At 39.0% G+C, this 57,671-nt stretch carries 51 protein-coding genes, 4 tRNA genes and 1 pseudogene (2 of these 56 cut by a window edge); 35 read left to right on the forward strand and 21 right to left on the reverse strand.

Features of this window, described 5'->3' with window-relative positions; all coding sequences use genetic code 11:
• Positions 1-87, forward strand: the 3' portion of a protein-coding gene (gene abeS / locus F886_RS15205; protein ID WP_005307063.1) for a multidrug efflux SMR transporter AbeS. Its footprint begins 243 nt before the window's first position; 87 of the gene's 330 nt are visible here — the last part of the coding sequence; its start codon lies beyond the left edge, outside the window; it ends in the stop codon at positions 85-87.
• 73 nt (positions 88-160) lie between these two features.
• Here the strand turns inward: abeS and F886_RS15210 are convergent, their stop codons facing one another.
• The 5 genes from F886_RS15210 to F886_RS15230 form a co-directional block, all read right to left on the reverse strand.
• Positions 161-937 carry an ABC transporter ATP-binding protein gene (locus tag F886_RS15210; RefSeq protein ID WP_005307066.1) on the reverse strand — a complete coding sequence of 259 codons (777 nt, stop codon included), beginning with the start codon at positions 935-937 and terminating at the stop codon, positions 161-163.
• A 9-nt stretch (positions 938-946) separates the two neighbouring features.
• Entirely contained in the window at positions 947-1,660 is a 714-nt protein-coding gene (locus tag F886_RS15215; protein ID WP_005307068.1) for an ABC transporter permease, read from the reverse strand.
• A complete protein-coding gene (locus F886_RS15220; RefSeq protein WP_005307070.1) occupies positions 1,657-2,346 on the reverse strand; it encodes an ABC transporter permease in 690 nt (229 codons plus the stop codon). The genes F886_RS15215 and F886_RS15220 overlap by 4 nt, the downstream gene beginning before the upstream one ends.
• A 91-nt stretch (positions 2,347-2,437) precedes the next feature.
• Positions 2,438-3,223 carry an ABC transporter substrate-binding protein gene (locus tag F886_RS15225; protein WP_005307073.1) on the reverse strand — a complete coding sequence of 262 codons (786 nt, stop codon included), beginning with the start codon at positions 3,221-3,223 and terminating at the stop codon, positions 2,438-2,440.
• A gap of 172 nt (positions 3,224-3,395) precedes the next feature.
• Complete coding sequence (locus F886_RS15230; protein ID WP_005307076.1) at positions 3,396-4,424, reverse strand: LysR family transcriptional regulator; 1,029 nt, start codon at positions 4,422-4,424, stop codon at positions 3,396-3,398.
• A gap of 201 nt (positions 4,425-4,625) precedes the next feature.
• Between F886_RS15230 and adeF the strand changes: the two genes are divergently transcribed.
• From adeF to F886_RS15245, 3 genes are read left to right on the forward strand one after another with little or no spacing between them, the layout of a single operon-like run.
• Complete coding sequence (gene adeF / locus F886_RS15235; RefSeq protein ID WP_005307079.1) at positions 4,626-5,846, forward strand: multidrug efflux RND transporter periplasmic adaptor subunit AdeF; 1,221 nt, start codon at positions 4,626-4,628, stop codon at positions 5,844-5,846.
• Positions 5,847-5,852: 6 nt separating this feature from the next.
• Positions 5,853-9,032, forward strand: coding sequence for a multidrug efflux RND transporter permease subunit AdeG (adeG, locus tag F886_RS15240; protein WP_005307082.1), 3,180 nt, complete (start codon positions 5,853-5,855; stop codon positions 9,030-9,032).
• 12 nt (positions 9,033-9,044) lie between these two features.
• Positions 9,045-10,520 (forward strand): efflux transporter outer membrane subunit, encoded by a 1,476-nt coding sequence (locus F886_RS15245; protein ID WP_005307084.1) that lies wholly within the window; start codon positions 9,045-9,047, stop codon positions 10,518-10,520.
• A 62-nt stretch (positions 10,521-10,582) separates the two neighbouring features.
• On the opposite strand, the gene glyA is transcribed toward F886_RS15245, so the two are convergent.
• Positions 10,583-11,836, reverse strand: a complete 1,254-nt coding sequence (gene glyA / locus F886_RS15250) for a serine hydroxymethyltransferase (RefSeq protein WP_005307088.1) — start codon at positions 11,834-11,836, stop codon at positions 10,583-10,585.
• A gap of 61 nt (positions 11,837-11,897) precedes the next feature.
• Between glyA and F886_RS20600 the strand changes: the two are divergent.
• Positions 11,898-12,059, forward strand: a pseudogene (locus F886_RS20600) (hypothetical protein).
• 23 nt (positions 12,060-12,082) lie between these two features.
• Here the strand turns inward: F886_RS20600 and F886_RS15255 are convergent.
• Positions 12,083-13,312 (reverse strand): alpha/beta hydrolase, encoded by a 1,230-nt coding sequence (locus F886_RS15255; RefSeq protein ID WP_005307091.1) that lies wholly within the window; start codon positions 13,310-13,312, stop codon positions 12,083-12,085.
• Positions 13,313-13,561: 249 nt separating this feature from the next.
• Here F886_RS15255 and F886_RS15260 point away from each other — a divergent pair, with 249 nt between their 5' ends.
• The 11 genes from F886_RS15260 to F886_RS15315 all read left to right on the forward strand — a co-directional run bounded on the left by F886_RS15260 (position 13,562) and on the right by F886_RS15315 (position 22,726).
• Positions 13,562-14,248 (forward strand): 3'-5' exonuclease, encoded by a 687-nt coding sequence (locus tag F886_RS15260; protein ID WP_005307096.1) that lies wholly within the window; start codon positions 13,562-13,564, stop codon positions 14,246-14,248.
• 147 nt (positions 14,249-14,395) lie between these two features.
• Positions 14,396-15,028: a hypothetical protein gene (locus tag F886_RS15265; protein ID WP_005307099.1), complete on the forward strand. Its 633-nt coding sequence runs from the start codon at positions 14,396-14,398 to the stop codon at positions 15,026-15,028.
• A gap of 101 nt (positions 15,029-15,129) precedes the next feature.
• Positions 15,130-15,206: transfer RNA gene (locus F886_RS15270), tRNA-Arg, on the forward strand.
• 117 nt (positions 15,207-15,323) lie between these two features.
• Complete coding sequence (locus tag F886_RS15275) at positions 15,324-16,259, forward strand: ABC transporter ATP-binding protein (RefSeq protein WP_005307103.1); 936 nt, start codon at positions 15,324-15,326, stop codon at positions 16,257-16,259.
• Entirely contained in the window at positions 16,256-17,029 is a 774-nt protein-coding gene (locus tag F886_RS15280) for an ABC transporter permease (RefSeq protein ID WP_004791025.1), read from the forward strand. Before F886_RS15275 ends, F886_RS15280 begins: the two co-directional genes overlap by 4 nt.
• Positions 17,026-17,838 (forward strand): NADPH-dependent 7-cyano-7-deazaguanine reductase QueF, encoded by an 813-nt coding sequence (gene queF / locus F886_RS15285; protein WP_005307106.1) that lies wholly within the window; start codon positions 17,026-17,028, stop codon positions 17,836-17,838. Before F886_RS15280 ends, queF begins: the two co-directional genes overlap by 4 nt.
• Before the next feature lie 24 nt (positions 17,839-17,862).
• Positions 17,863-18,513 (forward strand): hypothetical protein, encoded by a 651-nt coding sequence (locus F886_RS15290; protein WP_005307108.1) that lies wholly within the window; start codon positions 17,863-17,865, stop codon positions 18,511-18,513.
• Positions 18,514-18,640: 127 nt separating this feature from the next.
• Positions 18,641-19,783, forward strand: a complete 1,143-nt coding sequence (gene rodA, locus F886_RS15295) for a rod shape-determining protein RodA (RefSeq protein WP_005307110.1) — start codon at positions 18,641-18,643, stop codon at positions 19,781-19,783.
• A 19-nt stretch (positions 19,784-19,802) separates the two neighbouring features.
• Positions 19,803-20,804 carry a lytic murein transglycosylase B gene (mltB, locus tag F886_RS15300; RefSeq protein ID WP_004791015.1) on the forward strand — a complete coding sequence of 334 codons (1,002 nt, stop codon included), beginning with the start codon at positions 19,803-19,805 and terminating at the stop codon, positions 20,802-20,804.
• A gap of 289 nt (positions 20,805-21,093) precedes the next feature.
• A complete protein-coding gene (locus F886_RS15305) occupies positions 21,094-21,705 on the forward strand; it encodes a septal ring lytic transglycosylase RlpA family protein (RefSeq protein WP_004791014.1) in 612 nt (203 codons plus the stop codon).
• A 571-nt stretch (positions 21,706-22,276) separates the two neighbouring features.
• The gene (locus tag F886_RS15315; RefSeq protein ID WP_005307114.1) at positions 22,277-22,726 is read left to right on the forward strand and encodes an Mpo1 family 2-hydroxy fatty acid dioxygenase; all 450 of its coding nucleotides are present in this window, start codon (positions 22,277-22,279) and stop codon (positions 22,724-22,726) included.
• A 43-nt stretch (positions 22,727-22,769) separates the two neighbouring features.
• Here the strand turns inward: F886_RS15315 and F886_RS15320 are convergent, their stop codons facing one another.
• The 6 genes from F886_RS15320 to rpsB form a co-directional block, all read right to left on the reverse strand.
• Positions 22,770-23,087, reverse strand: coding sequence for an AzlD domain-containing protein (locus tag F886_RS15320; RefSeq protein ID WP_005307117.1), 318 nt, complete (start codon positions 23,085-23,087; stop codon positions 22,770-22,772).
• 1 nt (position 23,088) lies between these two features.
• Positions 23,089-23,805 carry an AzlC family ABC transporter permease gene (locus tag F886_RS15325; RefSeq protein WP_005307120.1) on the reverse strand — a complete coding sequence of 239 codons (717 nt, stop codon included), beginning with the start codon at positions 23,803-23,805 and terminating at the stop codon, positions 23,089-23,091.
• Between the two features lie 93 nt (positions 23,806-23,898).
• Complete coding sequence (locus tag F886_RS15330; protein WP_005307123.1) at positions 23,899-24,723, reverse strand: helix-turn-helix transcriptional regulator; 825 nt, start codon at positions 24,721-24,723, stop codon at positions 23,899-23,901.
• A gap of 104 nt (positions 24,724-24,827) precedes the next feature.
• A complete protein-coding gene (locus F886_RS15335; RefSeq protein ID WP_005307126.1) occupies positions 24,828-25,313 on the reverse strand; it encodes a DUF3465 domain-containing protein in 486 nt (161 codons plus the stop codon).
• 65 nt (positions 25,314-25,378) lie between these two features.
• The gene (gene tsf / locus F886_RS15340) at positions 25,379-26,254 is read right to left on the reverse strand and encodes a translation elongation factor Ts (protein ID WP_004791001.1); all 876 of its coding nucleotides are present in this window, start codon (positions 26,252-26,254) and stop codon (positions 25,379-25,381) included.
• A 137-nt stretch (positions 26,255-26,391) separates the two neighbouring features.
• Positions 26,392-27,144, reverse strand: a complete 753-nt coding sequence (gene rpsB / locus F886_RS15345) for a 30S ribosomal protein S2 (protein WP_002118204.1) — start codon at positions 27,142-27,144, stop codon at positions 26,392-26,394.
• A 210-nt stretch (positions 27,145-27,354) separates the two neighbouring features.
• Between rpsB and map the strand changes: the two genes are divergently transcribed.
• The 4 genes from map to F886_RS15365 all read left to right on the forward strand — a co-directional run bounded on the left by map (position 27,355) and on the right by F886_RS15365 (position 32,634).
• Positions 27,355-28,179, forward strand: coding sequence for a type I methionyl aminopeptidase (gene map / locus F886_RS15350; RefSeq protein WP_004790999.1), 825 nt, complete (start codon positions 27,355-27,357; stop codon positions 28,177-28,179).
• Positions 28,180-28,386: 207 nt separating this feature from the next.
• The gene (locus tag F886_RS15355) at positions 28,387-29,505 is read left to right on the forward strand and encodes an OmpW/AlkL family protein (protein WP_005307131.1); all 1,119 of its coding nucleotides are present in this window, start codon (positions 28,387-28,389) and stop codon (positions 29,503-29,505) included.
• A gap of 395 nt (positions 29,506-29,900) precedes the next feature.
• Positions 29,901-31,247, forward strand: a complete 1,347-nt coding sequence (locus F886_RS15360; protein WP_004790995.1) for an MFS transporter — start codon at positions 29,901-29,903, stop codon at positions 31,245-31,247.
• Positions 31,248-31,419: 172 nt separating this feature from the next.
• Positions 31,420-32,634: an MFS transporter gene (locus tag F886_RS15365; RefSeq protein ID WP_005307136.1), complete on the forward strand. Its 1,215-nt coding sequence runs from the start codon at positions 31,420-31,422 to the stop codon at positions 32,632-32,634.
• A gap of 243 nt (positions 32,635-32,877) precedes the next feature.
• Here the strand turns inward: F886_RS15365 and sthA are convergent, their stop codons facing one another.
• The gene (gene sthA / locus F886_RS15370) at positions 32,878-34,290 is read right to left on the reverse strand and encodes a Si-specific NAD(P)(+) transhydrogenase (protein ID WP_004790990.1); all 1,413 of its coding nucleotides are present in this window, start codon (positions 34,288-34,290) and stop codon (positions 32,878-32,880) included.
• Between the two features lie 196 nt (positions 34,291-34,486).
• Between sthA and lipA the strand changes: the two genes are divergently transcribed.
• The 3 genes from lipA (at position 34,487) to F886_RS15385 (ending at position 38,734) form a co-directional block, all read left to right on the forward strand.
• Complete coding sequence (gene lipA / locus F886_RS15375; RefSeq protein WP_005307143.1) at positions 34,487-35,500, forward strand: lipoyl synthase; 1,014 nt, start codon at positions 34,487-34,489, stop codon at positions 35,498-35,500.
• A gap of 281 nt (positions 35,501-35,781) precedes the next feature.
• Positions 35,782-38,244, forward strand: a complete 2,463-nt coding sequence (locus F886_RS15380) for an acyl-CoA dehydrogenase (RefSeq protein ID WP_005307146.1) — start codon at positions 35,782-35,784, stop codon at positions 38,242-38,244.
• A 106-nt stretch (positions 38,245-38,350) separates the two neighbouring features.
• On the forward strand, positions 38,351-38,734 hold the full coding sequence (locus F886_RS15385; protein WP_000043120.1) for a carboxymuconolactone decarboxylase family protein: 384 nt from the start codon (positions 38,351-38,353) through the stop codon (positions 38,732-38,734).
• Positions 38,735-38,772: 38 nt separating this feature from the next.
• On the opposite strand, the gene F886_RS15390 is transcribed toward F886_RS15385, so the two are convergent.
• Positions 38,773-39,309, reverse strand: a complete 537-nt coding sequence (locus F886_RS15390; protein WP_005307151.1) for a cysteine peptidase family C39 domain-containing protein — start codon at positions 39,307-39,309, stop codon at positions 38,773-38,775.
• A 222-nt stretch (positions 39,310-39,531) separates the two neighbouring features.
• Between F886_RS15390 and ahcY the strand changes: the two genes are divergently transcribed.
• From ahcY to F886_RS15420, 6 genes are all read left to right on the forward strand, one after another.
• A complete protein-coding gene (ahcY, locus tag F886_RS15395; RefSeq protein WP_005307152.1) occupies positions 39,532-40,914 on the forward strand; it encodes an adenosylhomocysteinase in 1,383 nt (460 codons plus the stop codon).
• A gap of 74 nt (positions 40,915-40,988) precedes the next feature.
• Positions 40,989-41,825, forward strand: coding sequence for a methylenetetrahydrofolate reductase [NAD(P)H] (gene metF / locus F886_RS15400; RefSeq protein WP_005307154.1), 837 nt, complete (start codon positions 40,989-40,991; stop codon positions 41,823-41,825).
• A gap of 18 nt (positions 41,826-41,843) precedes the next feature.
• Complete coding sequence (locus F886_RS15405) at positions 41,844-42,566, forward strand: 16S rRNA (uracil(1498)-N(3))-methyltransferase (RefSeq protein WP_005307157.1); 723 nt, start codon at positions 41,844-41,846, stop codon at positions 42,564-42,566.
• A 134-nt stretch (positions 42,567-42,700) separates the two neighbouring features.
• Complete coding sequence (locus F886_RS15410; protein ID WP_005307160.1) at positions 42,701-45,553, forward strand: EAL domain-containing protein; 2,853 nt, start codon at positions 42,701-42,703, stop codon at positions 45,551-45,553.
• 238 nt (positions 45,554-45,791) lie between these two features.
• Positions 45,792-48,062, forward strand: a complete 2,271-nt coding sequence (locus F886_RS15415; protein ID WP_005307164.1) for an NADP-dependent malic enzyme — start codon at positions 45,792-45,794, stop codon at positions 48,060-48,062.
• 91 nt (positions 48,063-48,153) lie between these two features.
• Positions 48,154-49,392 carry a multifunctional CCA addition/repair protein gene (locus F886_RS15420; protein WP_005307166.1) on the forward strand — a complete coding sequence of 413 codons (1,239 nt, stop codon included), beginning with the start codon at positions 48,154-48,156 and terminating at the stop codon, positions 49,390-49,392.
• 44 nt (positions 49,393-49,436) lie between these two features.
• Here F886_RS15420 and F886_RS15425 read toward each other — a convergent pair whose 3' ends face one another.
• The gene (locus tag F886_RS15425) at positions 49,437-50,612 is read right to left on the reverse strand and encodes a S1C family serine protease (RefSeq protein ID WP_005307170.1); all 1,176 of its coding nucleotides are present in this window, start codon (positions 50,610-50,612) and stop codon (positions 49,437-49,439) included.
• A gap of 194 nt (positions 50,613-50,806) precedes the next feature.
• Between F886_RS15425 and F886_RS15430 the strand changes: the two genes are divergently transcribed.
• From F886_RS15430 to F886_RS15455, 6 genes are all read left to right on the forward strand, one after another.
• On the forward strand, positions 50,807-51,565 hold the full coding sequence (locus F886_RS15430; protein ID WP_005307172.1) for a Nif3-like dinuclear metal center hexameric protein: 759 nt from the start codon (positions 50,807-50,809) through the stop codon (positions 51,563-51,565).
• A 147-nt stretch (positions 51,566-51,712) separates the two neighbouring features.
• Complete coding sequence (locus tag F886_RS15435; protein WP_003650584.1) at positions 51,713-52,339, forward strand: superoxide dismutase; 627 nt, start codon at positions 51,713-51,715, stop codon at positions 52,337-52,339.
• A 145-nt stretch (positions 52,340-52,484) separates the two neighbouring features.
• Positions 52,485-52,560, forward strand: a tRNA-Asn gene (locus tag F886_RS15440).
• 8 nt (positions 52,561-52,568) lie between these two features.
• Positions 52,569-52,644, forward strand: a tRNA-Asn gene (locus F886_RS15445).
• Positions 52,645-52,825: 181 nt separating this feature from the next.
• A tRNA-Asn gene (locus F886_RS15450) sits at positions 52,826-52,901 on the forward strand.
• A 56-nt stretch (positions 52,902-52,957) separates the two neighbouring features.
• Entirely contained in the window at positions 52,958-53,401 is a 444-nt protein-coding gene (locus tag F886_RS15455; protein WP_005307176.1) for a DUF2726 domain-containing protein, read from the forward strand.
• An 11-nt stretch (positions 53,402-53,412) separates the two neighbouring features.
• On the opposite strand, the gene F886_RS15460 is transcribed toward F886_RS15455, so the two are convergent.
• The 5 genes from F886_RS15460 to glnA all read right to left on the reverse strand — a co-directional run.
• Complete coding sequence (locus F886_RS15460; RefSeq protein ID WP_005307179.1) at positions 53,413-53,613, reverse strand: hypothetical protein; 201 nt, start codon at positions 53,611-53,613, stop codon at positions 53,413-53,415.
• Between the two features lie 114 nt (positions 53,614-53,727).
• Positions 53,728-55,185 carry an alpha/beta hydrolase family protein gene (locus F886_RS15465; protein ID WP_005307181.1) on the reverse strand — a complete coding sequence of 486 codons (1,458 nt, stop codon included), beginning with the start codon at positions 55,183-55,185 and terminating at the stop codon, positions 53,728-53,730.
• A 112-nt stretch (positions 55,186-55,297) separates the two neighbouring features.
• The gene (gene ubiA, locus F886_RS15470; protein ID WP_005307183.1) at positions 55,298-56,176 is read right to left on the reverse strand and encodes a 4-hydroxybenzoate octaprenyltransferase; all 879 of its coding nucleotides are present in this window, start codon (positions 56,174-56,176) and stop codon (positions 55,298-55,300) included.
• The gene (locus F886_RS15475; RefSeq protein ID WP_004790961.1) at positions 56,173-56,682 is read right to left on the reverse strand and encodes a chorismate--pyruvate lyase family protein; all 510 of its coding nucleotides are present in this window, start codon (positions 56,680-56,682) and stop codon (positions 56,173-56,175) included. Before F886_RS15475 ends, ubiA begins: the two co-directional genes overlap by 4 nt.
• A gap of 126 nt (positions 56,683-56,808) precedes the next feature.
• Positions 56,809-57,671 carry the 3' portion of a type I glutamate--ammonia ligase gene (glnA, locus tag F886_RS15480; protein WP_171056845.1) on the reverse strand. The gene runs 553 nt beyond the window's last position, so 863 of the gene's 1,416 nt are visible here — the last part of the coding sequence; its start codon lies beyond the right edge, outside the window; it ends in the stop codon at positions 56,809-56,811.

The raw sequence follows: 57,671 nt of genomic DNA on the forward strand, positions 1-57,671 counted from the left end.
TTAGATTTGGCGGCCTGTATTGGTCTTACTTTAATGATTGCAGGTATTGTGATTATTAATGTGTTTTCTAAAAATACTCATCTATAAAATATAATTTAAAAGTAACCGAGTAAGATGAAAATTCTTTTATAAAAATTTCACCTTACTCGGTATAAACAGCTTATTTCAAACTGCCCGTCAAAAATTGCTTTAAACGCTCACTTTTCGGATTGTTGAGTACTTCATCAGGATGGCCCTGTTCCTCAATTTTCCCTTGATGCAAGAAAATCACCTGATTAGACACATGACGTGCAAAGCCCATTTCATGTGTCACCACAATCATGGTACGGCCTTCTTCAGCCAAACTCTGCATAACCTTGAGTACTTCACCCACCAACTCTGGATCAAGTGCACTGGTTGGTTCATCAAATAGCATCACTTCCGGTTCCATCGCCAAAGCACGAGCAATTGCTACACGTTGCTGCTGACCACCAGATAAAAATGCGGGATATTTACTTTCAACGCTTTCAGGCAATCCAACTTTACGTAGATATTTCCGTGCACACTCTTCTGCTTCAGCACGTTTTACCCCAAGCACATGAATTGGCCCTTCAATGACATTTTCAAGCACTGTCATGTGAGACCATAAATTAAAGTGCTGGAACACCATCATCAGTTGAGTACGCATTTTTTGTAGTTGCTTTGGATCAACCACTTTTAAATTGCCTTTTTTATCAAAGACTGTGCGTAGTTTTTCACCATTGAGTTTAATGGTGCCATTGCTCGGTTGTTCTAAAAAGTTGATACAACGCAGCAAGGTACTTTTACCTGAACCGGATGAACCAATAATACTAATCACATCGCCAGCATTTGCATCAAGTGATATCCCTTTCAGTACTTCATGATCACCAAATGTTTTGTGTAAATCACGAATCACTAGTTTTGCAACGTGTTCCATTTATATCTCCTAATGATTCGATGGCTTTAAAAATGCCAACCAACGTTTTTCCAACTTACGAAATATCCAAATCAAAATAAATGCCAACATCGCATATAACACCGCTGCAATTCCAAAAGCATTGAAGGTGTCATAAGTTGCCGCATTTACATCACGCGCAATTTTTAAAATATCTGGAACAGTTGCTGTAAATGCAATGGTTGTCGCATGCAACATCAAAATGACTTCGTTACCGTAAAATGGCAAAGCACGGCGTAACATCGATGGAATGATAATACGTGTGTAGAGTTTCCATTTTGACATTCCAAAAGCTTGGGCAGCTTCAATCTCGCCATGTGGAATAGAACGAATCGCTCCTGCGAAGATTTCAGTCGTATATGCACCAGTATTGAGCGCGAATGCCAAAATGGTGCAATTTATGCCCTCTCGAAAAAATGCATCGAGCGTCTGATGTTCATGGACGTAATCAAAGCTGTAAATACCTGAATAAATAATCAGCAATTGGATGTACAGTGGTGTGCCACGAAAAACGTAGGTAAACAACCAAACTGGACCACGCAACCAAAGATTTTCTGATACTCTTGCAAGTGATAAAGGCACAGCAAGCACAAAGCCAATACCAATAGAAAGCACCAATAACCAAGCAGTCATCGCGACACCGGTCATTTGTAAGCCATCGGTCCAAAGGTATGCCTGCCAATATTGTTGAAGGATTTCAATCATAATTGTCCCTTCCTCACACCAGCAGAATAACGACTTTCAAGCCACATTAAAATCAGGTTCGAGACGGTGGTAATTGCCAAATAAATCGCAGCAGCCACGATGCTGAAAAAGAACAATTGCATGGTACTTCTACCCGCATCTTGCGTAATTTTTACGATGTCAGTCAGGCCAATAATGGAAACAAGTGCGGTTGCCTTAATCAAAACCTGCCAGTTGTTACCAATACCCGGCAATGCAAAACGCATCATTTGAGGGAATAAAACACGTCGAAAAACCTGCCAAGGGGTCATACCATAGGCCTTTGCTGCTTCAATTTGACCCGTTGGAACCGATTGAAATGCACCACGAAAGGTCTCGGTAAAATATGCACCATAAATGAACGCTAAAGTAATCACACCAGCCACGAATGGATTGATATCAATCTGGTCCATTTGCAGTGCTTCAGTAATTTGGTTTAAACCTAACTGCAAGCTATAAAATAACAGCAGCATAATTACTAAATCAGGCACACTACGAATGAGCGTGGTATATGCAGTCGCAATATAGCGTAAAGCTTTAATATTAGAGAGTTTTGAACTCGCACCAATTAAGCCAATAATGACAGAAAGCAAAAGTGACAACAGCGCAAGCTGTATGGTCATCCATGTTCCGCTGAGAAGGAGTGGCCCATAGCCAGATAAAAACATGACTCATCTTCTCCTTAAAAACAATATCTAATATTGATGAGATGAGAATAGATTTTAAAATGTCGGCACTAAGCCGACATTTTTCACATCATTAGTAAATGTTAAAGGAGAAATATTTTTTCTCGAGTTTCTTGTATGTGCCATCCGCAATGATTGCTGCGAGAGCTTTGTCAATATTCGCTTTCAAATCTGCATCTTCTTTGCGTAAACCAATCGCTGCGCCTACACCCAGTGTTTTTGCATCAACCACATTGCTGCCGACAAAAGTAAAATTTTTGCCTTTTGGTTGTTTTAAGAAAGCACCATCAACCATGATTGCATCTTGTAAAGTTGCATCTAAACGACCAGACATCATGTCTTGGTAAATCAAATCTTGGACTGGATAAGGTACAACGGTTACACCTTTTGTTGCCCAATAGGTTTTAGCATAAGTTTCTTGAATTGTGCCCTGTTGTACCCCTACACGCTTACCTTTCAATGATGCAGCTGTTGGTAATAACGGTGAGCCTTTTTTTGCAACCATACGCGTTGGCGTGTTGTAGATTTTGCTACTAAACAAAATTTGTTTCGCACGTTCATCAGTCACCGTCATTGATGAAAGAATACCATCAAATTTTTTCGCTTTAAGTGCTGGAATCATCCCATCAAAAGAGTTTTCAACCCAAACACATTTGGCTTTGAGTTTTGCACAAATAGCATTACCCAAATCAACGTCAAAACCAGTTAACTTGCCATCTGGTGTTTTATATTCAAATGGTGCATAAGAGGACTCAGTACCAAAACGAATCACCTTCCAATCCTTTGCTTGAACATTCGTCGCAACAGCAGCCAAAACTAAGGTTGTTGAAACGAACATTTTTTTCATAAAGCTTGCCATCTTGAAGCTTCTCCTTAAAATCCAAATAAGGTGATAAAAACTTGAGTAATTAAATTACTCTTCTGCCGAAATAATTGCAATTTCTATACCAGTAAATTAAGGATTTATGAAGATATCAAAACAGCGGATCGTATTACCTCATTAAATGTTGAAAAATCACTCAAATTTTAAGTTAGTTTTTGAGTGTGTAAGCCTCTGCCATATTTTCATTTTGAACCAATGTCCGAATGGTGTATTCATGGTTATGCTCTTTGGCACTGGCAAATTCACATTTTTGATCTAATGACATTGAGCAACCACTCAGCAATGGACAACCTGCAAATAATTCGGCTACCCAGTCAACAAAAACACGGACTTTAGGCGATAAATGACGGTTTTGTAGATAAACGACTGATATTGGCATAGGTGCAGGCAACCATTCAGTCAATACCTCCCTAAGCGCACCAGACTCTAAATGTTTTGCCACCATATAATATGGACATTGAATTAACCCAAAGCCCTGTACTGCCAAATCAATATATGAATCACCATCATTGACAGAAACGCGCCCTTTCACGCCAACGCTGTGAATTTCCCCATCAACCATAAAATCCCAGTCGATATTGCGTCCGGTACGACTATTAAAGTAATGCACGACTTGGTGTTTTTGTAGATCATTAATAGTTTTTGGTTCGCCATGTTCCGCCAAGTAACGTGGTGCAGCAACCGTCACACACTGAATTGTTCCGATACGACGTGCCACCAAACTTGAATCTTTCAACTGACCAATACGAATGACACAGTCCACAGCATCTTGCACCAGATCTACGGGGCGATCACTCATTCCAATCACCAAATCAATATCAGGATATTTAGAATGAAAATCACACAGCATCGGAATCAGAATCAACCGCCCGATTGAAGCTTTAACATCAATGCGCAGTCGTCCTCGAGGTCCACGTTCTGAATCATGAAAAGTCGATTCAACGTCTTCGACATCGGCTAAAATTCGTGCAGTACGTTCATAATAAACCGCACCATCTGGCGTCAAACTGAGTTTACGGGTGGTTCGGTTTAATAAACGAACCTGTAAATGTTTTTCTAAACCCTGAATGGTTGTAGTCACAGAAGCACGCGGTAGGCCTAAACTGTCAGCCGCTAAACTGAAACTATTTGTTTCGACAACTTTGTTAAATACTTTCATGGCATGAAATAGATCCACACGCACACTCCTATCAATTAATGCATTTTTTCATTCAAACACATCAATTGTTATAAAAATACGAATAGTGTTATCAAATTTAATATATTTATTCGTGATTGACAAACTTTTATGCTCCGTCCATTCCATAAACCCTGTTTCTCCCATACGGACCATAATTAAAAGTCTGAAAACAGGTATCCAAATAAGTAGGAGCACCTCATGTCATTTTCCCGCAAACAGTTTGCGCTGTCTGCCATCTTTGTCGCCATTTTGGCAACGGGTGGCAGTTTTATGTTTTTACATGAACATGCCGATGCAAAAGCTGCACCGACCACAGCTCAACAAGCTGCTACTGTTGATATTTCTAATGTCATCAGCAAAACCATTACCGATTGGCAAGAATATTCCGGTCGCTTAGAAGCCATTGATCAAGTCGATATTCGGCCACAGGTTTCAGGTAAACTCACTTCCGTACACTTCAAAGATGGCAGTCTGGTTAGAAAAGGCGAATTACTTTTTACCATTGATCCGCGTCCTTTCGAAGCAGAACTCAATCGTGCCCAAGCTCAACTCGCTTCAGCAGAAGCACAAGTGACTTATACAGGTTCTAATCTTTCTCGTATTCAACGCTTAATTCAAAGTAATGCTGTATCACGTCAAGAGCTAGATCTAGCTGAAAATGATGCACGCTCAGCCAGTGCCAACCTGCAAGCCGCTAGAGCAGCTGTTCAATCTGCACGTTTAAATCTTGAATACACGCGCATTACTGCACCAGTCAGTGGTCGAATTTCTCGTGCCGAAGTGACTGTGGGCAACGTGGTCTCTGCTGGCAACGGAGCACAGGTTTTAACAAGTTTGGTGTCTGTATCTCGCCTTTACGCATCTTTCGATGTTGATGAACAAACTTACCTGAAATACATCAGTAATCAACGTAATTCAGCACAAGTTCCTGTCTATATGGGACTTGCCAATGAAACTGGGTTTTCTCGTGAAGGAGTCATCAACTCAATCGACAATAACCTAGATACAACCTCAGGTACGATTCGTGTCCGCGCAACTTTCGACAATCCAAACGGAGTTTTATTACCGGGTTTATATGCTCGAATCCGTCTGGGTGGTGGTCAACCTCGTTCAGCAATTTTGATTAGTCCAACCGCGGTCGGGGTCGATCAAGATAAGCGTTTTGTTGTGGTAGTCGACGCTAAAAATCAGACCGCTTACCGTGAAGTAAAACTTGGCACACAACAAGATGGCTTGCAAATCGTAAATAGCGGATTACAAGCGGGTGACCGTATTGTTGTAAATGGTTTACAGCGGATTCGTCCGGGTGACCCTGTTACCCCGCATCTTGTTCCAATGCCAAATGCACAAATCACTGCGAGCAGCACTACTCCTCAACCTCAGCCAACAGAAAAAACATCAACTCCGGCAAAAGGTTAATCACATATGAATATTTCTAAATTTTTTATTGATCGGCCGATCTTTGCTGGTGTGTTATCAGTATTGATTCTACTTGCCGGTTTACTGTCGGTATTTAAATTACCTATTTCAGAATATCCGGAAGTTGTTCCACCATCTGTGGTGGTACGTGCTCAATATCCGGGTGCAAACCCGAAAGTAATTGCTGAAACTGTTGCTTCTCCGCTTGAAGAATCCATCAACGGCGTTGAAGACATGCTGTATATGCAATCTCAGGCAAACAGTGACGGTAACTTAACCATTACGGTGAACTTTAAGCTTGGTATTGACCCAGACAAAGCTCAGCAATTGGTTCAAAACCGTGTATCTCAGGCCATGCCTCGCTTACCTGAAGACGTACAGCGTTTAGGTGTCACTACGTTAAAAAGCTCACCTACTTTAACTATGGTTGTACATCTGACTTCACCAGATAATCGCTATGACATGACCTACTTACGTAACTACGCGGTGCTCAACGTAAAAGACCGTTTGGCACGCTTACAAGGTGTAGGTGAAGTCGGTTTATTTGGTTCGGGTGACTACGCAATGCGTGTATGGCTCGACCCACAAAAAGTAGCGCAACGTAATCTCACAGCAACTGAAATTGTGAGTGCAATCCGTGAACAAAACATTCAAGTTGCAGCAGGTACCATTGGTGCATCGCCAACAAATTCTCCTGTACAACTTTCAGTGAACGCTCAAGGGCGTTTAACGACTGAGCAAGAATTCTCAGATATCATTTTAAAAACTGCTCCTGATGGCGCTGTTACCCGCTTAGGTGATGTTGCACGCGTTGAACTTGCAGCTTCACAATATGGCTTGCGTTCATTACTCGATAATAAACAAGCGGTTGCTATTCCAATTTTCCAAGCGCCAGGCGCTAATGCTTTGCAAGTTTCGGATCAAGTGCGTAGCACGATGAAAGAACTTTCAAAAGATTTTCCATCTTCAATTAAATACGACATTGTTTACGATCCAACCCAGTTCGTACGTGCCAGTATTAAAGCGGTTGTTCATACCTTGCTTGAAGCGATTGCACTAGTTGTTGTGGTTGTGATTTTATTCTTACAAACATGGCGTGCTTCAATCATTCCATTACTTGCTGTACCAGTTTCAATTATTGGTACATTCGCGCTCATGCTTGCTTTTGGTTACTCGATCAATGCGCTTTCTCTGTTCGGGATGGTACTTGCCATCGGGATTGTGGTCGATGACGCCATTGTCGTCGTCGAAAATGTCGAGAGGAATATTGAAGCAGGCTTAAGCCCAAGAGATGCAACTTATCGCGCGATGAGAGAAGTGAGCGGACCGATTATTGCCATTGCTTTAACGCTTGTTGCCGTGTTCGTTCCACTTGCCTTTATGACAGGCTTAACAGGGCAATTTTATAAACAATTTGCCATGACTATTGCCATTTCAACTGTTATTTCGGCATTTAACTCTCTTACACTATCTCCTGCTTTAGCCGCCATGTTACTGAAAGGACATGACGCTAAACCTGATGCATTAACACGCCTTATGAACCGTGTATTCGGACGTTTCTTTGCGCTGTTTAACCGCGTATTTACCCGTGCGTCAGACAACTATGGTAAAGGCGTAAGTCGTGTTATCTCTCATAAAGCATCGGCAATGGGTGTATATGCTGCTCTTCTGGGCTTAACTGTTGGTATTTCTTATATTGTTCCGGGTGGCTTCGTACCCGCTCAAGACAAACAATATTTGATTAGCTTTGCTCAATTACCAAACGGCGCTTCATTAGATCGTACCGAAGCAGTCATTCGTAAAATGAGTGACACCGCACTTAAACAACCTGGTGTAGAAAGTGCAGTTGCCTTCCCTGGTCTATCAATTAACGGTTTTACCAACAGCTCAAGCGCTGGTATTGTCTTTGTGACCTTAAAGCCATTCGATGAACGTAAGGCCAAAGACTTATCTGCAAATGCAATTGCTGGTGCTCTCAACCAGAAATATTCAGCCATTCAAGATGCCTATATTGCGGTTTTCCCACCACCACCCGTGATGGGCTTAGGAACCATGGGCGGCTTTAAACTCCAACTCGAAGACCGAGGTGCCTTAGGCTATTCAGCCTTGAACGATGCTGCACAAAACTTTATGAAAGCAGCACAATCAGCCCCTGAGCTTGGTCCAATGTTCTCAAGTTACCAAATTAACGTACCTCAACTAAACGTAGATCTGGACCGTGTAAAAGCCAAACAGCAAGGTGTTGCAGTAACAGATGTTTTCAACACCATGCAAATTTATTTAGGTTCTCAGTACGTTAACGACTTTAACCGCTTTGGACGTGTTTATCAGGTTCGAGCCCAGGCAGATGCCCCTTTCCGTGCTAACCCTGAAGATATTTTGCAGCTTAAAACTCGCAACAGTGCTGGACAAATGGTGCCGTTATCTTCATTGGTGAATGTAACTCAAACTTATGGCCCAGAAATGGTAGTGCGTTACAACGGCTACACATCAGCCGATATTAACGGTGGCCCTGCACCGGGTTATTCATCTAGCCAAGCAGAAGCTGCGGTTGAACGTATTGCTGCTCAAACTCTACCACGTGGTATCAAGTTTGAATGGACAGATTTAACTTACCAAAAAATCTTGGCTGGTAATGCAGGACTCTGGGTATTCCCAATTAGTGTATTGCTCGTGTTCTTGGTACTGGCTGCTCAATATGAAAGTCTAACTTTGCCTTTAGCTGTAATTTTAATTGTACCAATGGGGATTTTGGCAGCTCTGACGGGTGTTTGGCTAACAGGTGGAGATAACAACATCTTTACCCAAATTGGTCTGATGGTGCTGGTCGGGCTGGCCTGTAAGAATGCCATATTAATTGTCGAATTTGCACGGGAACTCGAAATGCAAGGTGCAACTGCCTTTAAAGCAGCTGTTGAAGCAAGTCGTCTACGTTTACGTCCAATTTTAATGACTTCTATTGCATTCATTATGGGTGTAGTCCCACTTGTTACCTCAACTGGTGCAGGTTCTGAAATGCGTCATGCCATGGGTATTGCGGTGTTCTTCGGCATGATCGGTGTAACGCTGTTTGGTTTGTTCCTGACCCCTGCCTTTTATGTCCTGATTCGCACATTGAACAGTAAACATAAATTGCATTCGGCAGCAGTTCATGAAGCACCTTTATCTACCCCACATGATCATTAAGGAGGATATTTGATGGCTACAACAAAACAAAGCTTATTATTGTCCTCACTCATGGGAAGCCTGCTGCTTGCAGGCTGCTCTTTGGCTCCAGAATATCAACCTGCAAAAGTGATAGTTCCAGTCAAATTTAAAGAGTCTGACCCAAAACTTGAAGACAATAATTGGAAAATTGCCCAACCTGCCGATCAGCAGATTCGAGGTGAGTGGTGGCGTGTTTTTAATGATGCTAAATTGAATGAGCTAGAACAACAAGCCATTTCTGGAAATCAGAGTCTTAAAGCGGCAGCGGCCAATATTCAGGCTTCACGTGCATTACGTTCCGCAGCACAAGCTGAACGTTTACCAAGTATTGGTGCTGGCTTTGGCCCAACTCGTCAAAAACCCTCTCCTGCTTCATTGGGTTTAGATGATAACGCTCATACATCTGCACAAACCTTATGGCGTGCTCAAGCGAATGTTTCATATGAGCTCGATTTATTTGGTCGTATCGCCAGTAGTGTCAATGCAGCAACAGCTGATGTACAGCAACAAGAAGCTTTATATCAGTCGGCACTTTTAGCTTTACAAGCAGATGTTGCCCAAGGTTACTTTCTCATTCGTCAGCTTGATGCTGAACAAGCAATTTATAATCGCACTATTAAATTGCTTGGCGAGACACGTGACTTAGTTCAAACACGTTTTAGAAATGGCTTAGTCAGTGAATTAGATGTTTCTCGCGCACAGACTGAACTGGCTACCGCCCAAACCAATGCACTGAACATTGCTCGTAATCGAGCTAATGCAGAGCATGCACTTGCAGTATTGTTAGGCAAAACACCTGCTGATTTTAGCTTGGCAATTGAACCTTTAACTGCAAACAGCCTCCGTTTGCCAGCCGGTTTACCTTCAGCTTTACTTGAAAGAAGACCTGACATTGCTGCTGCCGAGCGTGCGATGGCAGCAGATAATGCGCGTATTGGAATTGCACGTGCTGCTTTCTTCCCAAAACTAGACCTGACAGGGGCACTCGGTTATGAATCATCAACTTTAGGTGATTTAGGTAAATGGTCGAGCCGTACATTCTTACTTGGTCCAGTCGCAGGCACTATTTTATCTTTGCCATTATTTAACGGCGGACAACGTAAAGCAGGAGTCACTCAAGCGCGAGCTGCCTATGAAGAAAGCGTCGCAAACTATCGCCAAACTGTACTGAACGCATTTCGCGAAGTTGAAAATGGTTTATCTGACCAAAGAATTCTCGATCAGCAAATTCAGGCTCAAAGCCAAGCGCTATCTTCTTCTCGTCATGCAAATCAGCTTTCTCATCTACGTTATCGAGAAGGTGCTATTAGCTATCTTGATGTGATTGACTCGGATCGGACTATTTTGCAACAAGAGCAACTTTCTGCACAGCTTAACGGCGCTAGAATGATGGCTAGTGTAAATTTAATCCGCGCATTAGGTGGTGGCTGGCATAGTTTCGCGTCATCGGTAAAATCTGAAAGTTAATTCTTATCTAATTAACTTGATATAAAAAAAGCGCCATACGGCGCTTTTTTTATATTTACAACTTATTGTGCGTATACAGGGAATTTTGCACAAACAGTTTCAACTTTCGCTTTTACATCAGCAATAACTTTTTCGTCACCTTTGCTGTCAATCACGTCAGCGATCCAATCAGCAAGTTCGCGAACTTCAGCTTCACCGAAACCACGAGTTGTTACCGCTGGAGTACCGATACGGATACCAGAAGTCACGAATGGAGAACGTGGGTCATTTGGAACTGAGTTTTTGTTCACAGTAATGTGAGCAGCACCTAACCAAGCATCAGCCTCTTTACCAGTTACATCTTGCTTGATTAAAGATAACAAGAATAAGTGGTTTTCTGTACCACCAGAAACAACGTCATAACCACGAGCAATTAACACTTCAGCCATAGCTTGAGCATTTTTCACAACTTGTTGTTGGTAAGCTTTAAACTCATCAGACATTGCTTCTTTGAAGCAGATTGCTTTAGCAGCAATCGCATGCATCAATGGACCACCTTGGTTACCAGGGAATACAGCTGATTGAAGTTTTTTCTCGATTTCTTCATTCGCTTTCGCAAGGATTAAACCAGAACGTGGACCACGAAGTGTTTTGTGAGTCGTAGTTGTAGTTACGTCAGCAATTTGAACTGGGTTTGGATATACGCCAGCAGCTACAAGACCTGCAACGTGAGCCATATCAACAAAAAGGTAAGCGCCAACTTTATCCGCGATGTCACGGAAACGTTGCCAATCTACAACACGGCTGTAAGCAGAGAAACCAGCAACGATCATACGTGGCTTGTGCTCTAATGCTAAGCGTTCAACTTCTTCATAATCGATCTCGCCAGTTTCAGCGTTTAGACCATATTGAACTGCATTATAAGTTTTACCAGAGAAGCTTACTTTAGCACCGTGAGTCAAGTGACCACCGTGAGCCAAGCTCATACCTAAAACAGTATCGCCTGGGTTAAGAAGTGCTAGATAAACAGCAGAGTTAGCTTGTGAGCCAGCGTGTGGTTGAACGTTTGCGTAATCTGCACCAAAAAGTTCTTTAGCACGATCAATCGCCATTTGCTCAATGATATCCACATATTCGCAACCGCCATAATAGCGTTTACCTGGATAACCTTCTGCATATTTATTCGTAAGTTTTGATCCTTGCGCTTCCATCACAGCAGGAGAGCAATAGTTTTCAGAAGCAATTAACTCGATATGTGCTTCTTGACGCTCACCTTCAGAAGCAATTGCTTGAGCTAATTCTGGATCAAATTCAGAAATGGAAATATTGGCAAACATTAGCGGGGGTCCTATAAAATTAGGGCTTTTAAGCCGTGCTAAGATTGCGACATATTGTAGCATGAACTTTATAATTAAACAGAATGAAGTTAGCTCAGTTTTAAATAAAAATGGCTCAAGTTTTATAAAAAATGAGCCATTGTTTATAAATCAATAAAAAAGCTGCTTTAAAGCTTATATTTTAAACTTTTTCATCATTCACTTTAGCTTACAAGAAGGTTAAAAATACTTTAAATATCAATAACTCTATTGTGCTGTTAGCAAAGTCTGAACATTCCCAACAATGTTGTCTACATTACTACTCATCGCCGTATTATGGTCCCAGTTACCAGTCACATAACTATTAATTTTAGTACCTACGACAGTGGCATTAGATATCAAAATATCTGTAGCTACTTTAGGAACTGTTGTATCTGCTAGCCCCTGATAAATGATGACTGGTGTAGATACTTTTGCCTGTAAAGGTTGAGAATCTTTATCTAAGAATGTTTTAACCAAGGGTACTGCCATAAAGTTAGGTTGCGTACGTGTGTAACCATCAAGTGTCCCACCATTAGCTTTTTTATAATCATCCATAGCTTTTTTAAAAACATCTTCCAAAGGCCCAGCACAAATTGTTTCTGCTTGTGCGGCAATACCTGAAATTTGTGAAGTAAATACTTGTCCATAATCAAAGCTCGGCTGTGTGTTGCGAATACCTGCGGTAACCAAAGCCGTATAGGTATCAAGCTGTGCATAGGTTCCAATTTTAACCCCTATTGGTTGATTCGCAACTTGTGCCTCTCCAGCCACTAAAATAAAACCTAAATTAGAAGCAGGTGCTACCGCTACTGTACCTTTATAGTCTAGCTGAGCACGACTTGCATATTGTGCAGCGCTCAACGCAGCATGTCCCCCTTGTGAATGTCCGACTGTCAGCCATTTTTTTGAAGTTAATAAATTACGCTGTGATAAATAGTTACGTGTTGCAACCACGGCATCAGTAATTGAATAAGCTTCACTTTTAACATTTAAAAATGGATGTATACCTGCTGTGCCTAAACCTTCATAGTCAGGTGCAACAACAACATAACCAGCTGCAAGTAACTTACTAATTAAATCTTTTGTACTGTCTGTTAAAGCTGCTTTACTTGGTGCACAAGCATCTGCAACACCCGTAGTGCCATGTGCCCAAACGACAATTGGCCAACCGCCTGCTGGTGCTGGTGTATTTGGTGTGAATACCAAACTAGTTGCCTGTACTTCCTGGCCACTTTGACCTAACATTTTATAGGTCAAAATACTACTTTCAGCAGCAACTGATCCTAGGTTGGTGCTCGTGTAAGCATCTACTTTAACCACTGGGTTTTGAATATTATTGGTTGGAGTACCAGATGGATTAGTACTTACTGGGCTGTCATCGCTACTTCCTCCACCACATGCCGTCAACAATAAACTTGTGCTAAGAACACTGGTCATGAACAGTTTCATTTTCATTGGTATATCTTCCCTTAAATTCCATTTTTGTTTTGCTTTAGTTTTTTAATCAACATTTTCTAATGTCTTAAAAACAATTACGCCTAATCTTTATTTTTCGCAAGTTCTATTGGATGAAATTAATCTATGAAAACTTTATTTTTAATATAAATTGACGTTCTCGCTACTTTATAGCCTCACTTCATGTTTTAAAGTAGATAGCCAACTGTTACCATTCATAGCTACTTGTTATTGTTTAAAGGGCCAGTTATGCAAACCATTATTTTAGATACAGAAACACATACACTAAATGGTTTGCCTATTGAAATTGCATATGCCCCGATCGAAATTAATGAAGGCAAGCTCACCTTAGATAAAAGCAAATTGTTTGATCAGCTCTATCAAGTCGGTGCCCCTATTTCCTACGCCGCTATGGCAGTTCACCATATATTAGAGTCAGATTTAGAAAACCAGCCTCACTATAAAACGTTTAAATTACCAGAGAGCACGACTTATATTATTGGTCACAATATTGATTACGATATTGCCGCAATTGCGCGTTGCGGTGTAGATGTATCGAATATTAAACCGATTTGTACTTTAGCTTTAGCGCGTAAAGTTTGGCCTGAAGCAGAAGCACATAATATCTCCGCCCTCATCTATATGATTTCTCAAGGCAGCAGTAAAGCTCGTGAATTACTCAAAGGTGCACACCGTGCCGATGCAGATATTATTTTGACTGCTAATATTTTGATGCATATTGTCTATCATTTAAATATTCAAGATATTGAAGAGCTATACCGAGTTTCTGAAGAAGCACGTATCCCCACAACGGTTAACTTTGGTAAGCATAAAGGCACAGCAATTGCTGAACTTCCTAAAGACTATATTCAATGGTTATTACGCCAAGATGAGCTTGATATTTACCTTCGCAAAGCATTAGAAAGTGTACTTTAATGACTTAAATAGATGATATTCATCAATTCTTCATCATATTGTCATTTTTGAGTTTTATGGTTAACCCCATTTATATTTTATTAAAAACAGCACTGTTCAACTCAGAAAATTGAACAGTCTGATTTATGTATATATTGGGGAAACATAATGGCTGGTTTTTATAGAACCAATTTAGGAAGAGTTGCACTTCAACAACGCAATATTGTTTTAAATGCAAAACAAAGGCGTTTATTACTCTTGATAGACCATGAGGATTTTCAAAACTTAAATGGTGAATTTAAAAAACGCATTGCTTCTCCGGAATTGATTCAACAACTTGTCGACTTAGAACTTATTGCCCCAGCTGCCTCTACAGAAACATTAACTGATGAAGAAATTATTTTAAAAACCTCACAAATAAATAAAGTAGAAGAAAATCAAAAAGAATCTATTGGTAGCTCCATAGCACATTCCCCGAATCTTGTTGGAGAAATCCAGCTTTCCGAGCAAAAAACTTTAGATCAGTCCAGTACTACATATTTTCAACCAGTAATATCTTCTAAGGCTCTTTCTTTCGAAGAAATACAACTATTAATGATGAAAACGCTTAGCAGTTATTGCGGACTAATGACTAAACCACTTGTTCAAAGAATAGAGAAAACGACTACAATACAAGAACTTAAATTATATCAGATACACTGGATTACAAATTTACAAGAATCACGCATTCCCCCTCAGGAACTTGCAAGTGCTTTACGTACAATTAACTATTCAATTCAGCTTCTTCAAGAAAGTATATAAAATATTGAACAACTTGCTGTTTAATTAAGCATTAAAGTCACTTGGCACGTATTTCGTGCTTTACCTGCCAGTGTTTTTTTCCTATGATGTGCCCCACGCATGCGCTCGTAGCTCAGTTGGATAGAGTACAGGTTTCCGAAACCTGGGGTCGTGGGTTCGATCCCCGCCGGGCGCACCAGCTTTTATATAATAACTTCATAAATTTATCTCAATTTTATAAAATTCCGACTATTTTACTTGGTTTATTAATCATTATCGCTCAAAATATACCCCTCTTTCATAATGTGAGAATTTCATGACTGATGCTTTGGTTTTAAGAGATTTGTCCAAAACATATCGTAATGGTTTTCAGGCGTTAAAAGGTATTAACCTCACTGTGCCTGAAGGTGAATTTTATGCGTTGTTAGGCCCAAATGGTGCCGGCAAATCAACAACCATTGGTATTATCAGCTCCCTCACGAAAAAAACCTCAGGAACAGTTGAGATTTTTGGGCACAATCTCGATACCCATCCATCTCTGGCAAAACAGCAGCTTGGCGTCGTTCCTCAAGAATTTAACTTTGGACAGTTTGAAAAAACATTCGATATTTTAGTCACTCAAGCTGGCTATTATGGCATCCACAAAAAGATTGCTGAAAAACGTGCTGAACATTATTTAGAAAAGCTTGGCCTGTGGGAAAAACGTAATATACAAGCACGTATGCTGTCTGGTGGTATGAAGCGTCGTCTGATGATTGCCCGTGCCATGATGCATGAGCCTAAGCTTCTTATTCTAGATGAACCTACTGCTGGTGTAGATATTGAATTACGCCGTTCTATGTGGGATTTTCTGACTGAAATGAACGAAAGCGGTACTTCTATTATTTTAACGACCCACTATTTAGAAGAAGCAGAAATGTTGTGTCGTCAAATTGCGATTATTGACCGCGGTGTAATTAAAGAAGATACCAGCATGAAGAACTTCCTTAATCAGCTCAATGAAGAATCATTTATCTTCGATTTAGCAGAACCAATTGGGCCGCTTCAGTTAAATATTATTGGTGTAAAGTTTAACTTAATCGATAGCAATACATTAGAAGTAACGATGGATAGAGCGCATACATTAAATGACCTATTCCAGCTATTAGAATCTCAAGGTATTCGTGTTCGTAGTATGCGTAATAAATCGAACCGTTTAGAAGAGTTATTTGTCAAAATGGTCGAGAAAAATCTTGAAGGAGAGGCAAAATGAATTTTAGCCAACTGCAAATTGCTCTCTGGACCATAGTTCGTAAAGAAGTACGCCGTTTTCTACGCATTTGGCCACAAACCTTATTACCACCTGCAATTACAATGAGTTTGTACTTTGTGATTTTCGGTAATTTGGTAGGTTCACGCATTGGACAAATGGGTGGCGTGAGCTATATGCAATTTATTGTGCCCGGTTTAATTATGATGGCGGTCATTACCAATAGTTATGCCAACGTTTCTTCAAGTTTCTTTAGTGTGAAATTCCAAAAAAGTATTGAAGAACTCATTATGAGTCCCGTGCCACTCCATATCATTTTATGGGGCTATGTAATTGGCGGTATTTGCCGTGGTGTATTAGTAGGTGCAATTGTGACTGCAATGAGCATGTTCTTTACTGACCTTTTCATACACAACTGGTTCGTAACTATATATACAGTCTTAATTACATCGGTTCTTTTCTCATTAGGTGGTTTTATTAATGCAGTCTATGCAAAATCATTTGATGATATTTCTATTATTCCCACCTTTGTTCTTACACCCTTAACTTATTTAGGTGGTGTGTTTTATGCCATTAGTGCACTTGGTCCTTTTTGGCAAAAACTTTCTTTAATTAACCCTATTGTTTATATGGTTAATGCTTTCCGTTTCGGCATTTTAGGTCATAGTGATGTGAATGTTTCATTCTCTTTAATCATTGTGACATCATGCTGTGTTGTACTTTACGGAATTGCTTACTATTTACTTGCTCGTGGTTCAGGAATGCGTGAATGAGTGTCGAACAGTCTTTATTGGGTAAAGAAACCCAATATCCAACTAATTATCAACCTGATGTTTTATTTCCAATTGCCCGTGCTCAGTCTCGTGAAAGCTATTCACATATTGAAGGCATTACTCAAGGTAAAGATTGGTGGCATGTTTTTGAAATCTCATGGTTAAACGCTCATGGTATTCCACAAGTTGCGATTGGCAGAATTACACTGCCCGCTTCTTCACCGAATTTGATTGAGTCAAAGTCATTAAAACTTTACTTCAATAGTCTTAATTTCACTCAATTTGATTCGAAAGAGTCATTCATTGAAACGGTTGAAAAAGATCTCTCAGATGCTGCGGGTGCAAAAGTTGAATTAGCCTTATTTCAGGTTGATGATTTAGAGATTTCTAAACCTCAAGGCATTTGTATTGATGACCTTGCGCCAGAACGTTTAGAACAACATCCTGATGCGACTCTTTTAAAACGAGATGAGTCTGGTGAAGAAGTTGAAATTGAGCTGTATTCTCATCTTTTGAGAAGTAACTGCCCAGTCACGGGACAGCCGGATTGGGGTACAGTTTTTATTCGTTTTAAAGGCAAAAAACCTTGTTATCGTAGTGTTTTAGCTTATATTATCTCGTACCGTCAGCATAACGGCTTTCACGAACAGTGTGTTGAACAGATCTTTGCCGATATTTGGCAAAATCTAGAGCCTGAAAAACTGATGGTTTATGCAACTTATACTCGTCGCGGCGGACTTGATATTAACCCTTGCCGAGTATCGGATCTTTCATGGATGCCAAAACCGATTCGATTGGCACGACAATAAAACGAATAATTTGAGGATACACCCATGCCGTTTTTTGGTTTTACCCCTTCTGAAGGCTTATTGAACGATATACAAACTGGAATTGCGAATAAAAATTCTAGCGAACCTTTATATCCACTTCGCGATAAGATTGCTTTACAACTTAATGAAGAGATTATCGATAATGTCTTAATTCAGTTAGTTCAACATTTTCCAGCAAGTGAAAAGCGCGATACTGCCGAAAAACTAGCAGGCTATGTCAAATCAACTGTTGCTGTTCTTTTAAAGCAATTGTTAAGCAAAGCACCAAATGATGTTGTTAAACAATCAGTAGAGTTTTCTGAAAAAAGCTTATTTAAAGACCCACAAGGCCAATATAAAGTAGGCGTAAATTTAGATGCAGGTTTAGTAACTAACCTTAAGCATAACTTTACTGAACTTGAAGCAGGCAATGACATTAATAAAGCTGCTTTAGCCGAGTTATATAAACAATTCGGCGATGCCATGATTAAACACTTCATGTCTGATTTTAATAAAACATTAGACCTTGGCATGATTAAGCGTAAAGCAGCCGATATTGGTGCAGCAGCTGTAACAAAAGCTGTTCACATTGCAATCGACAAATTGATTCCAAGCTTAAATCGTACTGAACTAAAAGCGATGGCTGAATATCATGATGGTTTATTCTTTAACTAATGAAAAATAGACTATCGGAAACCTAGCGAAAGCTAGGTTTTTTTATTGCAAAATATTGATATACATTGCCATTAACCAAGTTTATGTTAGCATGCGCCAAGCACTGATTGACCTTAGTTAACGCCGCATGTCTCCTAGTCCGCAATATAAATTTTTACGCCAAGCTCCTCGAGATGGTCTTAGCACTGCTATGCAACCTTCAAAGTGGCAACAACTCCATGTTGACCCTTGGCTATGCCTATTTCTGCTCTTAAATGCGCTATTAGGTTTAACCGTACTATATAGTGCTTCTGCACAAGATGTGGGGTTAGTGAGTAAACAAGCCATGAGTTTTGGTATTGGCTTTTTAGTGATGTTTGGTCTAGCCCAAATTCCGCCAAAGGTCTATCAAGCTTTTTCACCCTATTTTTATTTATTTGGCTTATTTTCACTTTTGGCAGTCATGATATTTGGTGAAGTCCGAATGGGTGCTCAGCGCTGGATTGATATTCCCGGTTTCGGAAGTGTCCAACCCAGTGAATTCATGAAAATCGGCATGCCCATGATGATTGCCTGGTTTTTAGCACGTAAACCACTTCCCCCTAGTTTTTCACAAGTTGTTTTATCATTAATGTTAATTGGTATTCCTTTTTTACTGATTGCAGAACAACCTGACTTAGGGACATCACTTTTAGTATTAGCAAGCGGTATATTTGTTTTATTTTTAAGTGGACTATCGTGGCGTATGATCGGTGCTGCAGGAGCCTGTGCTGCGGTGGTCATTCCGATTGCTTGGGAATTTCTTTTACACGACTATCAACGTCAAAGGGTTTTAACTTTACTTGATCCAGAGGCAGATGCGCTCGGTACAGGTTGGAATATTATTCAATCTAAAACTGCAATTGGTTCTGGTGGTTTTTCAGGTAAAGGATTTCTTGAAGGTACCCAATCACATTTGCACTTTTTACCTGAAGGTCATACCGACTTTATTATTGCTGCGTACTCCGAAGAGTTTGGGCTCATCGGTGTACTTATTTTAGTGATTCTTTATTTTGCTATTATTTTTAGAACATTCCAAATCGGTTTACAAAGCTTCCATAACTATGGACGTTTAGTTGCTGGCGCCTTTGGTTTGTCTTTTTTTGTTTATGTATTTGTAAATGCGGGAATGGTCAGTGGTATTTTACCTGTAGTAGGTGTTCCCTTACCTTTTATGAGTTATGGTGGAACAGCTATTATTACTTTAATGGCCACCTTTGGTTTAGTCATGTCCATTCATACACATCGATAATCTGGAATTTTAAAACGATATGTTGTCTCAACACTTAAATAAAACTTTAAAAATGCTTGCTTTATGTACTGGTTTAATCAGTACAAGTCACTTCGCTCAGGCCAACGATTTTGCAACACATCCTGATTATGTAAATTTTAAACAAAAAACGATGAGCGCTTATGGGTTAAGTGGCGATCAAGTTGATGCAGCTATGAATGGTGCAAAAAATTTACCAAACATTCTAAATATTATGACTCGTCCAGGTGAAAGCAAACCTTGGTATGACTATCGCTCTATGTTTTTGGTTGAAGGGACAATTCAACGTGGTGTCCGTTTTAAAAACCAATATGCAGATGCTTTAAACCGTGCTGAACAACAATATGGTGTATCTCAAGCTGTTATTTTGGGTATCTTGGGTGTTGAGACAGGTTATGGCGCAAATAAAGGTTCATTTATTACACGTGATGCATTAGCCACACTTGCTTTTGGCTACCCTCGCCGTGCTGAATATTTTGGTGATGAACTTGCTGCTCTTATTGCATGGACCTATAAAGAAGGTTACCCAACAAGTAGTATTGTAGGTTCCTATGCAGGTGCAATTGGCTATCCACAATTTATGCCGAGTAATATTAGTAAATATGGGGTCGATTATGATGGTAATGGACACATCGATTTAAGAAACTCTGCAGAAGATGCAATCGGTTCAATCGCAAACTACTTAGCAAAACAAGGATGGCAACGCGATCAACCTATCGGGTTTATGGCACGTTACACAGGGTCAAATCCAGACAGTGTTATTGCTAAAGATTTAACTCAACCTTTTCCATATGGTGCATTAAAGACACTCGGGGTTTCACCTTTAAATCCTTTAGTTAAAATTGATGATCTGGATATGGTGAATGTTATTCAATTACAAGACTATAATGGTCCAATTTACTATTTGACTTATCCAAATTTTCAAGTAATTACGACCTATAATAAGAGCCGTATGTATGCTACTGCTGTATGGTTATTAGGCACTGAAGTGGCTAGCCGATAGGCTAGCTTTTTTATAAGTTATGTAAAAGTCAATAAATATTTTTGTTAAATAGATCACAATACGCACAAATTTAATATCTTGTTACACTTTTGATCATTTTTTAACCCATAACTGTAAGTTTTTGCCCTTTTTGTAACTATTTCTCGTTAAAGACTAGACACTCTCCGTAAGCGATGAATATTATCCACCCCAATGTAGCAATTGCAAAAGTGAATAATAAGACATGTTCACTTTAAATTTCAGTCAATCGCTGAAAGAAAAAAGTACATGTTCTCAGGAGTTTATACAAATGCAGTTATCGCTGAAATACGTTCTTGCACTGACGGCTAGTTTAAGCATAGCCCCATTGCACGCTGAAATGGTGCAATCTTCATCATTAAATAGTGATGTAGATGGTTCTAATTTAGCAGCTCGTGTATTGAGTAAAGATACTCAAAATTTTAATTCTCGTTTTTCTAACATTAACAGTCTTTCAATCACTGAACGTTCTGGCGATCAAATCCGTCGTCAAGCTATCGCAGCAAAAATTGAAATCCCTGAAGATGAGCCTTCAGTGATTGAAAAACTTAACACAGTAGCTTCAAACACTGTTCGTAAGTTTAGCCAAACTGGCATGGCTTCATGGTATGGTCGTCAATTCCATGGACGCAAAACAGCAAGTGGTGACACATTCGATATGAATGCCCTTACTGCTGCTCACCGTAGCCTACCGTTGAACTGTTACATCCGAGTAACGAATAAAGACAATGGTAAAAGTGTGGTTGTAAAAGTAAATGACCGTGGTCCTTTCCATGGCAATCGTGTACTTGACCTCTCTTACGGTGCAGCTAAGCGTCTTGGTATTACCAATGCTGGAACTGCAAAAGTTAATATTGAGCGCGTTGATGGTCCAACTTCATAAGTTATAGACTCTAGAGCTCATGTAAAAAGCCGCAATTTTTTCTGCGGCTTTTTTATTTTTTCAACTATGAAAATAATTCCCAGCTTAAGGTAAAAAAATTATCTTTTTTAACCCTTCTCCAACCCCAGTTTTGAATGTTTTTTAAACAAAAAATTGCATTTATTTTATCAAAGTCTATTTCGCTTCTAAATTGCGCTTAGAGCGACTTTAATAAATTTGCGCTACCCTAGTACCATTTTTCTAAAATCAGGGCTATTTATGGCGTTTTTAGAGTAGATGAGTAGAGCTTTTTCACACAATTTTCCCACCCATCTCAAAATTACACTTTTTTTGATGTTTTCATCATTGAGCAACACAGAAAAAATATTATGAAATATTGCATTCTTTTTTGAGTTCAAATGGACTCTTTTTTCAATCATCGCCACATTATTTTTTCTTCTACCCCTTCCTCAGTTTTTACTGCCAAGTTGCTATAGTTGAATAGTGTTGGTTTCTTGTCGAACTCCTCCAGAACAGGCTAAAATATATCCAGAAAAAATAAATCAAAGTTAAAACAAGGAGTGTGCCATTAATGAAATCCCTTACAGAATGGTTTGACGAATATAGCGAAAGCCATCAAAACCCAACCAATAAACAAATTCACTGGCTCTGCGTTCCTGCCATTTTATTCTCTATTATTGGAATCATTGCCCATTTCAGCACCTTGCTCACTGCTCTACTACTTGTACTCTCTTTAGTATTTTATGCTCGTTTAGATCTTGTACTTGCTGTTGCAATGGCAGCTTTACTTGTTGTTATGGCATGGCTCATTTACACCCTACCTGTAGGAGTAGGATTTTATATTGCTATTTTTGTGATTGCTTGGATCGGACAGTTCTATGGTCATAAAATTGAGGGCAAAAAGCCATCGTTCTTTAAAGATTTACAATTTTTACTCATTGGCCCCGTCTGGTGCATGGATGCTTATCTAGGAAAAATCTTACCTAAATGGAAAAGTAGACAAAAACACGCTATATCCTAATTATTGAATTAAAGCTGGATCAGCTCAATTCAGCTTTTACATTTTAGTAATTTATTAGAAAATTTATAAAATAGAAAAAAACCAAACTAGCGATAACACTTAAAAGCACTTTCTTCAGATAAAAGGCAATCACAATACAAAAGATTGCTGCATAAATATAAGGATTATCAATAATTCCTTTTAAATTATCGCCATCAAAAAAAACAACTGGAATACAAATTGCTGTTAATAAACAAGGTGCAGAATAATTAAGCATCTTATTCATAATAAGCGGCAATTTAATTTTAACAGTGGGTTCCAAAAAATAATAACGATTAAAAAAGACGATTGCTGCCAAACCTAAAATCATAAACCAAGACATATTATTGCTCCTTACTTATTTTTTCAGTTAACACAGCAACCAACATCCCGATTAACCCTGAAAGTAAAATCGCTCCTTCCACTTGATAAAATTTAAAGAAAAATCCGCTTAAACAAGTCATTAGCACACCAGTAACTACAGGCACCCCCTTACATAGCGGCACGATCATGGCAATAAAAATAGCCACAATTGAAAAATCTAAATGATAATTTAATAAATCTGGAATCACTCTTGCTAAAAGTATTCCAACCAAGCTAAAAATTACCCAGAATAAATAAAAAGACAGGCCTGCACCCAACAGATATTCTGGCTGTCTTTTTTCACCGGATGCACATACCGCAAATAATTCATCCGTTAATAAAAAACCCAAACTTAACCGTTTCGAAAGAGACAAAGCAGAAATGTCATTTCTTAAAGTTAATGCATAAATAAAATGCTGAGCCGTTAAAAAGAAAATCGTCACATAAATTGTAAAAGTAGATGCCCCTTCCATTACCATGCTTAAACTAACTAATTGAGCTGCTCCAGCAAAAACAATTCCCGACATCGCAAGGGCTTTATAAAAAGATAAACCTGCATGAATTGCCATAGAGCCTGCCAAAATTGCCCACGGAATAACAGAAATTGACAAGGGCAAAATATCCATTGCACCACGTAAAAAAAGATAGGGTGGCTTATTTTTTGGAAACCTCACCAACTCATGAAGCTGAATATTCATATATAAAATCCAAGATAAAAGATCTCTCTACAAAATGCGTAATGAGAGTTGATTTATATTGAATAAAATTGCTGTAAATAAATTTTTAATAATCTAGTTATTTAGGCTAGCTACATATTGAGTAGGTGTCACTCCCATTGCTTTTTTAAAGTGACGATTAAAATGGCTTTGATCAGAAAAACCACATTGCTGTGCCACCATCGCAATTTGGTCACCCTGTTTTAATAATTGTCTTGCTTTTTGTAAGCGTGCTTGAACAAGCCAAGCATGAGGTGGCAAGCCCACATATTTTTTAAATTGTCTTAAGAAATGCCATGCACTTAGACCTACCATGTCAGCCAGATCTTGCAAAGAAAAGTTTGTTTCAGGCATTTCTACCAGTAATTCTTTAACTCTTAATATTTTTGAATATGCTTCAGGCAACTCACAAAAAGTATGATTTGATTTACTATGTCGCTTCATTAAACAGGCTAAAGTCGATAAATACATCGTTTCTTTAAGTAAAAAATTATCTTTTTGTTCTAATAAATCAAAGAGTAAACATAGTTGTTGAGCCAAACCCAAGTCACGAATGACAGCTTGAGGAAACCATGGCGCGCCACGTGAATTTTCAAAAAAATCGTGACTGACTTCTGCCAACATTTCAGGTGTAGGATAAATTGCTCGATATCGCCAACCTGACTCTACCGCAGATGAGCCGGTATGAATTTCGTCAGCGTTTACTAAAATAATGTCGCCTTTAGGAGCTACATGCAGCTGGCCCGTCCTAAAAAAAGACTGTGCTCCCTCTTCAATCACACCAATACAGTACCCTTCATGAGTATGCTTCGAAAATTGTGTTTGGTGATAATGTGCTTTTAGTAACTCTAAACCGCCCAGCTCTCGCACATGCAGATAATCGGCTTGCTCCCGCTGCATAAATACGTCTCATCTATTCAATAAAAAAACCATAGCATGTTTTAAGAAACTGAATAGAATAAAATTGCTCTATAAAAACAATCTCTTTATTTGTTTATTCGGCTTTATTGGTAGATTTGCCCATCATGTTTGAGCCAACCGCTTTCATGACGATTTTGTGGATCACGATGAGTCCAGTGCAATACACCACCTTTTGGGTTATATTCATATTCACCGTAAAACTCTACGACATCACCTTTTTTCAAATTAGGAATTTTAGGTGCTAAATCAATATTATGTGCGACTAAAATTGAAAGGCCATTTTTTAGTACAAGAATAAATTTCTGGTGTCTCGACCCATCATTATCATCTCTTAAAATTGCTTTTACTCGGCCACTTCCCTGCACTTGAACATTACTTTGTCTCTGCTCATAAGCAGCTTTTATTGTATCAACCCCAGCATTTGAAAGTGTAGTTTCAGTATGCTGAGCTTCGGGTATAACTGATGATGGCGATTGATTTTGCTTATGCCCAGATAAATCCAGACCAAAATATGCAGCAATCAATAAAATGATGACACCACCAATACTGAGATTTTTTTTATTTGTCATTGTCTACCCTTAATTTAACTGAGATAAAAAAAGCCCCAATGGGGCTTTTTTTATTGTGATACGAATTACTTCGCAGCAGCTTGAGCAGCAGCAACTTCTTCAGCGAAGCTCATTTCTGCTTTTTTCTCAATACCTTCACCAACTTCGAAACGTACGAAGTTAGCAACAGTAGTACCAGTTGCTTTTAATACATCAGCAACTTTTTTGTCGTTGTCGATTACGTACATTTGACGATCAAGAGCAACTTCGTTCAAGTATTTATCAACTGAACCAGTTACCATTTTCTCAACGATGTTAGCTGGCTTACCAGATTCTAACGCTTTCGCTTCAGCAATTTCTTTTTCTTTAGCGATAAGGTCAGCAGGAACAGCTTCAGCATTTACAGCTACTGGGTTGAATGCAGCAACGTGCATTGCAATACCTTTACCAGTATCCGCATCACCAGTATAAGAAACTACAACACCGATTTTTAAACCGTGTTTGTAGATAGCCAAGTTTTCGCCTTCAACGATTTTCGCACGACGAACTTGGATGTTTTCACCGATTTTTTGAACAAGCGCAATACGAGCTTCTTCAACTGTTTGACCGTCTGCTAATTTTAATTCAGCGATTTTAGCAGCATCAGTTTCACCAGCAGCTAAAGCAGCAGTAGCAACAGCTTTAGAGAAGTTAGAGAAGTTTTCGTCTTTAGCAACGAAGTCAGTTTGACAGTTAACTTCAACTAGAATTGCTTTGTTGCCTTCTTGAACGATTGTGATTGCACCGTCAGCAGCAATGTTACCAGCTTTTTTAGCAGCTTTAGCTTGACCAGATTTACGAAGGTTATCAATAGCAAGCTCGATGTCACCGTTCGCTTCTGTTAATGCTTTTTTGCATTCCATCATTGCAAGACCAGTACGGTCACGTAATTCTTTTACCATGCTTGCAGTAATTGCAGTCATGTTGATCTCCTAAAATCGGTAGAAAATAAATCTTTTCAACAAAAACGGCCCAAAGAAACTCTGGGCCGTTTGCACTCTCGACGCTTAATTTGCCACCATTACATGTCGCAAAAATGACAAGCCTGCGTCAAAACGCATTAAGCCTCAGAAGCGTCTTTCGCAGCGTCATCGCCTTTTGCTTGAGCGTTCGCTTGAGATTGAGCGTATTCTTTACCAGCAAGAATTGCGTCAGCCATAGCTGAAGCATATAGAGTTACTGCACGGATCGCATCGTCGTTACCCGGAATAACGTAATCAACGTTGTCTGGGTTAGAGTTTGTATCAACGATACCGATAACAGGAATACCTAAGTTCTTCGCTTCTTTGATTGCAATCGCTTCGTGATCAACGTCGATTACAAATAATGCGTCAGGTAAACCACCCATGTTTTTAACGCCGCCTAAAGAACGCTCAAGTTTTTCCATCTCACGAGCACGTTCTAAAGCTTCACGTTTAGTAAGCTTAGCAAAAGTACCGTCTTGAGATTGAGTTTGAAGATCTTTTAAACGGTTGATAGATTGGCGAAGTGTTTTCCAGTTCGTCAACATACCACCTAACCAACGGTGATCTACATATGGTTGACCAGCGCGTTGAGCTTGTTCACGGATGATGTTAGAAGCAGCACGTTTTGTACCAACGAACAAAACTTTGTTCTTTTTGCTTGCTAATTGGTTAGCGAAGTTCAAAGCATCATTTAACGCAGGAACAGTGTGCTCAAGGTTGATGATGTGAATTTTGTTACGCGCGCCAAAAATGTATTGACGCATTTTTGGGTTCCAGAAACGAGTTTGGTGACCAAAGTGCGCGCCTGCTTGAAGAAGGTCACGCATGCTTACGTTGTAATCTGCCATTTTCTTTACCTTAAAAGTTGGGTTAGGCCTCCATATATCCGCATTCTCCACCCTTTTACAGGCACCCAGAGTAATGTGACGATATATGTGCGGATTTTTTACTCCACCTATCAAATTTGTTCGTAAAAGATATTCACGAAAAGCATTTGATAAAATGGGCGGCTATTTATACCATAGACACTTGTAAATTACCAAAAGTTTTTAGAGATCATGAACAGTACTTATACAGCTCCACGTCGATTAATCAAAACTCCAGATGAAATTGAAAAAATGCGCATTGCAGGACGACTGGCGGCTGAAGTTCTAGAGATGATCAAGCCGTATATCAAGGCGGGTGTAAGTACACTTGAACTTGATACCATTTGCCGTAATCACATTGAAAATGTACAACATGCTATTCCTGCCTGTGTCGGCTATGGTGGCGCTCCTGGACGCCCTGCTTTTCAGCACTCTATTTGTACTTCGGTTAACCATGTTGTCTGCCATGGCATTCCTTCTGAAAATAAAACGTTAAAAAACGGCGATATTTTAAATATTGATGTGACTGTAATTAAAGATGGTTATCACGGCGATACAAACATGATGTATATCGTCGGTGGTGAGACGTCTATTTTAGCCAACCGTCTATGTAAAGTTGCCCAAGAAGCGATGTATCGTGGAATGGCAACTGTTAAAGATGGTTCATATTTAGGTGATATTGGCCATGCAATCCAGAAATATGTCGAATCAGAGCGTTTTAGTGTAGTACGTGAATATTGTGGCCACGGTATTGGTACTGTATTCCATGATGAACCTCAAGTATTACATTATGGTCAAGCGGGTACAGGTATGCGTCTGGAAGCTGGTATGACTTTTACGATTGAACCTATGGTAAATGCTGGCGTATGGCAAACTAAACTATTAGGCGATAAATGGACTGTTGTAACGAAAGACCATAAACTTTCAGCTCAATATGAACATACTATTTTAGTGACTCAAACAGGCATTGAAGTTTTAACTGCACGCCCTGAAGAGGACTTATCTCGCTTCAACTGATAGTTAAAAAAACTTAAATAATAGGCTACTTTATGTAGCCTTTTATTATTTATTATGTATTTTTTATTAATAAATCTTTCCAAATATAAACAATTATTTCAAAAAAATTACAATTATTAATTTTTAATAAACAATTATTTTAATAAAACGCGGTATGGTTGGCTCAATAAAAATCAGTAAACAAATGTTCGGACATGGAGTCCTTTTATGATGAAAAAGTCATTATTTTGTATGACAGCTGCCTTTTTTGCCCTGCCAACAATCACTAACGCCGCTTCGCCATATTTTAGTTTAAAGGATGGTGATGGTTTCAAACGTTTTTCAGTCTCTGCTGGTTGGTTACATGCAATGCCTCAAGGCTCAGGAAACCCTGTCAATATCAATACTAGCGTTGCAGAAGGTACACAATCTAAAGTTGGAGATGTATCTACAAAAGCCGTTTTAGAAGCAATCGACCAAAGCAAAACTTCAGGAAAATTCTGGTATAGCACTATTGGTCTTCTTGATAAGTTTACAGATACTCTTCCCTCTTCACTTGCAGGTACAGCAGAAGTTAATGGTCTTTCTCAATGGCAACAACAAGGTTCTGGCTTAGAAGCTAGTGATGTTGATACTGTTGGTCTTATGTTTAACTACAATTTTACGGACAATTTATCTTTAGAAATTAAAGGTGGTATTCCCCCTAAAGTAGATATTAATGGAAAAGGTAATATTTACGCTCCCCTTTCTGGAAAAGCGACTCCACTAAAAGATGGATCTTCAATTGGAGAAATCATAGGAGGTGGAATTTCCGGGGCGGGTGGAGATATTCCTTTAAAACAAGACCTTCATATTACTGATCTTTCTCAGGGAGGCAAGGCTGCGACCGCACGCGCATGGTTACCAGCCGTTGAACTACATTATCAATTTGGTAAAACAGGTGTAAATAAGTTCCGTCCTTATATCGGAGCTGGCGTGATGTATGCATACTTTAATGATTTAAAAATGAATTCTGGTATTGAGGCTGATTTAATTCAAGCAGGACACATGATCCAGAATATCCATGATGGTAAAGCTGGTGCAGCATTAGATCGCAAGACATCATCAGCAAATCCTATCGTGAAACTAGAAGCGACCGATACTTTTGCACCTATTGTAACTTTAGGCGCAACTTACGACTTCAACCCAAATTGGTTTGCTGTTGGTTCAGTTTCGTATTCAAAAATGAATAGTGAAGCAAAAATTTATGTAACTGACCAAAATACAGGTAAAGAGCTAATTAAAGCGAATACCAAAATTGATATTGACCCACTCATTTCATATGTTGGTGTTGGTTACCGCTTCTAACCCCGCATAAAGCTATAAAGACTTATATAAGTTTTTATAGCTTTCTTTCACTCTATTTCGCCTAAAAATTGCTTCTTTTTAAATCAAAATGCTAAAAAAATGAGCATTTTTTATAAAAAATACAGCTGTAGAAACCTTTTCAAATTCTTATTAATACCCTCTTATTTTTTATTATTTTTCTATTCACAAACTAACTTAATAAAATTAGAAAGTAATTTTTCCTTTTTAGTAAAATTCATTTTTTGGCACAAGCTTTGCTTTATTCAGAGCATGATGAATCAATGATGATTCAATGAATAAACAAAGACGGCCAACGATGTCCGCTCTGATCGGTCTGCAGATAGGCAATAAATTGCCATGCAAATTAAATTTCGTTCAGTTCAGAGGGACGGCGTATGTCTTCAAATATCCAATTAGATGCAAAAAAAGCAACTGAAATTAAATTATTCAGTTTTTCAACTCCAGCAATGCGTGCCTTCCATATGACATGGCTCGCTTTCTTTGTATGTTTCTTTGCATGGTTTGCGTGTGCACCATTAATGCCCGTGATTAAAGGTGAGTTTGGCTTAACAAAAGATCAAATTGCTAATATTAATATTGCTGCTGTTGCTATTACTATTTTAGTTCGGCTTATTGTCGGACCACTCTGCGACAAATATGGCCCCCGTATTACGTACACCACTCTCCTATTAGTTGGCAGCATTCCAGTATTTGGTGTAGCTGCTGCCAATAGTTATGAATCTTTTCTATTCTTTCGCTTACTTATTGGTGCGATTGGCGCAAGCTTCGTCATTACTCAATATCATACAAGTGTCATGTTTGCACCTAACGTTGTAGGAACAGCAAATGCGGCAACGGCTGGCTGGGGAAATGCTGGCGGTGGAGCAACACAAGCTTTAATGCCTTTATTGCTCGGTGCAATTGTGATGTTTGGTGTTGAACAAACCATGGGATGGCGCGTGGCATTAATCGTACCTGGCGTAATGATGGTTATTGTTGGCATTCTTTATTGGAAATTAACTCAAGATTGCCCTCAAGGAAACTTTAAAGAAGTTCGCGCGCAAGGTATTGAGGTCGGAAGTGGTAAAAAAGGTGGTACTGCCATTTTAATGCAAGCCGCTCGCAACTATCGTGTCTGGATTTTATTTTTGGCATATGGTGCAAGTTTTGGAATTGAGATTTTTATCCATAACGTTGCAGCAATGTATTATGTCGATCAATTTAAAATGGATTTAAAAACGGCTGGACTAACTGCCGGAATCTTTGGTCTTTTAGCATTATTCGCTCGAGCGCTAGGCGGTATCATTTCCGATAAAGTTGCACTCAAAAAAGGTTTAGATGGCCGCACGAAAGTACTTGTGCTCATGATTTTAGGTGAAGGTTTATTCTTAATCCTCTTCTCGCAAATGAATGCTGTTGCGCTCGCTATTATTTCCATGACTATTTTTGCATTGTTTACGCATATGGCATGTGGAGCAACTTACGCTCTCGTACCCTTTATCGATCGCACTGCATTAGGTGGAGTTGCAGGGATTATTGGTGCGGGTGGCAATGTTGGTGCTGTTGCAGCAGGTTTCTTACTTAAAGGCTTACTCGATGTTCAAACTTGCCTGTTTATTTTAGGCGGTCTGGTTATGGTCGCAGGCTGTAGTGTAATTTTGATTCGCTTCACCACTGAACATAAAGAAAAAGAACAAGTTCTTTTTGAACAAGCATTACTTGAACGTAATTCAACAGCTTAATTTTTATAAGAAGCAGAGATCAAAATGATGTCTGCTTCTTCAAATTTCTTATCATAAAATATTTACATTACTCACTTTTTAATTCTTCTTAAATATTCTTGTTATCTATATCGATATTTCTCGATATATCTTCTACAATAAATGACCACATTATTATAATTTTCCATTAACGATGACTAAAACTGCTCACAACTTTTCCCAGCCACTTATCTATATGCTGATTGGTAGTGCACTTATTTTGGCTCTTTCTTTAGGCGTTAGGCATGGTTTTGGACTTTATTTGGTTCCAATGAGCCATGAGTTTGGCTGGGGCCAACATGTTTTTAGTCTTGCAATCGCCATGCAGAACCTGATTTGGGGTGCCGTTCAACCTTTTACTGGCGCAATCGCAGATAAATATGGCAGTAAAATTGTGGTTGCTGTTGGCGGATTACTTTACGCCCTTGGCTTACTGTTAATGGCTTTTAGTTCAAGTGTACTCATTTTGAATTTAAGCCTAGGTCTTATTATTGGTTTAGCTTTATCAGCAACCTCTTTTACAGTTTTACTTAGTGCAGTAGGCCGAGCGGCCCCTCCAGAAAAAAGAAGTATGGCAATGGGGATTGCAAGTGCAGCAGGTTCTTTCGGTCAGTTTATTATGCTGCCATCTACCCTCCTTTTACTTAAAAATGTTGGATGGTCAGCAGCCCTAATGGTCAGTGCGCTGTTAATTGCTCTTATTATTCCGCTTGCATGGATGTTAAAAGGACCAAGCAATCAAACACCAAAAGCAATTGCACAACCTCAGCTCACATTTAAACAAGTACTGAATATTGCCAGAAAACATAAACCCTTTTGGTGGTTAGCTTTGGGTTTCTTAGTATGTGGATTCCAAGTTGTTTTCTTAGGTGTACATTTACCCGGCTATTTAAACGACCACGGCTTTGATGCAGCTACAGGAACTGTGTTTCTGGCCCTAGTTGGACTATTTAATATTGTGGGGACTTATGGTGCTGGTTGGTTAGGAGATCGCTTCTCAAAACCTAAATTATTAATGGCGCTTTACGGCAGCCGTGGCATCGCGATCATTGCCTTCTTGTTATTACCTTTAAGCATTTATACGGTATATGCTTTTGGAATTATTATGGGCCTTTTATGGCTCTCAACAGTTCCGCTCACGAACGGTATTGTGGCAAATATGTTTGGTGTTAAATACCTTTCAATGCTGAGCGGCATTGTATTTTTCACCCATCAAGTCGGTTCTTTCTTTGGCGGTTGGCTTGGCGGTGTTAACCATGACTTAACAGGTAATTACAATGCGATTTGGCTATGTTCAATAGCATTGAGTATATTAGGGGTAATCGTACATTTCTTTGTAAATGAGGAGGCTGTTATTCATGACGCATAATGCCTTACTTTTGAAAACAATTATGACTTTTATCCTAGTCACGCTTTTGGTGCTTTCTATAATTTTATGGAAACAAACACCGGATTTATTTGAATATTTTAACCAAGCATTTTGTCCACACTAGTATGATGAAAAGCTGAAATCATATTTTGGATTGTCATAAAAATATAAAAAACCTGTGGTGTAATGAAAATAAAAAAGCCCGCAAATTTGCAGGCTTTTTTATTGAAAACTTATTTAAAATCAAAACAAGCGATTCATACCGTTAAGTGCAGCTACACGATATGCTTCAGCCATTGTTGGATAGTTAAACGTCGTTTCAACAAAATATTTCAAGGTATTGTTTGGGCTGTGCATAACTGCTTGCCCAATGTGGATAATTTCGGCAGCGTTATTACCAAAACAATGAATACCTAAAATTTCCATAGTGTCACGGTGGAAAAGAATTTTTAACTCACCTACTGTATCACCAGTAATTTGTGCACGAGCTAAATGACGGAAAGAAGCTTGACCCACTTCATACGGAATTTTTTCTTCCGTTAATTCCTGTTCATTTTTACCAATTGATGAGATTTCAGGAATGGTATAGATACCAGTTGGGATATCACGTACTGGTTTCGCATCTTCACCACTCATGTTTGCGCCAGCACAGCGCCCTTGGTCATAAGCAGCAGAAGCAAGTGATGGCCAACCAATTACATCACCAGCAGCATAGATGTTTTCAACTTCAGTTTGATATTGATCATTTACTGAAAGCTGGCCGCGGTTGTTTGGAACTAATCCAACGTTCTCAAGACCTAAGCCCTCTGTGTTACCTGAACGGCCGTTACACCAAAGAATGGCATCGGCTTTAATCTTTTTACCACTTTGTAAGTGTAAAACAACATGGTCATCAAACGTTTCAAGATGATCCATTTGTTCGTTGTGACGAATTAACACACCTTGTTCACGTAAGTGATATGACAAAGCATCAGCAATTTCATCATCTAGATAACTTAATAGTTTTTGCTGAGTATTAATCAAGTCAACTTTATGATCTAGACCAATAAAGATTGAGGCATATTCACAGCCAATAACGCCCGCGCCGTAAATAATAATTTTTTGAATTGAATAATCAAGATCAAGAATCTTGTCCGAATCAAACACGCGAGGATGATCAAAGTCGAGACCTTGCGGATGATAAGGACGACTACCTGTCGCAATCACGATTTGCTTACAGATAATTGTCTCTTTAATACCTTCATGGCTAAAAACTAGAACTGTATTTTTATCTTGAATATATGCACGACCGTGGAAGACACCAATCTTGTTACGGTCATAAAAACGTGTATGTGTATCAACCTGTTGTTGAATCACTTTGTGTGCATTACGCAGAACCTGTTTCATGGTGAACTGTTTCCATTCACCTACTTTTTGAAACATTGGATCACGCTGATAGCGAATAATACTAGAAACTGTTTGACGTAATGCTTTACTTGGAATCGTTCCCACGTGTGCACAGTTACCACCAAGTTGATCACGCACATCTACAATTGCAACACGCTTACCAGCTTTTGAAAGCTTCATTGCCGCGCCTTCACCCGCAGGTCCAGAACCGAGAACTACCGCATCGTATTTAACGAAATTCCCACTAACGACCTCTTTTTTACGTGGCATTGAAAGCTCCTTCCTCTCTTGAATGACCATATTTTATAATAGATTATGACTAATATGCGGTGAATTTATGTATTTCTCAACCCTATATTTCTGAATAGCCACATTTATTATATGAATAGTTATTTTCCGCTATTAACTGAAGAACTTCGCTATAATACAATGTCAATGTCTCTATAAACGAGTGGAAAAGTTAGATATGTCAGAACACCGTAAACCTGAACAGGGTGTAAAACTTCGTGGCGCAGAAAAAGTCGCAAGAATTCCTGTAAAAGTTGTACCTACGGTTGAAGTGCCGCGTAAACCTGACTGGATTCGTGTCAAGATGACGGCACCAGAAGAAGTTCAGCGTATTAAAACGACTTTACGTGCTCAAAAACTCCATACCGTTTGTGAAGAAGCCGCTTGTCCTAACCTACCAGAATGTTTTGGTGGTGGTACGGCAACATTCATGATTATGGGCGATATTTGTACACGCCGTTGTCCTTTCTGTGATGTAGCACATGGTCGTCCAAATGCGCTCGATGCTGACGAACCTCGTCACATGGCAGAGACAATTGCTAATCTTAAGCTCAAATATGCGGTAATTACTTCGGTTGACCGTGATGACTTACTTGACGGCGGTGCACAACACTTTGTGGACTGTATCAAAGAAGCTCGCGCGCTTAGCCCTACGACATTGCTTGAGATTTTAGTACCAGATTTCCGTGGACGTATGGATATTGCTTTACGCATTATGACTGAATGTCCGCCAGACGTATTTAATCACAACATTGAGACTGTGCCTCGCTTATATAAAGCAATGCGTCCAGGTTCAGACTATCAACATTCTTTAACCTTATTAAAAATGTTTAAAGAATACTGCCCAGATATCCCAACAAAATGTGGTTTGATGGTCGGTATTGGTGAAACTGAAGAAGAAGTAATTGCATTACTCGATGATTTACGTGCTCACGATGTTGACTATGTGACGATTGGTCAATATTTACAGCCATCTAAACAACACGCGCCAATTGACCGCTTTGTAACGCCAGAAGAGTTTGAACGTTATGCAGAGCATGGTCGTAAACTTGGCTTTAGAAATATTTGGTCTGCACCAATGGTTCGTTCAAGTTACTTTGCTGATCGTCAATACCACGGCGAACCAGTACCAGAAGTTCGTCGTAAAGTAGATCCAGCTAAGAAAATCGCTGTACAGGTTGTCGAAGCTTAATAAATTAAATTTCTATAAAAGCCCTCTAACACAGAGGGCTTTTTATTTGTATAAGAAAATCAATAACATTTCTTGACAAATCGATAAAACAAGCCATTACACTTTCACTGAAAAATATCTTATACCTAAAAGTACGATATATCCCTGCTCTAGCATATACATCAATTGCGATATAAAAAATTAAATTTAAACAGCATTAAAAATTAGCTAGTTAAGCCTTAAATCTCTCCTCGCTTTTTTCGTAACTTCTAATTTGAGGGCTTATCTAGCAAGGAGCAAGTATGATTTTTCTACTCTTTGTTTTAAGCATTGTCATTCAGCTTTTTGCAATATGGGCAATTTTCTTTTTTAACCTGAATCGAATCATTGGCAGTGTAATTACGATTGCGGTAGCTATATTTACTGCACTTATATTAACGCCATGGGCTCTCATTTTAGGTATCCCTCTCATTGCTCTTAGTATCATTATTTTATTTGCACCATTACGCTTTAACCTGATTACTAAACCTGCATATAAAACATTAGCAAACTCAATGCCGAGTATCAGTACGACTGAACAAGAGGCTTTAGAGGCAGGTACCAGTTGGTGGGAAAAAGAGTTATTTATGGGATCACCTGATTGGTCTCAATTTGAGAAATATCCCTACCCAACGTTGTCAGAAGAAGAACAAAGTTTTATCGACAATGAAGTTGAACTACTTTGTAGCATGCTCAATGAGTGGGAAATTCATCATCACTTAAAAGATCTTCCACCAGAGGTTTGGCAATTTATTAAAGACAAAGGTTTTTTAGGCCTCATTATTCCAAAATCCTTTGGCGGCAAAGAATTTAGCTCATTTGCGCAAAGCCGTATTATGAGCAAAATTGCTTCACGCTCACTCACCACTGCAGTAAGTTGTATGGTTCCAAACTCGTTGGGACCGGGTGAGCTACTCATGCACTACGGTACTGATGCTCAAAAGCAACAATATTTACCGGGCCTTGCTAAAGGTGAGGAAATTCCATGCTTTGGTTTAACCAGCCCAGAAGCAGGTTCAGACGCTGGTGCCATTCCAGATTCAGGCGTTGTTTGTTACGGCGAATATGAAGGTGCTCAAGTTCTTGGTTTGCGCATGAATTTCTCTAAACGCTGGATTACCCTTGCTCCAATTGCCACAGTCGTAGGTCTTGCATTTAAACTATATGACCCTGAAGGGTTACTCGGCGATAAAAATAAAACAGAATACGGAATTACCTGTGCCCTCATTCCTGCCAGTCATGCAGGCGTGAAAATAGGAGCACGTCATTTTCCAGGTTCTCCATTTATGAATGGAACCGTAGAAGGAGAAGATGTTTTCATTCCTATTGACTGGATTATTGGTGGACAAGAAAATGCTGGTAAAGGCTGGCGAATGCTAATGGAGTGCTTAGGCGTTGGCCGTGGTATTTCCCTTCCAGCTTTAGCAACAGCAGCAGGTGAAATGAGCTATTTAACCGTTGGTGCTTTTGCAAAAATTCGTCAACAGTTCAATATTTCAGTAGGTAAATTTGAAGGCGTACAAGAAGCGACCAGTGAAATTGCCAGCGATGCCTATATGCTTGAAGCATTCCGTTATTTAGTGACATGTGGCCTAAACCAAGGTGGAACACCTGCTGTAATGACTGCCATGGCAAAATATTATGCAACTGAAACGATGCGTAAAGTCGTCAATCACGGAATGGATATTGCTGGAGGACGTGCAATTCAACTTGGACCACGTAACTTCCTTGCCCTTACCTATCAAGCGATTCCAATTGCAATTACGGTAGAAGGCGCAAATATTTTGACCCGTTCATTGATGATTTTTGGTCAAGGCTCAATGCGTTGTCACCCTTATCTTTTTGAAGAATTACAACTCCTTCAATCTGAAGATAAAGCTAATGCAGTTCAAAAATTCGATGATTTATTATTTAAACATTTAGCTTATACCTTTAACCGTGGGGCAAAATCATTTGCTTATGGTTGGAGTGGTGGCTCAAACGATGCCCCTCAATCAGTAGATCAATTTACTGCCAGTTACTATAAGACAATTAACCGTTTTAGTGCCAACTTCGCGCTTGTTTCGGATATGTCACTTGGTTTACTTGCAGGAGACTTAAAACGCAAAGAAATGTTATCAGGACGGTTAGCAGATATTCACGCGCACCTCTTTATTTCTACTGCGATTTTAAAATTTTATGAAGCTGGCCAAAAAACTGAAGCCGAACAACTTCACGCTAAATTAGCTCTACAAAAAGCGTTCTTGAATATTCAGGAAGCATTTTGGGGATTATTTAAAAACTTCCCAGCTAAACTTCCAGCGGCATTTGTAAAATGGATCTGTTTCCCTCTTGGCCGTGTCATTTCAAAACCTGACGATGAGTTAAAACAGCAAGTCGCTGAACTTATGATGCAAGAGCATCCTTTTAGAGAGCAGCTTAAGCATCACGTATTTTATTCAACCAAAGCCGATGATGTGACTGGACGTTTAGAGCATACTTTTCAAATTCTACGAACCCTTGAACCACTTTGGGATAAGTTCAAAAAAGCTGAATCTAAAGGCAAATTTACAGGACTGACTTTCGAAGAGAATATTGCACAAGCAATAAAAGAAGGTTTTATTACTGAAAGTGAAGCTCAACAATTATTGCAATACAACGCAATTCGATTCGATAGCATGCTTACAGATGTATTTGATGAAGATTTAAATAAAGATCTTCCTTTATCAAACCCTCATCAAATTTAGTGACTGATACCTCCACTAATTCACTATTGCAATCACACTTGATTCACATTAATTAATAAACAGCCATAAAAGCGTCAATCGACGCTTTTATTTTTAGGAGAAATTAATGTCTAAGCAAGATTACGAAAATGGATTAAAAGTTCGCACAGAAGTGATGGGAGAAGCTTTTGTAAAACGCGCCCAAGAAAACACCGTACCCTTTACTCAGCCTTTACAAGACTGGATTAACGAGCATGCATGGGGATCGACTTGGCAGCGTGAAGGCGTATTACCACGTAAATATCGTTCATTAATTACTTTGGCAATGTTAACTGCACTTAAGTCACCCACAGAACTCAAAGGCCATGTTCGTGGTGCACTTAACAATGGCTGTACAGTTGAAGAGATTCAAGAAACTTTATTGCACAGCCTTCCATATTGTGGCGCACCTGCTACACAAGAAGCTTTTCGTGCTGCTTTAGAAGTGATTCAAGAATATCAACAAAAATAATTTCAATATGAGCCAGCAGCCTACTGGCTCTTTTTAATCTAATTTAATTTAGTCGAATGCATCTGAAAATTACGGTCGTCAATCACGATAGCCTGACGACAAATCCCTTCTACTTGACGTTGCTTTTCAAAAACTGCTGCTGACATCGGTTCAAAGCTATCAAAGAAACAGATATTTTTTTCATCTATTGAATACACAAGTGACTGGTTCCCCACTCCAGCTAGAGTATCGTAATAGACAATCACCATTTTGCCATTTTGAATTTCAGCTTGAATATCTTGATAGCTCAAGGCAGACCCTGTCGGTATTTTCAATACCTTTGCTTCTTTATAGCTCATTCGTTCACTTGGGCTAATATTAGGATCTTCATCTGAATGAAATGACACTTGAAATCCTAGTTTCTTTAATGCAACAGCTAAGGCAATAGTATAGGTGCCCCCTTCGTCGTATCGGCAAACTTTAATCAACTCAGCAACATCAATTTGTACTCCATGATGTTGAAGCACCATCCAAACCGCAAAAACACCACAGTTTGCTTCGAGGTTTGCTAGAGCTTGGGGAATATTTACTGCCATAATTTGAATCTATAAGGATAATTAGGCAGATAATAAACAAAACTGGATTGGCACTAAAAGCTTTTCCAAGTACAATGTTTCGCTAGTCGAGGGATGCTGCGACAAATGATCGGCACTAAAGATCAATTTGCCAGGCTCGACAATCGGTTAAACACTCGTTTTAACCAACAACGGCATCCGCGAACAGAACGATCCATACTATTTTTTCCCTAGGAGATCCTGATGAACGCGGTTAATGCTTCATTTACAGATTATAAAGTTGCTGACATCTCTCTTGCTGACTACGGTCGTAAAGAAATCAAACTTGCTGAAGCAGAAATGCCTGCTTTAATTGGTTTACGTAAACGTTATGCAGCGTCTAAACCACTTGCTGGTGCAAAAATCCTTGGTTGTATTCACATGACCATTCAAACAGCGGTTCTTATTGAAACGCTTGTTGAATTAGGTGCTGAAGTTCGTTGGACTTCATGTAACATTTTCTCGACTCAAGACCATGCTGCTGCTGCAATTGCTGCTCGCGGTATTCCTGTTTTTGCTTGGAAAGGCGAAACTGAAGAAGAATATGTATGGTGTCTTGAACAACAAGTGAATGTTAATGGTCAGCCTTGGGATGCCAACATGATCTTGGATGATGGCGGTGACTTAACTGCTCTTGTTCATGAAAAATACCCTGCTCTTTTAGAACGTATTCACGGAATTACTGAAGAAACGACTACAGGTGTTCAACGTCTTATCGAAATGTGGAAAGACGGTTCTTTGAAAGTACCTGCAATTAACGTAAATGACTCAGTTACTAAATCTAAAAACGACAACAAATATGGTTGCCGTCACTCATTAAATGATGCAATCAAACGCGCAACTGACATGCTTTTGTCTGGTCGTCGTGCGCTTGTGATCGGTTATGGTGACGTTGGTAAAGGCTCTGCTCAATCTTTACGTCAAGAAGGGATGATCGTTCGTGTAACTGAAGTTGATCCAATTTGTGCAATGCAAGCATGTATGGATGGCTATGAAGTTGTATCTCCATACAAAAACGGCGTACAAACAGGCAAAAAAGAAGATATTAACCACGACTTACTTGGCAACACTGACCTTGTTGTAACGACTACTGGTAACTACCACGTATGTGATGCTGCAATGTTAGATAGCTTAAAAGCTGGTGCAGTTGTATGTAACATCGGTCACTTCGACACAGAAATCGACACAGCTTATTTACGTGGTTACAAGTGGGTTGAAGTTAAGCCACAAGTTCACCAAGTTTATCGTTCTGAAGATGAAAATAACTACCTCATTCTTCTTTCTGAAGGTCGCCTTGTAAACCTAGGTAATGCAACTGGTCACCCATCACGCGTGATGGACGGTTCTTTTGCTAACCAAGTGCTAGGTCAAATTCACTTATTCCAAGAGAAATTTGCTGACCTTCCTGCAAGTGAAAAAGCTGCAAAAATTCGTGTAGAAGTTCTTCCGAAGAAACTTGACGAAGAAGTTGCTGCGGCAATGGTTGCAGGTTTTGGCGGTGTACTTACTCAGTTAACTCAAGAGCAAGCTGGCTATTTAGGTGTTGCTGTTGAGGGACCATTCAAGTCTGACGCTTACAAATACTAAGAACTTAAGGGCAGACGGTGAACCGACTGCCCTTTTTTCTAAAAATATTGTTTCGCTGTTTACAAGGATTTGACATGACTAAACGTATACCCATTTCTTTTGAGTTTTTCCCACCGAAAACTGATGCCGGTGCTGAAAAACTTCGTATTGTTCATCAAGAATTACAACTATTAAATCCAGATTTCTTCTCGATTACATATGGTGCTGGTGGTTCTACTCGCGAACGTACTCTTGCTGCTATTGACGATTTCAATGGTAAAGGTACACCAGTTGCACCTCACCTTTCATGCATTGGTGATGATAAAGCGCGTATTGCTGAGTTACTAGATTTATATAAAACCCAAGGCATTAACCGTATTGTCGCTTTACGCGGTGACTTACCTTCTGGTCAAGTCGGGCTTGGCGAACTTCCTTATGCTCAAGATTTAGTACGTTTTATTCGTGAGCATTCAGGTGATCATTTTCATATAGAAGTTGCAGCTTATCCTGAAATGCACCCTCAAGCTGAAAACCTTGATTCAGATATCCAACGTTTTATTGAAAAAGTACAAGCTGGCGCTAATGCAGGAATTACACAATTCTTCTTTAATCCAGACTCATACTTTTATTTTATTGAGCGTCTGGAAAAAGCTGGAATCAATATTCCGGTGGCTCCTGGCATTATGCCTATTACCAATGCTAGCAATTTAATTCGCTTTGCTGATGGTACTGGCGCAGAGATTCCTCGTTGGATCCGTAAACAATTACAAGCCTATGGCGATGACAGCGAGAGTATTAAAGCTTTTGGTCATGAAGTTGTTGTGAAGCTATGTGAACACCTGATCGCAGGTGGTGCACCAAGCTTACATTTCTATTCAATGAATCAAGTCGAACCAACTCGTCAACTCGTTGTTGATCTTGGTTTAAATTAATTTTGTAAGGCGTACCCAATGAATCGTTTTTTTATCGAAACTGAACTTACAGTTGGTTCAACTATTCAACTAACTGAATCAGTATTTCATCATTGGGTGCGTGTCTTACGTGCACAATTACAAGAACAAGCGACTCTATTTAATGGCCAAGGTGGCGAATATCTCGCGACATTAAGCGAAATTAATAAAAAAAATGCGTTTGTCACAATTGAGAATTTCAACCCTAATAACCGTAATGCCCCATTTAAAGCAGTTCTTGGTCAGGTCATGAGTAAAGGTGACCGAATGGATTATGCCATTCAGAAAGCCACTGAACTTGGCGTAAGCAAGATTCAGCTTTTAACCAGTGACCGCTGTGAAATGCGTTTAAAGTATGACCGAGATCAAAAAAAATTAGATCACTGGCAAGCTGTTGCAATTGCAGCCTGTGAGCAATGTGGCTTGAACTTGGTCCCAGAAGTATTAGCCCCTATTTCTCTTAATGAATGGTTAAGTTCTTCAGAACTTCCTCAATCTAAATTTGTTTTAGCGCCAGAAAAAGAACAAAAAGATGTATTAGCAGGCATACAACCTGAACTTGCCTTGTTAATTGGACCAGAAGGCGGTTTAAGCGAGAATGAAATTACTCAAGCCAATCAAGCTGGTTTTATGAACTGGTGTATTGGTGATCGTGTTTTACGTACAGAAACTGCGCCAGTCGTCGCCTTATCTATTTTAAATTATCGGTTTTTATCCACCTAAGTTCTTTGAACATTGATTAAATCGCTATTTAAAGTTAATTTACTTTTATTGTATGAATAAAATTTCAAATTCTTTATCACTGATAAATCAGATTCTTTCTGTATATATGTAAAAAAATAGGATAGAAAAATCTTATGTCTGGGCTTCAGGAAGAATATTTACAGCATCAAACAAAAATTGAGCAGCTAAAACTTTCAATTCAATATATACGCTGGTATTTGGTTAGCTTAATACTGCTATGTCTCATTTCATACGCTATTTTTTCTTATTATTTTTTATCTTCAATAACAATATTTAACTGGTCTATGGGCCTCACTATTGCATCTCTTATCTGCCTATTATTTGTTCCAAATATTTTAACGCACTATCGTACTATTAATTTTATTAAAAAAGCTGATCTTATCTTACAAAGTATTTGTTTTATTTCAGGAATTTTATTAGGGGCAACCGTTACGGTTATTCACTTTTATCTTCCTCAAGAGCTTGTCACCCTACCAGATGCTCATATTTTAATTGCTTTGTTTATCACTTCTGCCCATATCATTGGACTGACTTTTTTAACGCAACAACCTCGATACTTTTATCTCTTATTTATTCCAAGTACATTACCCCTATTAATTGCTCAATTTACACATACACCCATTACTCAGCTGCCTTTTTATTTCGCCTATAACATCGCTTTCATAGCTACCATACTCTGTGCATACGCAACTCAACGTAACTATCAAAAAATTTCTCAACTATTATTTAGAAATAAACAGCTCATTCAAATTTCAGAACAACATACCCAGTGGGCTGAAGAGTTATGTGTACAACTTCAACAAGAAGTGAATAAATCGAAAGATATTGAAGCCCAGCTCCAATTTAATAACCATTTACTAGAACAAAAGGTACGTGAACGCACATACGATCTCACTAAAATGAATGAGCAACTCGAAAGCCACCACTACAATTTAGCTTTTGCAAATGAAACGGCAGGCATTCGACCTTGGGACTGGGATATTGAAAATCAAAAATTAGAAATTACGTTTTTTGATCAACAAAAGCAGACACAAACGACCGTTATTCATCTCAATACTATTTTAGACCGCGTACATCCAAGTGATAAAAAACTGTTTAACGAGCGCTTAAAGCAACATCTGGAAGGAATTACAGATCATTTTAATATCAATTTCAGGATTTTACGTCGAGATGGTTCATGGCGATGGATTCATGATGTAGGTCGTGTCATTACCAGAGATCCCAAAACACAAAAAGCGCTTCGTATGGTTGGGATGACCCGAGATATACATCAAGAGAAAAAAGACCAAGAACACTTAAGACTATCGGCAATTGTGCTTGAACAAGCAGCAGAAGGCATATTCATTTTAGATGAACACCTGAACTATATTGATATTAACCCTTACTACGAAAAATTAACTGGATTTTCTAAATCAGAACTTCTAAATAAAGAATTATTTAGCATTGCGATTAATCAAAAAGAATTACAACAACAATTTCATACCTCAATTACCCAACAACTCCTCGAAACTGGGGAATATATGGGCCAATTTGATGAAAAGTTTAGTTCTGGCAAAAGCGTCTATTTGTGGTTACACATCAATGTGGTCAAAGATGAGTTCCATCAAATTACAAATTATATTGGATTTGCACGTGACCTCACTGAGCAAAAACGTCAAGAACAACATCTATCCTATTTAAAAAATTACGATAGTCTCACCCACTTGCCTAATCGTCTTTACTATTACAATCAATTACATCAATATCTTGTAAACCCTTCATATAACATTAAAAATTTAGCACTAATACGAGTAAATATTGACCGCTTTCGCGCTTTTAATGAATTTTTAAATAATGATAGTGGTGATGAACTCCTTAAACAGTTCGCACAACGATTACGCTTAATCAATATTAATGCAATTTTGGTTGCCTATTTAAATAGTGACGATTTTGCAATTATTTATGAAATTTCTCCAATTCATCCAAATATTGAGCAATATTGCCAAAACATCCTGCAAGCGCTCAACGCACCTTTTTATATTGATAATCACGAATATTTTATTACAGCATCTATCGGTGTGGCATGCTTTCCTGAGCATGGCCGGCAAATTGACCATCTTAATAACCATGCAGAACAAGCACTTTCAGAAGCAAAGCGCTTAGGGGGCAACACCATTTCTTACTATTGCAATAAAGCAGAGCATCCATATAAAACTGCTGATTTAGAACAAGAGTTACGTAAAGCCATTCAAAATGATGAATTTGTCATTTATTACCAACCCAAAATTAATCTACTAGATCAATCTATTATAGGTTTTGAAGCATTAATTCGTTGGCAACATCCTGAAAAAGGATTAGTCATGCCAAATATGTTTATACCTTTTGCTGAGCGTAGTAGCCTGATTTCAGATATTGGTAAAGTCGTTTTAGATAAAGTTGGAAAACAATTACAAGAATGGAAAAACGCGGGCTACACAAACGCTCAAGTCTCTGTAAATATTGTTGCTCAGCAAATACATCGTGGCTTATTACTTAATGATCTAGATGAAGTTTTGCAAAAATATAATATTCAAGGTTCTGATCTTGAACTTGAAATTACTGAGTCGGCTTTATTAGACAATACGGATAACGTCAAAACGCTATTACACGCGATAAAACAACGAGATATTTCAATTGCTCTAGATGACTTCGGTACAGGTTATTCCTCTTTGGCTTACCTGACAGAGTATCCAATTGATGTACTAAAAATTGACCGTGCTTTCATTTCGAAAATTGGTGATCACAAACAAGAAGCGATTGTAAATGCCATGATTGCAATGGGTAAAAGTATGGGTCTTAAATTGGTTGCCGAAGGTGTAGAAACAGAAGAACAAGTTGCCTATCTGCAAAAACAGCAATGTGATTTTTTACAAGGCTATTTCTTTAGCCGCCCTATCCCAGCTGAGCAGATTATTCCTTATCTACAAACAGATTCGCATATTTATTAATTGTTCCAACTCTCTATTTTTACATATGCTGCTTTTTCCAAAAATGAGCGTTTTTGACTGTGAGAAATAAAGAAGTAGTGTTATATTCTTTAGCATTTAGCTCACTACAGGGCTATTGGCAATTCGTCTACTATTCTCTTAATTGGTAAAAATTAAAGCATAGTAAAAGAACTGAGTTGCCTTCTCCCTGAATGAGTGATTTGACTAGTTTGCTTTTTTGTATCAAATAGAGACTCAGATGGACGATCAATCTTTAAAACAGGCCGCTTTAAATTACCATGAATATCCAAACCCAGGGAAAATCAGCGTTACCCCAAGTAAGCAACTTGTCAACCAACGAGATTTGGCTTTAGCCTACTCACCCGGAGTTGCTGCGCCATGTTTAGAGATTGAACGTGATCCTTCAACTGCTGCTAAATATACAGCTCGCGGAAACTTGGTTGCTGTAGTAACTAACGGTACAGCTGTTCTTGGTTTAGGTAATATTGGCCCATTGGCTTCTAAACCTGTAATGGAAGGTAAAGGCGTTCTCTTCAAAAAGTTTGCTGGTGTAGATGTTTTTGACATCGAAATTGCAGAAAACGATCCAGATAAAATTGTAGATATCGTTGCCTCTCTTGAGCCAACTTTCGGTGGTATCAACCTCGAAGATATTAAAGCGCCTGAATGTTTCTATATTGAAAAGAAACTTCGTGAACGTATGAAGATTCCTGTATTCCATGACGATCAACATGGTACAAGTATTATTGTAGGTTCTGCTTTGCTCAATGCATTGCAACTTGTAAATAAGAAAATTGAAGAAATCAAAATTGTAGCTTCAGGTGCAGGTGCAGCAGCACTTTCATGTTTAGACTTGCTTTGTGCGCTTGGTGCTAAAAAAGAAAATATCATTGTTGCCGACTCTCGTGGTCTATTAACCACTTCACGTGAAGGCTTAGACGAATCTAAAAAACGTTATGTTCAAGATATTTCAGCATCTCAGCTTCATGAAGTAATGGCTGGCGCTGATATGTTCTTGGGTCTTTCTGCTGCTGGTATTCTCACCAAAGAAATGGTGAAACAGATGGCTGAGAACCCTATTATTTTTGCTTTGGCAAACCCAGATCCAGAAATTTTACCTGAACATGCACATGAAGTACGTTCTGACGTCATTATGGCAACTGGTCGTTCTGACTATCCAAACCAAGTAAACAACGCATTATGTTTCCCATACATTTTCCGTGGTGCACTTGACGTTGGCGCAACTACGATTAATGAAGACATGAAAATTGCATGTGTACATGCAATTGCGCGTATGGCTCATGTTGAAGCTGATGCAGCAACATATGGTGAAAAATCTGCTTCATTTGGCCGTGACTATTTAATTCCACGCCCACTTGATCAACGTTTAATTTTAGAAATTGCACCAGCAGTTGCTAAAGCTGCAATGGACTCAGGTGTAGCAACTCGTCCTATCGAAGATTTCGCGGTGTATCGTCAAAAATTGTCTGAGTTTGTATATAACTCTGCATTCTTGATGAAACCAATTTTTGCTCAAGCAAAAGCTGATCCAAAGCGTATTGCATATGCGGAAGGTGAAGACGAGCGCGTATTACGTGCAGTACAAATTGCTGTTGATGAAGATTTAGCTAAACCAATTTTAGTAGGTCGTACTGCTGTAATTGAAGCAAATATCAAAAAATTAGGCCTACGTTTACAACATGGCGTAAATATTGAGATTGTTGATCAAGAACAAAACCCGATGTATGAAGAGTTTTGGAAAGATTACTATCAAACAATGCAACGCAAAGGCATCACTGTTGAATATGCTCAACGTGAAGCTCGCCGCCGTTCAACGTTAATTGCATCTCTACTGGTTAAATTCGGTAAAGCAGATGGTATGTTATGTGGTACTTACAGTAGCTATAACATTCACCTTGACTTTGTACGCAATGTTATCGGTCTTAAAGAAGGCATGAATAACTTCTTCACATTAAATGCATTAATGCTTGAAGATCGTAATTTGTTCATTGCAGATACTTATGTAAATACTAACCCGACTGCTGAACAACTTGCTGAAATGACTATTTTGGCAGCTGAAGAAGTACGTCGCTTTGGTATTACTCCACGCGTAGCACTTCTTTCTCATTCAAGTTTTGGTAGCGATCAAACTGATTCAAGTGCTCAAAAAATGCGTGAAGTTTATCGTATTTTATCTGAGCAAGCTCCTGAGCTTGAAGTTGAAGGTGAAATGCATGGTGATGCAGCATTAGACGAAAGCATTCGCCAATTTGCATTCCCTGGTTCACGTTTTAAAGGTTCTGCAAACTTGCTCATTATGCCAAACCTAGATGCAGCAAATATTTCATTTAACTTGTTGAAAGCGACTTCTGGTAACAACGTTACTATTGGTCCAATTTTGCTTGGCGCAGCAAAACCTGTTCATATTTTGACACCGACAGCAACGACTCGTCGTCTTATCAATATGACTGCTTTAACTGTTGCGGAAATCCAACAACAAGAAAAGTAATTTAGAAAGAGCTTTTTACGAAAAGCCTGTCTAATGACTTGAGAAAACCTCTATTCTGTAGCATGATTGCTTGAAGAATAGAGGTTTTTTCATGCAAGTGTATTTAGTAGGCGGTGCCGTCCGAGATTCTCTACTTGGGCATCCCTATCAAGAAAAAGACTATGTTGTGGTCGGAGCAACACCTGAACATATGCTCGCCCAAGGTTTTCAACCTGTAGGCAAAGATTTTCCTGTGTTTCTTCATCCTGAAACGAAAGAAGAATATGCACTTGCACGTACTGAGCGAAAGTCCGGTAAGGGTTATCACGGTTTTCAGTTTTTTACTGATACCACGGTAAGTTTAGAAGAAGATTTAATTCGCCGTGATTTAACCATCAATGCCATAGCAATGGATCAAGATGGCAAATTATATGACCCCTATGGCGGTCAAACTGATTTAGAAAATAAAACCTTACGACATGTTTCAGAAGCTTTTGCTGAAGACCCTTTACGTGTTTTACGTGTCGCACGCTTTGCAGCTCGATATTCTGCATATGGCTTTCATATTGCACCTGAAACCTTACAACTCATGCAAACGATGGCCGAGTCAGGTGAACTTGATGCATTAACACCAGAACGTGTGTGGAAAGAAACTTCACGTGCACTCTTAGAAGATCATGCAGATATTTATTTTCAGACATTACGAGATTGCGGTGCGTTAAAACATCTTTTCCCTGAAATTGACGCATTGTTTGGTGTACCACAACGCCCTGAATATCATCCTGAAGTAGACTGCGGCATACATACCCTAATGTCTTTACAACAAGCATGTAAATCAAACTACTCGCTTGATGTTCGATTTGCTGTTTTAGTACATGATTTAGGTAAAGCATTAACGCCAGTTAATGAACTTCCGCGCCATATCATGCATGAAGAACGTGGCGTGAAACCCGTTACCGAACTATGCGAACGTTTAAAAGTTCCAACTCAAACTCGACAGTTGGCATTATCGGTGTGTAAAGAGCATTTAAAATGTCATCAGATTATGTCTTTAAAACCAGGAACGGTATGGCGTTTATTACAACGCCTTGATGTATTACGCCGTCCTGAAAGAGTCGAGGCTTTTGTACAGGCGTGTGAGTGCGATGCTAGAGGAAGACTAGGTCTAGAAGATCGCCCCTATCCTCAAGCTCAATATATGTTAGATGCAATGCAAGTGGTTCGTTCTATTAAAGTTCAGGATTTACCTGAAAACATTAAAGGTGCTGAAATTGGAGAAATGTTAATTCAGTACCGCATTGATGCTTTAACTGAGTTCAAACATCAACATCAGACACCGACACATTCTTAATTTAAGCTAATAAAAAAAGCCTCATTACGAGGCTTTTTTTTATTTTACTGTTTAGGTAACGGTATATATTGAGATTGACTATTTTGGTTTTTTCTTTCGCCAACTGTTACTACAAAGTTTTCTTGCTTCCCAGCTCGCTCAACCACTACATTAATTTCGCTATTAGGCGCTTGTAATGCAACGTAATTAATCAAATGAGATGCCGAAGTGATTGGTTCATTATTTACTTGAACAATCTTATCACCAACTTTTATACCTGCTGAAGCCGCTGGACCACTTTTTAATACATCAGCAACAACTACACCAATTTGCTGTTTTGGTGCCAAGACATCGTCTTGTGTAGGTGGTACTAAACTAATGCCTAACCATCCACGAACTACACGACCATCTTTCAAAATCGAGTTTAATACTTGTTGGCAAATTTTAGCTGGAATTGCGAAGCCAATACCTAAAGAACCACCTGACTGAGAGAAAATAGCTGTGTTTACTCCAATTAAATTACCAGCAACATCAATTAATGCACCACCTGAGTTACCTGGATTAATTGCGGCGTCGGTTTGAATAAAGTCTTCATAGGTATTAATGCCTAAATCAGAGCGCTCAGTGGCAGAAATAATACCTTGAGTTACCGTTTGCCCTACACCAAATGGGTTACCAATCGCCAAGACAACATCACCCACTTCGTTACCGCTGAGCTTAAATGGCAACACAGGTAATTTATCTAAATCGATTTTAATGACTGCTAAATCTGTATCTGGATCCGTTCCAACAATCGTTGCTTCCGCACGACGTCCGTCACGTAATGCAACTACAATTTGATCAGCTTGAGCAATCACATGATTATTGGTAAGAATATAACCATCAGCACGTACAATAACCCCAGAGCCTAAACTATTTTCATTTTGCTGTTGTTGTTCAGGAACCTGATTTCCAAAAAATTCGCGGAATACTGGATCGCTTAACAATGGATGATTTTTTTTAACTTTTTGGGTCGTAAAAATATTAACAACTGCCGGCGCTGCAACTTTTACCGCAGCACTATAAGACACCACCCCGCCCGTTCGTGAAGTATCAACCAATGGCTCAACTTTCTCGGCAGGCATTTGTACCCCATCAACTGCAACAGTTGGTTTCGGTTGATGGTATTTTTGCCATGCAATAAAACTGGCAATTACAATAATAAGTAACACCCAAGGTAACCATGTAAAGGTGCGGCGCACGTTTAGATCCTCTACGAAAAGAAGTTTTTAATTAAATTAATATATTGAACAAAAAGAGTTTTCAGTTAAGCATTTTAAATTAAATATGTCGATATACACAAAAAACTCAAAAAAGATTTGTCTAGCTTTAGTTACACAACAAAATATGTTTCTATAGCTTTAGCAATTATTTACTACTCAATTCAGGAAATATCATGGCGAATTTGCATGAAATTATTCAGTGGTGCGACCAAACCTTAAAAGCAGCAGAATTTAAAGATTACGCACCAAATGGCCTGCAAATTGAAGGTTCAACTGAAGTAAAACGTATCGTTTGTGCGGTTACTGCTTCCGAAGGCGCGATTGATGCAGCAATTGCTCAAAATGCGGATCTATTACTTGTACATCATGGTTATTTTTGGAAAGGCGAACCGTACCCAATTACAGGAATGCGCGGTAACCGCATTAAAAAACTTATTCAAAATAATATTTCATTAGTCGCTTACCATCTGCCGTTAGATGCCCACCCAACTTTGGGCAACAATGTAGCCATTGCAGAGAAATTAAATTTACAGAATTTAGAACCACTTGATTTAACCGAGAAACATCCGATTGGTAATATTGGGTATTTAGAGCAAGCACTTTCTGTGGACGAATTTAAAGCAAAACTACAAAACAGTTTTGATTTTAAGGTGATTCATTTACCAGCAGGAAAACAAAGCATTCAAAAAGTAGGTTTCTGTACAGGCGGCGCTCAAGATTTTATTGCTAAAGCAGCTTTGCAAAATTGTGATGCTTATATTTCAGGCGAAGTCAGTGAACGAACTTTCTATGAAGCAAAAGAATTAGGTGTTCACTATTTTGCTTGTGGTCATCATGCAACTGAACGTTATGGAGTTCAGCGATTGGCACAAGCAATTTCACAGCAGTTCGCTATTGAAAGTGAATATTTTGAATTGAATAATCCGATTTAATTAAGTCTTTTTTTCAATCTGTGTTATGCGTATTAATTAGATCTTTATTGTGTATAGTTCTTTAAAACGATGCCCTATTGTGAACAGAATCATTTACAATAGAGCCACTTAATATTGTATAACCCAGCAAATGCAAGGAATAGGAACATGACAACCATTACTTTACCTGCACTTCCATATGGCTATGATGATTTAGCGCCACATATCAGTAAAGAAACTTTAGAATACCATCACGATAAACACCACAATACCTATGTTGTTAACTTAAACAACTTAATCAAAGGAACTGACCTTGAAGGTAAAACTTTAGAAGAAATCATCAAAGCAACTGCTGGTGATGCATCTAAAGCTGGTATTTTCAACAACGCTGCTCAAGTTTGGAACCATACATTCTACTGGAATTCTATGAAGCCAAATGGTGGTGGTAAACCTACTGGCGCAATCGCTGCTAAAATTGAAGAAGCTTTTGGTAGCTACGAAAAATTTGCAGAAGAATTTGCTGCTGCGGCAACAACTCAATTCGGTTCAGGTTGGGCTTGGTTAGTTGCTGATGAAGTAAACGGTAAATTATCTATTACTAAAACTTCTAATGCAGACACTCCACTTGCACATGGTCAAATTGCTGTATTAACAATTGACGTATGGGAACATGCTTACTACATCGATTTCCGTAACTTACGTCCTAAATACATCGCAACTTTCTTAGAAAGCCTAGTGAACTGGGACTATGCAAATGCAAAACTTGCAGGCCAACCAGCAGGCGTAGAGAAATAATTTTATTTCTTTATAAAAACCACCCTATTTTGGGTGGTTTTTTTATTTTTAATACGACAAAAGCATATTAATCAAGCAAACGATTCATTTTCTTTAATATTCTTATTGACGCTTTTAGATTTCATCCATAAAATGCGCATCAGATTCTCCAATAGCTCAGTCGGTAGAGCGACGGACTGTTAATCCGCAGGTCCCTGGTTCGAGCCCAGGTTGGAGAGCCATCTACTAATCTCCCATAGCTCAGTCGGTAGAGCGACGGACTGTTAATCCGCAGGTCCCTGGTTCGAGCCCAGGTGGGAGAGCCAAGATTCTAAAAGCCCGCATCTATTGCGGGCTTTTTCTTATCTAATCATTTAATAATTTTCTATTATTTTTAATAAAATCAATGTTTCGAATATTTTTAAACCAAACGATTAGATATTCTGACTAATTCCGTTATTAAGACTTGACCCAGCCCTCTTTCCTCCCTAAAATCCTTTTCCAGATTCTCCAATAGCTCAGTCGGTAGAGCGACGGACTGTTAATCCGCAGGTCCCTGGTTCGAGCCCAGGTTGGAGAGCCAAGATTCTTAAAAACCCACTCATCATGAGTGGGTTTTTATTTGTATGATGCCTTCACATGTTCGAATCGAGTCACTTATTTTTTATTGTTTTAGGTTGCTTAAGCACCTGCATTTTTCTTGTTGTTTGTTTACGCCCCTATTTATTTCCAAAACAAAAATTCTTTGCTCGTCCTGTCATTACGAACTTTGAAACTCAGATGTTTATTCGTTTAAAACAAAGTTTTCCAAGTTATCATGTTTTAGCACAAGTGGCTTTTAGTGCTTTGATTACCAGCAATGACTATAAAATTCGTAGTCAGTTCAACCGTAAAGTTACCGATTTCGTTGTGCTTAACGACAAGATGGAAGTAATTGCCATTATTGAGCTAGATGACCCTACTCATCTTGAAAAAGCAGAAGAAGACCGTATTCGTGATCAAATGCTCACAGAAGCAGGTTATCTAGTAAGACGTTATACAAACATCCCAAGTGTACGTCAGCTACAAAAGGATATTCATTAAAAGCATTGTTATTATTTCTTTTCAGAACTTACTGCTTCTTTTTCAGCTATTCTTTTTTCCATCTCTAAACGTTGCTGTTCATATTGTTTTTTAGTCTTAGCATCACTCTTTGCAGCCAAGAAAAGTATTCCAATAATAAAAAAAGGAATAAGCAAACCTAATCCCATTAATAACCAAGGAACAGATTTTTTTTCAACAGGTTGCTGGCTCATGACTAACTTCAAACTCAAACGATATCAATTTTAATATGCGTGACAATATAACAAAAAGAGCCGCTATAAAGTGGCTCTTTTTTAAAGCTAATTTTTTAATTAGATAATTAAATCTTAGAATTTACCTGTGCAGTGAGGACTTTGGCTAGCATCCTTCTGAGCATCTGTTAGTACAATACCCGTACCAGCTGACATATTTGCTTGAATGAAATCTACAGCATTGGCATTTTGACATATGATTGCTTGTGTATGGGTTGCATTCGGTACAATAGTTAGCTTATAGCCTTTATCATAGGCTGCTTGTGGGAAAAATTTCAAAGCATTCGCTTTCATATTCGCGAATAAACCTTGTGTGACTACAGGCAATACAGCTTGATCTTTTTCACCTTGAATAATAAATACAGGTGTTTTAATGACTTTCTCGACTGTAGCATTCGTCGCAGGTTGGGTTGCTGTCAAAAAGTTTTGAACAACTTGATCTGCCTTAAATTTATTCAGATCAATACCATACTGTGTAATTTGATGTGTAGGATCAGCCAAGAAAGTTAAGATTCCTGCTTTAAATTTCTCTTGCAAGCCATTTGCACTATCAGGTGCAGGATAACTTAAACATGCACCATCATCACCTGTACGCCCATAAGCCAATTCTGCAACGTCAGCCGCTCCTGATGTAAAAATTGTCTTAAAGTCATAGTTTGGTTGCTGTGCTTTAATCCCTGCACTTGCGAATGCTGCATATGCTAACAACTCAGCATAACCCTCTGCAGTTTTATCAATTGTAGGTACAGCAAGTGCTAGTGGATCATTGGGAGACATTTGACCTGCAGCAATCGCTGCATCAATCTGTCTACGTGCTGTAATTGCCTGATCTAATTTACTAAGCTTATAACCACTGTCTTGATTCATTGCAGGATCAATATAAATTTGAATAATTGTTCCCAAGCTTGAAGCAGGTGCTCCAGCTACAGCACCCTTATAACTTGCATCCGTATTGGCAAATTCAGCAGTACCTAAAGATGCATGCCCACCTTGTGACTGACCAATCGACATCCAGTCACCCTTTAACTGGGCACCATAATGCTCTTTTACCGCTTTAACTGCAGCAAGCGCTGATTTTGCTTCACTAGATAAGTTTAAGTACGGATGCACTCCTGGTGTACCTAAACCCTCATAATCTGGTGCCACAATCACATAACCAGCCGCCAATAAAGTCTCAGCTAGGATTTTAAATCGTGGATTAATTGTATTCTTACTTGGCGCACAACCATCACCCACCCCAACAGTTCCATGCTCCCACACGACCACGCGGTAACCATCTTTAGGCTGAGTCGCTTTGGGGAACAATACCAGTGCTGTGGCAGTTGCTGTTTTTCCTTGAACATTTGCCATGTTATAAGTCATTACTTTAATCGTTGAAGCATTATCAACTTGATCTATAGCGTAATTACTTTCAGACAGATAGGTTTTATCAGGGTTTACGCCAACATAGTCATCATCATTGTCATTACATGCTGCAAGAAATAATGTTGAAACCGATAATGTTATAGCTAAAGCAATTTTTGACCGTTTCATAGAATATCCTTTTTTATGTATTATTTATTCCGCATATTTTTTTATGCACGAATATTAAGACATAAAAAAAGTGCCCTGCATAGAACACTTTTCAACCTTGCGGTCATTTTTACTATATGAAATTTAAAAATATTCCTAGAAAAATGATTAATCCAACCCAGCGATTGTGACGGAATGCCCAAAAACATGCTTGGGGGTTGCGGTCTTTGGTTTTAATTGTTTGATATACAAAATCAAATGCAACAACAATTAAAGCAATGATCGCCCATGGAAATAAGATATTTTCTAAATACAGTGCAGTGCCAATCAAAACAAGACTAGTTGCTTGTAAAAGCGCAATAATCTGGATGTCATATCGACCAAAAAGAATAGCGGTAGATTTCACACCAATTTTTAAATCATATTCACGGTCTGTAATTGCATATTGAGTGTCAAAAGCCACTGTCCAAGCCAGATTACCAAAATAAATTAGCCAACACGTTATATCTAAAGGCTTACCCATTGCAGTAAATGACATTGGAATACCCCAAGAAAATGCCATACCTAACACGACTTGCGGTAAATGGGTATAACGTTTCATGAAAGGATATACAAATGCTAAAGCCAAGCCCCCTAATGCACAGTAGAACGTCGCGATAGGTAAAAAGAACAACGTACAAGCACTGGCAAATACTAATGCTAAGAATACATACACCGCCTCTCTTGGACGGATTACCCCTGTTGCCAAAGGACGTGTTTTCGTACGCTCTACATGACCATCCACTTTTCGATCAGCAAAGTCATTAATTGCACAGCCAGCGGCACGCATAAAAATTGTACCCAATACCATCGCCAAAAGAATATGTAGAGGTGGCATTCCCTCTGCTGCAATCCAAAGTGCCCACATGGTTGGCCAAAAGACGAGCTCTGTTCCAACGGGCTTATCAAATCGGCAGAGATAATAATAAGCCTCTAAACGCTGACGCCATGTGATGCTTGTTGCAGTCGTCATAGTAATTCCTTGTCGTGCTGCTGATTTAAAAAAGCTTCAAAAGCCGGTAAGAATGTTTCTTGAACAATAAATTTACATCCATGCCAAGTATAGCAACTTTGTCGTGTCCAGCCCTCAGGCAAACGAATGACACGGCGGTCACAAAGTGGTGTTGTTCTTTGAAATAGAAAAAAGCCAATTGGCTTAGAACCAATGTGCTGAAATATACGGGCTTTTTTTTGTAAACTTTGAATTGGAAAAATACTTTTTGCTTTCACCCATGGCTCTGCTTCACAGCCATATAAATAGGTTTCCCTCACCCACGAAGTGTGAGCATGAGACATCTTCATCCACTGACTATCTGCAAAAGTTAAACGCTGAAAATGTTCTTGAAAAGGCTTTACACTAAACTGACCACCGCCAAGTTCAGTCAATTGTTGGGTCAGTGAACCAGACGCATACAACCATGTTTTCAATTCAGGATTTAAAGTCTTTTCCTGTTTAAGTACTGGTTGTCGTTTACGCATAATCTGCTCACATGAAAACTCGCACCTAGTTTACCCCAATTTTTTGATAAAAAACGTAGAGAATTCAATCAACATTCCAAGCAATAAAAAAGCCTGCATAAGCAGGCTTTTTTATGAAAATATGTATTACAAGCTGTAGTACATATCGAATTCAACTGGGTGAGTAGTCGTGTTAAGACGACGTACATCTTCAGTTTTAAGTTCAATGTATGCATCAAGCATTTCTTTAGTGAACACGCCACCTTTTAACAAGAATTCGTGATCTGCTTGAAGTGCTTCAAGAGCCATATCTAAGCTATGAGCAACTGTTGGGATTTTTGCTTCTTCTTCTGGAGGAAGATCGTACAAGTTCTTATCAGCAGCTTCGCCCGGATGGATCTTGTTTTGGATACCGTCGATACCAGCCATTAACAATGCAGCGAAACCTAAGTACGGGTTCATCATTGGGTCTGGGAAACGAGCTTCGATACGCTTACCTTTAGGGCTAGAAACGTATGGAATACGGATAGAAGCGGAACGGTTACGTGCTGAGTAAGCAAGCATGATTGGCGCTTCGAAGTGAGGAACCAAACGCTTGTATGAGTTTGTAGATGGGTTTGTGATTGCATTCAATGCACGAGCGTGCTTGATAACACCACCGATGAAGTACAATGCCATTTCTGAAAGGCCTGCATATTCATCACCAGCAAACAAGTTCTTGCCATCTTTAGAGATAGACATGTGAACATGCATACCAGAACCGTTATCACCTACCATTGGTTTAGGCATAAAGGTTGCAGTTTTTGCATATTGGTGAGCAACGTTCCAAACAGCATATTTGAACTGTTGAACTTCGTCAGCTTTACGTACAAGTGTATTGAAGCTCACACCAATTTCTAACTGGCAAGAAGCAACTTCGTGGTGATGTACTTCTACACGGCCTGGGCCCATGATGTCTTCGATTTTTGCACACATTTCTGCACGCATATCTTGTGAAGAATCAACTGGAG

The sequence above is a fragment of the Acinetobacter sp. NIPH 542 genome, from assembly GCF_000369825.1.
Classification (GTDB): Bacteria; Pseudomonadota; Gammaproteobacteria; order Pseudomonadales; family Moraxellaceae; genus Acinetobacter; species Acinetobacter oleivorans.

Bases quoted from the DNA above. Each gene is read 5' to 3' on its own strand.
- F886_RS15430 (WP_005307172.1), top strand. From the start codon at position 50,807: ATGGCGAATTTGCATGAAATTATTCAGTGGTGCGACCAAACCTTAAAA.
- F886_RS15280 (WP_004791025.1), top strand. From the start codon at position 16,256: ATGAATTTTAGCCAACTGCAAATTGCTCTCTGGACCATAGTTCGTAAA.
- F886_RS15225 (WP_005307073.1), bottom strand. From the start codon at position 3,223: ATGGCAAGCTTTATGAAAAAAATGTTCGTTTCAACAACCTTAGTTTTG.
- F886_RS15385 (WP_000043120.1), top strand. From the start codon at position 38,351: ATGTCTAAGCAAGATTACGAAAATGGATTAAAAGTTCGCACAGAAGTG.
- F886_RS15290 (WP_005307108.1), top strand. From the start codon at position 17,863: ATGCCGTTTTTTGGTTTTACCCCTTCTGAAGGCTTATTGAACGATATA.
- rodA (WP_005307110.1), top strand. From the start codon at position 18,641: ATGTCTCCTAGTCCGCAATATAAATTTTTACGCCAAGCTCCTCGAGAT.
- ahcY (WP_005307152.1), top strand. From the start codon at position 39,532: ATGAACGCGGTTAATGCTTCATTTACAGATTATAAAGTTGCTGACATC.
- metF (WP_005307154.1), top strand. From the start codon at position 40,989: ATGACTAAACGTATACCCATTTCTTTTGAGTTTTTCCCACCGAAAACT.
- F886_RS15305 (WP_004791014.1), top strand. From the start codon at position 21,094: ATGCAGTTATCGCTGAAATACGTTCTTGCACTGACGGCTAGTTTAAGC.
- F886_RS15435 (WP_003650584.1), top strand. From the start codon at position 51,713: ATGACAACCATTACTTTACCTGCACTTCCATATGGCTATGATGATTTA.
- F886_RS15410 (WP_005307160.1), top strand. From the start codon at position 42,701: ATGTCTGGGCTTCAGGAAGAATATTTACAGCATCAAACAAAAATTGAG.
- adeG (WP_005307082.1), top strand. From the start codon at position 5,853: ATGAATATTTCTAAATTTTTTATTGATCGGCCGATCTTTGCTGGTGTG.
- F886_RS15475 (WP_004790961.1), bottom strand. From the start codon at position 56,682: ATGCGTAAACGACAACCAGTACTTAAACAGGAAAAGACTTTAAATCCT.
- F886_RS15365 (WP_005307136.1), top strand. From the start codon at position 31,420: ATGACTAAAACTGCTCACAACTTTTCCCAGCCACTTATCTATATGCTG.
- F886_RS15245 (WP_005307084.1), top strand. From the start codon at position 9,045: ATGGCTACAACAAAACAAAGCTTATTATTGTCCTCACTCATGGGAAGC.
- F886_RS15415 (WP_005307164.1), top strand. From the start codon at position 45,792: ATGGACGATCAATCTTTAAAACAGGCCGCTTTAAATTACCATGAATAT.
- map (WP_004790999.1), top strand. From the start codon at position 27,355: ATGAACAGTACTTATACAGCTCCACGTCGATTAATCAAAACTCCAGAT.
- F886_RS15465 (WP_005307181.1), bottom strand. From the start codon at position 55,185: ATGAAACGGTCAAAAATTGCTTTAGCTATAACATTATCGGTTTCAACA.
- F886_RS15215 (WP_005307068.1), bottom strand. From the start codon at position 1,660: ATGATTGAAATCCTTCAACAATATTGGCAGGCATACCTTTGGACCGAT.
- lipA (WP_005307143.1), top strand. From the start codon at position 34,487: ATGTCAGAACACCGTAAACCTGAACAGGGTGTAAAACTTCGTGGCGCA.
- ubiA (WP_005307183.1), bottom strand. From the start codon at position 56,176: ATGACGACTGCAACAAGCATCACATGGCGTCAGCGTTTAGAGGCTTAT.
- tsf (WP_004791001.1), bottom strand. From the start codon at position 26,254: ATGACTGCAATTACTGCAAGCATGGTAAAAGAATTACGTGACCGTACT.
- F886_RS15315 (WP_005307114.1), top strand. From the start codon at position 22,277: ATGAAATCCCTTACAGAATGGTTTGACGAATATAGCGAAAGCCATCAA.
- F886_RS15420 (WP_005307166.1), top strand. From the start codon at position 48,154: ATGCAAGTGTATTTAGTAGGCGGTGCCGTCCGAGATTCTCTACTTGGG.
- F886_RS15360 (WP_004790995.1), top strand. From the start codon at position 29,901: ATGTCTTCAAATATCCAATTAGATGCAAAAAAAGCAACTGAAATTAAA.
- F886_RS15380 (WP_005307146.1), top strand. From the start codon at position 35,782: ATGATTTTTCTACTCTTTGTTTTAAGCATTGTCATTCAGCTTTTTGCA.
- F886_RS15355 (WP_005307131.1), top strand. From the start codon at position 28,387: ATGATGAAAAAGTCATTATTTTGTATGACAGCTGCCTTTTTTGCCCTG.
- mltB (WP_004791015.1), top strand. From the start codon at position 19,803: ATGTTGTCTCAACACTTAAATAAAACTTTAAAAATGCTTGCTTTATGT.
- F886_RS15390 (WP_005307151.1), bottom strand. From the start codon at position 39,309: ATGGCAGTAAATATTCCCCAAGCTCTAGCAAACCTCGAAGCAAACTGT.
- F886_RS15325 (WP_005307120.1), bottom strand. From the start codon at position 23,805: ATGAATATTCAGCTTCATGAGTTGGTGAGGTTTCCAAAAAATAAGCCA.
- F886_RS15460 (WP_005307179.1), bottom strand. From the start codon at position 53,613: ATGAGCCAGCAACCTGTTGAAAAAAAATCTGTTCCTTGGTTATTAATG.
- F886_RS15255 (WP_005307091.1), bottom strand. From the start codon at position 13,312: ATGAAAATGAAACTGTTCATGACCAGTGTTCTTAGCACAAGTTTATTG.
- F886_RS15320 (WP_005307117.1), bottom strand. From the start codon at position 23,087: ATGTCTTGGTTTATGATTTTAGGTTTGGCAGCAATCGTCTTTTTTAAT.
- F886_RS15265 (WP_005307099.1), top strand. From the start codon at position 14,396: ATGGCTGGTTTTTATAGAACCAATTTAGGAAGAGTTGCACTTCAACAA.
- rpsB (WP_002118204.1), bottom strand. From the start codon at position 27,144: ATGGCAGATTACAACGTAAGCATGCGTGACCTTCTTCAAGCAGGCGCG.
- sthA (WP_004790990.1), bottom strand. From the start codon at position 34,290: ATGCCACGTAAAAAAGAGGTCGTTAGTGGGAATTTCGTTAAATACGAT.
- queF (WP_005307106.1), top strand. From the start codon at position 17,026: ATGAGTGTCGAACAGTCTTTATTGGGTAAAGAAACCCAATATCCAACT.
- F886_RS15260 (WP_005307096.1), top strand. From the start codon at position 13,562: ATGCAAACCATTATTTTAGATACAGAAACACATACACTAAATGGTTTG.
- F886_RS15275 (WP_005307103.1), top strand. From the start codon at position 15,324: ATGACTGATGCTTTGGTTTTAAGAGATTTGTCCAAAACATATCGTAAT.
- F886_RS15330 (WP_005307123.1), bottom strand. From the start codon at position 24,723: ATGCAGCGGGAGCAAGCCGATTATCTGCATGTGCGAGAGCTGGGCGGT.
- F886_RS15405 (WP_005307157.1), top strand. From the start codon at position 41,844: ATGAATCGTTTTTTTATCGAAACTGAACTTACAGTTGGTTCAACTATT.
- adeF (WP_005307079.1), top strand. From the start codon at position 4,626: ATGTCATTTTCCCGCAAACAGTTTGCGCTGTCTGCCATCTTTGTCGCC.
- F886_RS15210 (WP_005307066.1), bottom strand. From the start codon at position 937: ATGGAACACGTTGCAAAACTAGTGATTCGTGATTTACACAAAACATTT.
- F886_RS15220 (WP_005307070.1), bottom strand. From the start codon at position 2,346: ATGTTTTTATCTGGCTATGGGCCACTCCTTCTCAGCGGAACATGGATG.
- glyA (WP_005307088.1), bottom strand. From the start codon at position 11,836: ATGTTTGCCAATATTTCCATTTCTGAATTTGATCCAGAATTAGCTCAA.
- F886_RS15455 (WP_005307176.1), top strand. From the start codon at position 52,958: ATGTTCGAATCGAGTCACTTATTTTTTATTGTTTTAGGTTGCTTAAGC.
- F886_RS15335 (WP_005307126.1), bottom strand. From the start codon at position 25,313: ATGACAAATAAAAAAAATCTCAGTATTGGTGGTGTCATCATTTTATTG.